Here is a 56,162-nt window from a genome sequence, read left to right as displayed (position 1 = left end):
GCTGGTCACCGTGTCGGGGGTAGGCCGAGACACCTTTGATGTCTTCCAGCGCCTGCTGCATCGCTTCACCGCCGGCCTTGGCCAGGCAACGGTGTTTGCCAATGCCGTTTTTGCCGCCATCACCGGCATTTCCATCGCCTCGGCCACGGTCTTCTCGCGCGTCGCGGTGCCGGAGATGATCCGCCACGGCTATACGCGCAAATTCGCCACCGGGGTGGTGGCCGGCTCCTCCGTGCTGGGCATGCTGATCCCGCCCTCGCTGCTGTTCATCGTCTATGCCGTGCAGGCCGAAGAATCGGTGGGACGCATGTTTCTCGCCGGCATCGGCCCGGGCTTCCTGCTGGCGATCATGTTCTGCGCGACCATCTACGCCCTGGCCAAGACCCAGCCCAAATTCGTGTTCGACACCGAGCAGACCGTCGTCGAACAGGAGTTCGTCAGTGCCTGGACCGTCCTGCGCATGGCCACGCCTATCGTTGCGCTGATCGCCCTGGTGCTTGGCGGACTCTATGGTGGGTTCTTCAACCCGACCGAAGCGGGTGCTGCCGGCGCCGCCGGCGCGCTCGTCATCGCCCTGCTCCGCCGCTCACTCAATCGCCGCGCCTTCTGGAGGCTGCTGGTCGAGACCGGCCAGATCACCGTTTCGGTGCTGTTCCTGATCCTGGCGGCGAGCTTCTTTTCCCGCATGCTGGCGCTTTCCGGCATGCCGAACTCGCTGGCCGTCTTCCTGCTCGACGGTCCGATCGGGCCCTGGGGATTCCTCTTGGCCTATATCGCCCTGGTGATCATCCTGGGATTTCTGATCGACTCGATCTCGATCATGCTGATCATGCTGCCCATCGCCCTGCCCGTCGCTTCGGCTGCCGGATTCGATCTCATCTGGTTCGGCGTCATCACCGTCATTGCCATTGAAATCGGCCTGCTGACGCCCCCGTTCGGGCTGTCTGTCTACACCATCAAGGCCGCCCTGGATGATCCCCACCTCAAGGTGGGGGAGATCTTCCGCGGCGCCTTTCCCTTCGTCATCGCCATGCTCATCACCATCGCCATCATCGTGGCCTTCCCGTTGATCGCCACATGGCTGCCACGACTATGAACGCCCAGAAAGAGTCCATGCCCAAGATCCTGTTCATGGTGGGGAGCCTGCGCGCGGCTTCCGCCTCCAAAGCCATGGCCCTCTCCATGGCCGAGCTGCTGGCAGATGAGGCCGAGATTGCCTTTGCCGATATCGGCACCCTGCCCCACTACAATGCCGACACGCTGGACAATCCCCAGGTTGCCGCCCTCAACGAGGCCATACGGTCCGCCGATGGCCTGGTGTTCGTGACGCCGGAATACAACTACTCAATCCCCGGCCTGCTCAAGAACGCCATCGATTGGGCGTCGCGCCCCGCCTACAATTCCGTTTTCGTCAACAAGCCCTGCTTTGTCATCTCGGTGTCGGGCGGCGCGCTGGGCGGCGTCAGGGCACAGAGCCATCTCAAGTATATCCTGAACGGCATGCTCGCCGTGGTGTTTCCCTCGCTCGAAGTGGTCGTGCCGCACGCCAATGACAAGATTGCCGATGGGCGCATTGCCGATCAGGCCATCCTGAGTTTTGGACGCGCACGACTGGTCGCGTTTATCGACTTCGTTCGCGGGCAAGCGAAGGCCGCTTGACGGCCGGCGCCGTCAACGAGGACGTCAACCAAAGCCCTTGACGCTTGCCCCAAAACGGAATGAAAGTTCTGAAGTAGCAAGCAGTGCTCAATTCGTTCCAGCAAGAGAACGGAGCGCTCAAGGGAGGGGTTCATGGAGCCAGTGCGGGATTCGTCGCGCGGAGCGCTGTTGGAGGCGCGTGGCATCTCCAAATATTTCGGTGCGATCACCGCGCTGCACAATGTCAATTTCCATGTCGCGCCAGGAGAAGTGCTGGGCGTGGTGGGCGACAATGGCGCCGGCAAGTCGACCCTGATGAAAATCCTCTCGGGTCTGTTCGCGCCCAGCGAGGGCCAGCTGCTGTTCAATGGGGAACCGGTGCGGTTTTCCAGCCCGAAGGAAGCGCAACGGCGCGGCATCGAGATGGTCTACCAGGACTTCGCGCTGGCCGGTAACCTTCCCATCTACGAGAATATCTACCTCGGCCGCGAGCCCGGCCGAAAGCTGGGGCCTCTGACCCTGGTTGATCATGCCAAGGCCAGGCGGATGGCCGGCGAGCATCTCGACCGGCTGCATATCCACGTCAAGTCGGTGGACCAGAACGCGGAGGACCTGTCCGGCGGTCAGCGCCAGGCCGTGGCCATTGCGCGGGCGACTGCCTTCGACGCCAAGCTGGTCATCATGGACGAACCGACCGCCGCCCTGGCCATCAAGGAAGTGGGCAAGGTGCTCGACCTGATAAAGTCACTCAAGCAGCATGGCGTGGCGGTGATCATCATCTCGCATCGCATGGACGACATTTTCTACTGCTGCGACCGGGTGATGGCGCTCTACCAGGGATCCAACTTCGCCGAAGCCCCGCTCGATGCCACGCACCGAAACGAGGTCATCGGCTGGATCATGGGCACAAAGGGACACGAGGAGGCTCTGGCGCATGACCAACTCCACTGACCAAAGCGAGGCAAGCGGGTTCAACATGGCCAAGTTCCTCGAAACCTATGGCATCCTCATCGTCGTCCTGGTGATGATGCTGGTCCTGGCGGCGATCCGGCCAGATGTGTTCCTGAGCGCGCAGAACCTCACCAATATCCTCAAGCAGAATGCCAGCCTGGCGCTGCTTGCCCTGGGCATGCTCGTCGTGATCATCACGGCAGGCATTGATCTCTCGGTGGGATCCACCATGGCGCTATCCATGGTCACCATCGCCATTGCCAGCCGCGCCGGCGTGCCGTGGCCGCTGGTGCTGCTGATCGGGCCGGCGGTGGGACTGGCCGTGGGCTGGGTCAACGGGGTCGGGCTCACCTGGCTGCGCCTGCCCCACCCCTTCATCATGACCCTGGGCACGCTCAATATCGCGCGGGGCCTGACCTTCCTCGTCACCGATGGCGCGCCGGTTTCCGGCCTCCAGCCGGAGGTGCGCTACCTCGGCCAGGCCTACTACGACTTTGGCATCTTCGCGCCGCCGGCGGGCCTGCCGGCCAGCCTGATCGTGGTTGCCGCCTGCGCAATCGCGCTCTGGTTCTTCCTGACCCGCACCTCGATGGGCAGGCACATCTATGCCATTGGCGGCAATCCGCATGCTGCGCGGGTGTCGGGCATCAACGTCGATGGGGTGCTGGTCGTCGTCTACATGATCTGCGGGTTCTTCGCGGGCCTTGCGGGCCTCTTGCTGGCGGGGCGCACCGATAGCGGGTTTCCCAATGCGGGCATCGGGATCGAGCTGGATGCCATTGCCGCCGTCATTATCGGTGGGGCCTCGTTTTTTGGCGGGCGCGGCACCGTGCTGGGCGTGCTGGCGGGCGTGCTCATCATGGGCATCCTGCGAAACGGGCTCAACATCAACAATGTGAGTGCCTTCTGGCAGCAGATCCTGATCGGGCTGGTGATCATCATCGCAGTCTATATCGACGTGCTGCGGCGGCGGGCGTCGCTTCGCCACTAGAGCGAGACAATGAAACACGCTGCCGGGGAAAGTCTCCCGACCGGCAGCCAGGGAGAGGGAGACGCAAGGGAGAGTAAAATGAACAAGTGGCTTTATGCCAGTGTGGCACTCTTTGCCATGGCCGGCGCAACGACGTTGAGCGCTCAGGCGCAGACCTATGTGCTGGGCATGAAAGGCCCGGGCGCGGGCAATCCGTTCTGGGCAGCCGTCGAAGCCGGCGCCAAGGCCAAGGGCGAGGAACTCGGTGTCGAGGTCGTGGTGGTCGCACCCCCGGCAGAATCGGACGTGCAGGCCCAGATCAGCCAGATGGAAGATCTGATCGCCCAGGGCGTGGCCGGCATCGCGCTGGCACCGACTGATCCCAATGCCCTCGCACCCGTGGTGGAAGCAGCCAAGGCCGCGGGCATTCCCGTGGTGTTTGTCGACACGCGCGGCATCAATGAGGGCGTGAGCTTCATCGGCACCGACAATGAAGCGGGGGCGGCTCTGGCTGCCAAGTATATCTGCGACAATGTCGAAGCCGGCTCGGAAGTCGCTATCCTGCAGGGGCTGATCAGCCAGTCGACGGGCCAGGCGCGTGCCGATGGCGCCAAGGCAGGCCTGGAAGCCTGTGGTCTCAAGGTCGTGGCCGAGCAGACCGCGGAGTGGGATCGCGCCAAGGGCCTTGCCGTGACCGAGACCATCCTTGCGGGCAATCCCAATATCAAGGCGATCTTTGGCTCGAACGACAACATGGCGCTGGGCGCCGTGGAGGCTCTGAAGGCGGCGGCCATGCTGGACCAGGTGACGGTCGTCGGCTTTGACGCCAATCCTGATGCTGCGGCGTCGATCCTGGCGGGCGAGATGACCGCCACCATCGCACAGGCCCCGGCCAATATGGGCGGCTATGGCATCCAGGCTCTCGTGGACCTCGCGGCCGGCAAGACGCTGGATGCGTGGATCGATACCGGCACGGTGCTGGTGACGAGCGAAAACGCCACCGAATACCAGTAAGCCCCATTATGTCGTTGAACCGGGAAAGCGCCCTGACGGGCGCTTTCCTGTTGGTGCGGATACGGAAGTGAGGAGCCTGTGTTGAATAGCCCGTCCAGACCGCTGGTGATCAGCGTACCAGAACCGCGCACGCTGGACCTCATCTTCACCCAAGCCCAGAAGCAGGTCCTGTTCGACCGCTACGAAGTGGTCGAGACCGATCCGGGCAGCGTGGCCGGCCTGCCGGAGGACGTCCTGGCGCGGGCACGATATATCGTGGGCCAGCCGCCCATTTCCGAGGAGACGCTGGACAAGCTGGTGCAGTTGCGCTGCGTGCTGAACGTCGAGAGCAACCTCATCAACAACATGCCCTATGAGAGGCTGTTCCAGCGCGGCATCCATGTGGTGACGACGGGGGCTGTGTTTGCCGAACCGGTGGCTGAGCTGGGACTGGGCCTGGCGCTGGATTTGTGCCGCGGCATCACGGAGGGCGATATCGCCTTCCGGAACGGCACCGAGCAGTGGGGCGGCGACGGCAATGCCTCGGCACGCCTGCTGTCGGGGGCCGATATCGGGATCATCGGCTTTGGCGACCTGGGCCGGGCACTCAATCGCCTCTTGTCCGGCTTCCGCGCCAGGATCAAGGTCTACGATCCCTGGCTACCGCCCTCCATTCTGCTCGAGAACAATGTCACGCCCGCGGGGCTCGAAGACGTCCTGTCCGAGTCCGACGTGGTTTTCGTCGTGGCTTCGGTGACTTCGGAGAACAAGGGTTTTCTGGGTGAGTCGAGCTTTGCCAGCATGCGCAGGGGCGCGGCCTTTATCCTGCTCAGCCGAGCCGATGTCGTGGATTTTCCGGCACTGATGAACGCGGTTGCGAGCGGCCATATCGTGGCGGCGAGCGACGTCTATCCCGAAGAGCCCCTGGCAGGTGATCACCCGGTTCGCCAGCTCAAGGGGTTCCTGCGCTCGGCCCATCGCGCCGGCGCGCTCGATGTCGCCTTCAAGCGCATGGGGGACATGGTGCTCGAGGACATGAGCCTGATGGATCGTGGCCTGCCCCCGATGCGCTGCAAACGCGCCGAACGCGAGACGGTATCGCGCATGCGATCCCGCCCTGTCGACAAAAACTGAGTTCTTACTTGCGGGCCAGGTCAGGCGGCGAGACGATCCGGATCGACCTTCAGGGTGACGATGAGGCCATCCTCCATCCAGTCATAGTGAATGGATCCGCGCAGCGAGCTGGCAATGCTGCGCTCGACGAGCTTGGTGCCGTAGCCGGCGGGCGCGGTGGACGGCACGACGGGCGGGCCGCCTCGCTCGGTCCAGACGACAGTGACCGCTTCGTCGCGGGCGGAACAGGAGACATCGACCAGGCCGGTCGAGGATGAGAGCGCCCCATATTTGAGGGAGTTCGTGGCCAGCTCGTGGACGATTAGCGCCAGCGTGGTGGTTGCATTTTCGCCAACCACCATGCGTGGAACCGAGACGCGGATGCGCCCGCTGAACGCGCCCATGTCGTCGTAGGGCGCAAGCAGGACGGAGAGCAGATCGCCCAAGAGTGCGGCAGCTGCCGATGTCTGTCCGGGCAAGGGCCGGACCAGGTCATGGGCGCGGCCCAGTGCGGTCAGCCTCAGCGTGAGTTCCCGGGCCATGTCGTTGACCGTGGAGGTGGAACGGGAGGTGATGGCGGTCAGACCCGCAGCGATCGCGAGCAGGTTCTTGACGCGGTGGCTCATCTCGCCAGCAAGCAGTTCGCGGCCTTCCTCGGCCTGCTAGCGTCCGGTCACATCGAGGAAGACGCCGAACATGACGCGCTCGACGATCCCCTCGTCGTCCCCCTTGCCGCGGGCAGAGACCCACCGGAGTTCGTCACCCACCATGATGCGGAAGTCGATTTCATAGGGACCGAGAATCGCCCGCGTCGCCGTGAAAGCCGCCCTGACCCTATCGCGGTCGGCGGGATGGATATGGTCCGACAGGTCTTCGAAGTTGACGCTGCTCCCCTGATCCAGCCCCCACAGGTCGTGGGCCTGCTTGTCCATGGTCAATGCGTCGGTATCGACGTTCCATGACCAGAGGGCGACCCCAGCCGCCTCAACGGCGCGGACAAGATTCTTGGCCTCCCAGAGGGATGGCTGCGATGTCTCAACAGGTGCTGGCATAAGGTCTCCGATATGCATTCCGGCCGGAAAGCCGGGCAAACATATTGGTTGCCCAGGTTCGAGGTTTTGGCTCAAGGCGTCCATCGAGCTGGAACGCTTATGAACTGTCGGCACAAATAGACAATCCCGAATCAAGCAATCTTGCCGTCTTGTCGTCAATGACAAGCAGTGCTGTCCGGTCCGTCGTGATAGATTGTCCCCTCAGAACGGGACAACGCGTGAATGCGCCGAACGATCCTTCGCAAATAGCCATTGCTGGCACGCGTGCAACAATGGCGCTCTGGAGTGACGATGAGTTATCCGCCGCAGACTGAATATACGGTCGAATCCTACAATACCGATCCTGAAGGTCGGCCCCAGCAATCCGAAGTCTGCAAGGTTCTGGCGAGTTCGCCCCAGGCGGCTGCGCTCAAGGTGCTGCAGGAGGATTTGCATACGATCGGGGACACGACGCGGCTGAGAGCGCGTGTCACCCACACCAGCAAAGCCGGGGTTGAAGAGACGGTGACGCTTTACAGCAACGCTAGAGCGTGCGCTGGCGTGCCGAGCAACGCGAAGGGTCGTGTTCACGGCCAGGCCGCATAGGAGCCGTCGCGCCCTGCCCGCAGCCGCTGCATCTGCTGGCGGTAGCGTCCGGGGGAGATGCCCTTGAGCCGGGAGAAGAAGCGGTTGAAGTAGCCGGCGTCGCGGAAACCCAGGGCATCGGCAATCTCGCTGACCTGCAGTGCGGAGCGCTCCAGCAGGCTCTCGGCATCCTCCAGCAACCGGCGATGCACTAGTTCCAGCGGGGACTGACCGGTGGCGCGGCGGATCGCCGAGGTCAGCCGGTCGGTGGAAATACCCATGGCCCGGGCATAGTCTGACACGCGCCACTGCGCGCGGGCATTGAGTTCCACCAGTTGTATGAAGCCCTGCACCAGCACGCGCGGCGAGGCCTGCTGCTGCGTCGCTACCCCGCCCAGCCGCCAGAAGGCGATCAGCACGAGGCAAAGCCGGCTCATGACTGCTTCGCGCATGCCGGGCAAATCCTCGAGTGTTTCGCGGCGCATGTCTTCAAGATCATGGATCGCGGCCCGCGCCGTCGCAGCATCGATGCGGATGCCGAGCAGCGGCCGGTCGATGGCCTGCCGCAGCGGCCCGGCAATCGAACTGGCCGGAACGACGCGCCCCAGCGCAGCATCGGACACCGTCATCGCCAGTCCCCGCGCGCCCGCATCGAGCCGCACACTGCCCAGGATGCCACTGGGCAGCCAGATGACGCAGGGTGCCTCGACAGTGCCGATCGTGGTGCCGATCCGTACCTCGCCGCGCCCAGAAGCCAGCACGAATCCATGCGCGCCAAGCCTGGCTTTTGCCGCGGAGAAGTCCCACTCGACCGGGGACTGGGATCCGGCGATGTCGGCCACCTCAACGTCCTGCGCGAGACCGGGGCCCGGCAATGGCGTGGTCTGCTGGTCCATACTGCGCTTAGACCTCCAAATTTGCCCGTAAAGTACATTTATCTCTCTGTAATGTCTATTTTCGTCGATCACGGGGGGCTCTACCGTTCAGGCAAGCACGGAGCCGGACGCTAAAACGACCCGAGAAGGTCGCGCCGGAACCGCATACGGGAGCGCCCGCATGTGACGGGCAGGAGGAGGAAACATGACCACTATCAGCCGCAGAACCGTCTTGCAGGGCATGGGCGTCAGCGCCCTGGCCACGGCCCTGTCGGGGCTACCGGTCCTCGCACAGGACCGCACGGCCATCCGTATCGGCTACGCCATTTCCAAGACCGGCCGCAATGCAGCGGGTGCCGGGATCTCGACGACGCCCAACTACCTGCTGTGGGTCGATGACGTGAACAAGGCGGGCGGCATCACGCTCTCCAAGCTCGGCGTCACCCTGCCGCTCGAAGTGACCGAGTATGACGACCGCTCGACGGCCGAGGAGACTGTGCGCGCTGTCGAGCGCCTCGCCACGCAGGACAATGTCGACCTGATCCTGCCGACCTGGGGGACCGGCGCCAACCTGGCTTCCGGACCTACCTTCGACCGCTTCGGCTATCCCCAGCTGGCCGGCACCGCCGTCACCGACATGGCACCTGACCTCGCCAAGCGCTGGAAGCACAGCTTCTGGATGCTGGGTGGCGGACACGACTATGCCGAGGCTCTGGTGGCGCTGCTGGTCAAGCAGCGCGACGCCGGCACGATCAACAACAAGGTTGCCATCGCCTCGGTCGCCGACGGCTTCGGCATCGACCTCTCCAAGGCCGCAACGCCCGCCTTCACCGAGGCCGGGTTCGAGCTGGTCTATGACAAGACCTATCCGCTTGGCACGTCGGACTTCGCCCCGATCATCAACGAGGTTGCGGGGCTGGGTGTCGATACCTTCGTCGCCTTCTCCTATCCGCCCGACACGTTTGCGCTGACCCAGCAGTCGGTGGTCGCCAATTTCAGCCCCAAGGTTTTCTACCTTGGTGTCGGCACCGCCTTCCCGATCTATCCGGGGATTGCCGGGCCGAACCACAACGGCGTCATGGGCGTCGGCGGCATAGACCCCGACAGCGAGGCCCTTGCCGCATACTTCGAACGGCACACCGCGCTCAACGGCCAGGCGCCCGACAGCTGGGCCAGCGCCATCACCTATGCGAGCCTCGAAATCCTGCAGCAGGCGATCGAGCGGGTGGGTGACATAGACCGTGAGGCCATCTCCGCCGAAATCTCCAGCGGCGAATTCGATACCATCATCGGCAAGGTGAAGCTGGTCGACAACCAGTTGCGCTCGCTCTGGACGGTGGGCCAGTGGCAGGACGGCAAGTTCGTCGGCCTGGCGCACACCGAACGCGTCGGCAGTCGCGAGCCGGTGGTGCCAAAGCCGGCCTGGGTTCCGGCGGCTTAGAAGCACCCCCACCCACCCTCCCCCTGAAGGGGGAGGAGCCGGCCGGTGCATAGGCGAAATGCCGCCCCATACACGATCTGCCCCTCCCCCTGACAGGGGGAGGGTGGGTGGGGGTCTCTTTCCCCATCACCAAACCCACCAACAGGAGCGTCCATGCTCTTCAGCGCCATCCTCACCGGCCTCGTCCTCGGGGGCACCTATGCCCTCGTGGCGATGGGCCTGACGCTGCAATATGGCGTCGCGCGCATCATGAACCTGGCCTATGGCGACATCATCATCGCCGCCAGCTTCGGTGCCTTCGTGCTGTTCACGGCGCTCGGCATCAATCCATTGCTGGGCATGCTGATCGTCATTCCTGCCGGCTTTGCGCTGAGCTGGCTGATCTATGCCGTGATGCTGCAGCCGCTGGCCCGTCGGTCGCGGGATCGCGGTCGACTCGAAGGCGACTCGATCCTTGCCACCTTCGGGCTGCTCTTCGTCATCCAGGGCGTGGCGCTGGTGATCTTCGGCTCGGGATTCATGAGCTACAGCTATCTCGCCGTGCCGATCGATATCCTGGGCACCACTATTGCCGCCAATCGCCTGCTGGCTTTCGGGCTGGCCATCACCTTCGGGCTTGGCCTGTGGCTGGTGCTGACCCGCACGCGCTTCGGTACCGTGATCCGCGCCGTTGCTGCCAATCCGGCCTCCGCGCCGCTGGTCGGCATCAATGTCGACAGCGTCGCGCGGTTCGCCTTCGCCATTGGCGGGGCGCTGGCAGCGGCGGGTGGGGTCGTGGTTTCGATGTACCTGACCTTCTCGGCCACGATGGGCGTAATCTTCACCATGAAGGCGCTGATCGTGGTCATCATGGGCGGGGTCGGCAATCTGATGGGGGCACTGGCGGCCGGGCTGATCCTGGGGCTCGTCGAGACGCTGGTCGCCAGCTTCATCGACCCCGGCCTGACGCTGGCCGCCACCTATCTGATCTTCCTCGCCGTGCTTGTCGTTCGCCCGCAGGGCCTGTTCGGAAAGGCCGCGCGATGAAACTCGTCCTTGCCCTTATCGCTCTCACGGCACTCGCCTTCGTGCCCAGCTTCGCCGGCCCCTACCCGCTCGGCCTGATGATCGGTATCCTCGGCTATGGCGTTCTCGCCACGGCCTGGGCCATGTTCTCCGGCCCCACCCGCTACATTTCGCTTGCCACCGTCGCCTTCTTCGGGCTGGGCGCCTACACGGTTGCCGTGCTCAGCGAGACGCTGCCCTACCCCGTGGTCCTGCTCGTGGCGGCCATCATAGGCCTCATCGTGGCCCTGATCGTCGGGCTCGCTACGCTGCGGCTGGCCGGCATCTATTTCGTGATCTTCACCTTTGGCCTGACCGAACTGGTGCGCCAGCTGGTGACCTATTACGAGGTCAACGTCACCCGCACGCTCGGCCGGTATGTCTTCCTGCCGCTGGGACCGGAACATATCTATTGGCAATTGCTGGCGCTGCTGGCGGCGACGCTGGGCATTGCCTTCTGGGTGCGCCAGTCGCGTATCGGGCTTGCGCTGCGGGTCATCGGCGATGATCCGGTGGTGGCCAGCCATCTCGGCATCCGCATCACCCGCACCAAGCTGACGCTGTTTTCCATCTCCTGCGTGATCATGACGCTGGCCGGCGCCATCCAGGCGCCACGCTGGACCTATATCGAGCCATCCATCGTGTTCAATCCGACCACCAGCTTCCTTGTCGTCATCATGGCCCTGCTGGGCGGGCCCAACCGGCTGTTCGGGCCGCTGCTCGGCGCCATCCCGCTGTTCCTGCTGTTCGAGTGGCTGAGCGCCAACTTCCCCAACCATTATTCGATCATCCTGGGCCTGCTGTTCATCGCCATCGTCTTCGTGCTGCCCAATGGCGTGCTGGCGGCTGGTGAAAGCCTCTGGGCCCGCATGACCCGCAAGGAGGCGCGCGCATGACCCTCCTCTCGCTCAAAGGCGTCACCAAGCGTTTCGGCGGCCTGACCGCCGTCAACGGGCTCAGCTTCGATCTGCGCGAGGGTGAGACCGTCGGGCTGCTCGGTCCCAATGGCTCGGGGAAGACGACGGCGCTCAACATGATTTCGGGGTATCTGCCCGTCAGCGAGGGCACCATCGCACTGGGCGGTGACACGATCAGTGGGCTGGGACCCGAGCGTATCGCCCATCGGGGCGTCGCCCGCACCTTCCAGCTGGTGCGCGCCCTGCCCTCGCTCAGCGTGGGCGAGAATGTGCTGGCGGCGCTGGCTTTCCGCAGGGAACCCGTGTGGGGCAAGGCAGCCGAGAGCCGCATCAACGACCTGCTATCCGACGTCGGGCTGGCCGGACGTGCCGGGCAACCCGCCGACAGCCTTACCTATATCGACCTCAAGCGCATGGAACTGGCCCGAGCCCTGGCAAGCGAGCCCAGCCTGCTGCTGCTCGATGAGTGGCTCGCGGGGCTCAACCCGACCGAACTCCGCGCCGGAATCGATCTCATCACCTCGCTGCGCGATCGCGGCATCACCATTCTGCTGGTCGAGCATGTGATGGACGCCGTGCGCGCCCTTTGCAGCCGCTGCATCGTCATGAATGCCGGTGGCAAGATTGCCGACGGCCCCACTGCCGATGTGCTGGCCGATGGCGAAGTCATCCGCGCCTATCTGGGGGAAGACCATGCTTAGCGCCGGTCCGATTTCGCTCTATTATGGCAAGCACCTGGCGCTCGATGACGTGGCTGTCGAGGTCGGGGCGGGCGAGACGGTCGTCGTGCTCGGGGCCAATGGCGCGGGCAAATCGAGCCTGCTCAAGGCCATTGCCGGGCTGGTGCGGCCTGTCCCGGGCGCACGCAACAGCCTCGACGGCACCGATCTCATCGGCATGCCGGCGCATAGATACCTCGAACAGGGCATAGCGCTGGTTCCGGAAGGCCGCGGCATCTTTGGCGATCTCACAGTCGCCGAAAACCTTGAGCTTGGCGCCTATACCCGTCACGCCAGGCCACACGAAATCCGTCAGCGCGATCTGGTGCTCGACCTTTTCCCGCGCCTCGGCGAGCGACAGAAGCAGATTGCCCGTACAATGTCGGGCGGCGAGCAGCAGATGCTGGCGATCGGCCGCGCCCTGATGAGCTGCCCGCGCCTGCTGATGCTCGACGAGCCCAGCCTGGGCCTGGCGCCGATTGTCACAAGCGAACTCTTCGCCGCATTGGGCCGCATCCGGGAAACTGGTATTGCGCTGCTCGTCGTGGAGCAGAACGTCAAGGCAAGCCTCGCCATTGCGCATCGCGGCTACCTCATGGAAGCCGGTCGCATCACCGGGACGGGCACGGCCGACGCGCTGCGCAGCGATCCGGCGGTGCAAGAAGCCTTTCTCGGCGCAAGCACGCCACCCACCCCTCTTTCGAATGGAGTTTCCCCATGACCGATCTCGGCCTGCTCATCAACAACGAGGAATCCGAAGCCACTGGCGGCGGCACCTTCGAGCGCAACAATCCCATGACCGGCCAATTGGCCACCCGCGCCGCGGCGGCCACCATCGATGACGCGCTGCGCGCCGCCGACGCGGCGGCCGCTGCCTTCCCGGCGTGGAGCAAGACCGCACCCGCCCTCCGCCGCAAGATCCTGCTGGCCGCGGCCGATCGCCTCCAGGCCCGCACCGATGACTTCATTGCCGCGATGGGCGCCGAAACCGGCGCAACGGCCGGCTGGGCCGGCTTCAACGTGATGCTCGCCGCCGAAATGCTGCGCGAGGCGGCGTCGCTGACCACCCAGATTACCGGCGAGATCATCCCGACCAACCGCCCCGGCTCGACGGCCTATGGCGTGCGCCAGGCCGCGGGCGTCGTGCTGTCCATTGCGCCCTGGAATGCCCCAGTCATCCTGGGCGTCCGCTCCCTTGCCACCCCGCTGGCCTGCGGCAACACCGTGGTGTTCAAATCGAGCGAAATCTGCCCGCGCACGCACCGGCTGATCGCCGATGCCCTGTTCGAGGCCGGCCTGCCGCCCGGCGTGCTCAACGTGGTCTCCAACGCGCAGGAAGATGCGCCTGAACTGGTCGAGGCGCTGATTGCCCACAAGGCCATCCGCCGCGTCAACTTCACCGGTTCGACGCGGGTCGGCCGGCACATTGCCGAACTGTCCGCCCGCAATCTCAAGCCCGCTCTGCTGGAGCTGGGCGGCAAGGCACCGCTCGTCGTGCTCGACGATGCCGATCTCGAACAGGCCGTGGCGGCGGCAGCCTTCGGCGCCTATATGAACCAGGGCCAGATCTGCATGTCGACCGAACGCATCGTGGTCGACGACAAGATTGCGGATGAATTCGTCGCGGCGCTTGCCGCCAAGGCCTCATCGCTGACAGCCGGCGACCCGCGCGAAGGCAATACGCCACTCGGATGCCTTGTGGACATCAGCGCGGCCCAGCGCATCGATGCGCTGGTCAAGGATGCGGTGGCAAAGGGCGCGCGCATCGTGGCCGGTGGCGGCATCGACGGCACCATCATGCAGGCGACGGTGGTCGATGGCGTCACGCCGGGCATGAAGCTCTATCGCGACGAGTCCTTTGGCCCGGTGGTTGCGGTGATCCGCGTCGGCAGCATTGACGAGGCCGTTCGCGTTGCCAACGACACCGAGTACGGCCTATCCGCCGCCGTGTTCGGCCGCGGCATCACACGCGCCATGGGCGTGGCCGCACGCATCGAATCCGGCATCTGCCACGTCAACGGTCCCACCGTGCATGACGAGGCGCAAATGCCATTCGGCGGCGTAAAGGCCTCTGGCTATGGGCGTTTCGGAGGCAAGGCGGGCATCGCCGAATTCACCGAGCTGCGCTGGATCACGGTGCAGGACGGCCCCATCCACTACCCGATCTGATCCGGAACCACGGCCGACCCTGTCGAGCGTCGTGACGCTCGCAGGGCCGGCACGCGGTGATCGTCAACTGGGGGCGATGCGCTGATCGGTGGCGGCATCGAAGATATGCACCTGGGCAGGATCGATCCGCAGCCAGATCGTGTCGCCGACACTGGCGCGCAGGCGCTGCCGCAGCAGCACGCCAAGCTGCTGACCGCCTACCATGGCGGCGATATAGGTTTCTGAGCCGGTGGGTTCGAAAAGGCGAATGGTCGCCTCTATCCCCTCGCCCGGCTCGCCAAGCGTAAAGTGCTCGGGGCGAATGCCGTAGATGACCGACTTGCCCGCAGCGGCAGTTGCAGTTGCCGCGTTAACTGGGAAGGACGCGCCGTCCGCCGTTCGGAAGGACTGTTCCTTGATGCTTCCCTGGAGCAGGTTCATCGCTGGTGAGCCGATGAAGCTGGCGACGAACACATTGTCGGGACGATCATAAAGAGCGAGCGGATCACCGATCTGCTCTACAACGCCGTCGCGCATCACCACGATGATGTCGGCCATTGTCATGGCCTCGATCTGGTCGTGGGTAACGTAGACCATGGTGGTCTTGAGCCGGTCGTGCAGCTCCATCAGCTCGGCGCGCATCTGCACGCGCAGCTTGGCGTCGAGGTTGCTGAGCGGCTCGTCGAACAGGAAGACCTGGGGATCGCGCACGATAGCGCGGCCCATGGCAACACGCTGACGCTGGCCGCCCGAGAGCTGCTTGGGGTAGCGCTCCAGATAATCGGTTAGGCCCAGAATGCGGGCGGCATTGGTGATGCGCTCGGTGACCTCGGCGCGCGGGCGACGCGCCAGACGCAGCGAGAAACCCATATTTTCCGCCACCGTCATGTGCGGATAGAGCGCATAGTTCTGGAACACCATGGCAATGTCACGGTGCTTGGGCTCGACCTCATTGATCACGCGATCGCCGATGCTGATCGTTCCGCCCGAAATATCCTCAAGGCCGGCGATCATGCGCAGCAGCGTGGACTTGCCGCAGCCCGAGGGGCCCACGAGCACGACGAAGGCGCCGTCCGGAACACTGAGCGAGACATCGCGAATGATCTTGGTCGGACCAAAGGCCTTGTGGACATTCTGGATTTCTAGCGATGCCATCAATCTGCTCCGGCTGCAAAAGTATCGGGGAGGCGCGCGACGACCTCGATGGCGGCCAGCAGGCTGAGGCCCGTGTGGTAGCCGGGGTCGAGGTCGGGGGTGGCCGGGACATAGTCGATCGGTCCCGCGTCGGTGAGGCACTGGTAAGCAATGGACGCCTCAGGGCGCCAATAGCGTTCAAAAAAAGCCTGATCGGCGGCCTGCCAAACCGAGAGCACAGCGGGGTCTCCACTGCGTTCGTAGCACAGCGCCGCACTGCGAATGGTCTCTGGCAAGGACCACCAGGGGCAATAGGGACTGGCCGGGGCGCCAGTCGCCGCAGATACAACAAGGCGGATGCCCGGGCCGGCAAAGCCCCTGGAGAATGAGGACACAAGGATGGTCTGTAGTGTCCTGAGCAATGCTGGATCGGCGTCAGCGCCGAGATGATCGAGCGCAAAGCCGACAAATTCGATGCCATGACCAACATTGCAGGCATCCTGGCCAGGCACATTGCGCAACAGCCCCGTCCCGGGATCGAAATGCTGGTCGATAACGTGGGCGATGAAGCGGTCGGCAAAGCCGGTGCGTTCGGCCATGCCGACGCGCCGCAAAAGGCCGCCCGCGCTCAGCATGATCATGCGCGGTCCGAAATCGGCCGGTTCGCTGGCCAACGTTGCCGCGTTCAATGGCAGCTTTTCATCCATCTGGAACCGCCCGTCCTCAATAGCGGCGATGATGGTTTCGAGCTTGGCCACATGGCGGGACAACTGGTCCGGCGCATGGGCAGCCGCTGCGGCGACCAAACCCTTGGCGACGAAAATGTCGGAATAGGTGAAAATGTCGGCCGGACGATCCTGAGCAAGCGGGACGTCGCCAACGAAGCGGATCGGCTGCATTTGCGCGTCGTAACAGAAATAGGCGTGACCATCCTCGGAGCGCAGGCTGTCCAGCGCCGTGTACAGGTCGGCGGCCGCATTGTGCAGGCGCGCGGCCAGTTCGGGGCTATCTGTGGCGAAGGCTCGAGCGTGTGTGGCGAGGGCCTCAAGCCCCCTTCCCTGGATCCAGCCATAGATGTGCTCGGGACCGCGCCAACCGTCCGCCGTCGTGTAGTCAGCCAGGGTCAGCGGGTTCAGCTTGGTGTTAAGAAATGCCCCGCGCAGACGCGGCCGGTCGAGCATCCAGGACAGAGTCTGCGCGTTGCTTTGGGCGTAGCGCCGGGAGGCTTCCGTGAAGAAACTGCTGGTCATTCCTTGAGCCCCGAGCTGGCGACGCCCTCGACAAAATTGCGGCGCAGCAAGACGAAGAGCAGGACCGAGGGCACCAGCACGATGGCCGAGGCAGCGCTGAGGCGGCCCAGATCGACGGTGAACCCGGTCTGGAACAGAGCAAGACCCACTTCGATGGTGTAGCTTGGCTGGGTGGTCGCGACGATCAATGGCCAGGCGAAAGCCGTCCAGGCCTGGAAGAAGGCGAGCACGAAGAGGGCACCAAGCGCGCCGCGCAGCAGCGGCAGCACGATGCGCACGAAAATCCAGATCTCGCCGGCGCCATCGATGCGGGCAGCTTCGAGCAGTTCGTCGGGAATGGAGTGGATGACGTTCTGGCGGACCAGAAAGATACCGAAGCTCATCACCAGATAGCCCAGCAGCAATCCACCCAGACTGTTGAGCAGCCCCAGGCTCTGTGCCTGGAAATAAAGCGGGATCATGTAGACTTCAAACGGAACGATGGCCGTGGCCAGAATGATGGCAAACAGCACGTTCATGATGCGTGAGGGGAACTTGGCCAGCAGATAGCCGGCGATGGCCGAGGTGATGGAAATCGCCATGGCGGAGAGCACGGCAAAGGCGAAGCTGTTGAATATCCACAGCATGAGCGGAGTGTCGGAAAGCACTGCCGTGATGTTGTCCAGCGTTGGATTGGCGGGAATGATGCTGGGTGGCCAGCTGAGCATTTCGGCCGGGGTCTTGAAGGCGTTGGCCACCAGCAGGATCAGCGGCAGGATCATCATCAGGCCGAAGACCAGCAGGATGGCATCGACGAGGAAGTCCAGAGTCTGCCGCTTGCGGCGCAACTGGCCCGAACTGGGCAGCGGTTTGGCTGGCGCATTCATTTGCGGGCCCCTTTCTCGCGGAGCAGGGAGAACTGAATGAAGGTCAGGATCAGCACGATGACCAGCAACACCACCGCCTCGGACGCTGCGTAGCCAACCCGGTAGTTGCGGAAGGTGTTCTCGAGCATGTCGAGGACCAGCACACGTACCTGGCGGCCGGGCGCGCCCTGGGCATCGGACGCCAGCACATAGACCTGGGCATAGACGTTGAAGGCAGACACCAGCGTGGCAACGCCGACATAGAGCGAGATGGGCTTGAGCAGCGGAATGGACAGGTGCCAGAAGGACTGGAAACCTGACGCCCCATCGAGCTTGGCCGCCTCATAGAGCGATTTGGGCAGGTTCTTGAAGCCAACCAGATAGATCAGGACCGCGTAACCCAGGGCCTGCCAGGAACAAAGGATGATCACGCTGATCAACGACAGCTTCGGGTCGAACAGCCATGCCTGTGGTTCGATGCCGAACACCGAGAGAAGCGCATTGAGCGGCCCCAGACGCGCGTCGAAAATCCACTTCCACGCCATGGCGGCTGGCACCAGGGACACGACATGGGGAATGAAAATGGTGGTTTCGTAGAAGCCCGCGAAGCGCGAGCGCGTGCGATAGAAAATCAGTGCGGCCAGCACCATGGCCAGCGGCACGGTAATCACCAGCACGCCAAAGGCGATGATCGAGGTGTTGATCAGGGCTTCATGGAACAGCCGGTCGCCGAACAGTTCCTGGAAATTGGCCAGCCCGATGAAGGGCTTGTTCTTGGAGAGAATGTCCCACTTGTGCAGGCTGAGGCGCAGTATCTCGCCGATGGGGAACAGCCGCACGTAAGCAAAGATGGCGATGACGGGCGCTATGGCAAGCAGCGAAAATATTAGACGTCGACGCTTTAGCATGGGTCATCCTTGGCTGAAGCGTCCGGAGCACGAAGCCCCGGACGCTGCACTATGACTGAGAGAACTATTCGCCCAGCAGGCCTTCACGCGACAGCAGCGCATTGATCTCGCTGTCGAGGCCTTCCAGATAGCTGCGGATGGCGGCTTCGTCGCCGGCGAGCGCGGCATTGCCGAAAGCAGCCTGCAGGCCGGCAGCCGTGCGGGTCATGATCTCGTCAATCGGGCCAATGGCGGGGATCGAAAAGAATTCGTAGCTATCGGGATAGCTGACAAAGGCTTCCAGAGCCGGGGTAGAGGCAAGGATTTCCGAATAGTCGAGACCGGCGCGGTTGGGCAACCAGCCGACATTGTCGAGCAGCCAGAGCAGGTTTTCCGGTTTCTGGGTTTCCATGGCGAAAGCCCAGGCCGCTTCGGCCTGCTCACCTTCACCAGCCACATAGAGCTGGACGGGGTTCACGATGGAACCGCGCGGGAGCGTGGTGCTGGCATAGGTCAGATCGGGGGCCTTGGACGCGATATCACCGATCACCCAGGATTCGCGGATGAACATGGCTGTCTGCTCACGCTCGAAGGCTTCGGCATCGGCCGGCATTTCCACGGTCACCGTCTTGGCGGTGTGGAGATTGTCGAGATACTGGCTGAGAGCAGCAACGCCAGCGTCGGAGGCAAGATCGGCCTTCCACAAGCCCTCGCCGGCGGGCACAAGAACCTGACCACCATGCTGGAACATGTTGATCCAGAACTTCTCGGTGATGCCGGCACCGCCGCCGGACAGGCGCAGGCTCCAGCCAGAGACGGTCGGATTGCCACTGCCGTCGCGCTGGGTAAGCGCCTCGGCATAGGTGTCATACTCTTCCATGGTGGTTGGCGGGCCGTCGAGACCAGCCGCCTCAAGCATGGCGGTGTTGTAGTAGAGCGCGCTCTGGCCACGGAACAGCGGCACGCCGAACACGGCACCGCCATAGCTCGCCGAGTCGACAAAGAAGGTGTCGAAATTGGCTGGATCCGCCACGAAGGACGCAACGTTTTCGGGCGGGGTGGCGAGAAGGTCATTCTCCAGATAGCGGGCGGCAATGGAGGTAGCGAGCTCCAGGACTTCGGCGGATTCGCCGGAAGTGATGCCCAGGGCCACGCGGCGTTCATGTTCGCGCAGGGCAATCGCCTCGACAGTCACTTCGATATCGGGGAACTCAGCCTTCATGCCCTCGGCGACGTGTTCGTAGAACGGCGCCAGTTCGGGATAACCGCTCCAGACACGGATGGACTGGGCATTCGCGCCCGCCGTGGCAGCCAGAAATCCTGCCCCCAGAACGGACGTCAGCAATGCCGCCCGGCCGGCTGCGGAAAAGGTGATAGGCGCAATCCCTGTAATCAGTCTTTTCATGGTCTCTTTCCCTTGTTCTACGCACTTGAGCACGTGATTGAAGTGTTTACTGCAACCGGTTGCATGTCAAGTGGATGACGCGCACCAGCCGGTGGTTTCGGATTAGTTTTGAGACGCTGCCTGGAGATCGGGCATTGCGGCCAAGGTTTTGGCCGCTTCGACCAGAAGTTCCGCCGAACCCGGCACAAAGGACCCCGGCATGCCGATGAAGCGATGCGCTTCGGCAACCTCGTAGCCCCCACTGGCATATTCTGAACGTGGGGGGATATAGCCGGGTGTCCCCTCGGCGTAGGACAGCACGAAACCGCCCTCCCCCATGCCTGCATCGCGAATAGACAAAGCGGACTCGGCAAAGATTTCGCCGGGCAAGGCCAGAATGGGTACGCCGCCCCAAACAAGGCACGCCACCCGGCCCCGCCAGGTTCCCGGCGGCGTGGTTCGAAAGCGTGATGCCCAAGCGATCCAGTGTTCGAGCAGGATCTTGCGCGTCGGATCTGCGGAGACAAATTCAGCCTGCCATGCCGTGCGTGCGGCATCGAGGTCGCCCTCCCGGCGCTCGAGAGCGAGCTCCACCAGCCGGTCCGCGGCATGCGCGGTCTGCGGCAGCGCAGTTTCGGTTGCGGCCAGGGCGGCGTCAGCAATGCGCTCGCCAATGCGCCGGGCATTGTCAAAGGTGCGGGTAGCGTTGGCGGAAGTGGTCCATGAGGCCTGTGCGCTATGGCCGATATTGACGTCACCGGTGCAGCCATTGAGGTAGATTGCGACCACCCCGGGGTTCGTCGTCTCAATGCGCTGGCGCAGGTAGTGGGGAAAGTCGGCCGTGATTTGCAGATTGTCGGCGCCCAGGACGGTGGGGTGACAGGCGTAAGAGACTACCATGGCCACAAGCGCGCCAGTGGCATCGCGCAGGCGCAGCACCGGCAAGCTGCGATCCAGCGGGCCGTCGGCGTGGCGACGATTGCGGGCGATGTCAGGATCGCAGCCATTGCCAAAGCTCATTGTACCAGGCTGTGCATTGGCGAGGGCGGTGTCGATGGCCAGGACGCAGCCATCTTCCAGCATCTGGAGAAAATGTGGATCGGCGCCCGCCCCGAGGCGATCTTGCATGGATACCGGCGCCCCGTGCGTGTGGGTGGCGCAGACGATGACGTTGGCTGCCGGCAGGAGGCAACGCGCGCGGATGCGCTGGGCCATATCTTCGTGCAGGCCGATGACATCGGCGACGACGATTGCCGTGTCATTGACCACCAAGGCGCGGGCCGAAAGGCGGTCATGGATGCCGGTGGACGGGAGGGTGCGGGCGGCAAAGCCAGCCAGCAGCAGGCCGGGCTCGGGCGTGATATCGATACTGGCGGCACCAAAAGTCAGGACTGCCATACGGGCTCTCCGGCCACATAGGTCTCGACGATCCTGAGTTCCCTCGCGCCCTTCTCCCACGAAAACCGGATGAGATCGGCACGCGCACCGATCTCCAGCACACCGCGTCCCTTGAGAAAGCGACCCGGATTGCGCGTCGCCATGACCAGGGTATCGGCAAGAGATAGGCCGGTCATCATAGCGGCCCGGGCCACGCATGCCGATAGCGGCAGTGCGGCACCGGCAAGATAGGGCGTACCCGGTGTGCCGAGCCGGCCATCCGCCCAGAGCTGTACGCGGCCGCCAATGGGCTGATCATAGATACCGGGCTGCAGACCGCCCGGGGCCGCTAGGTCGGAGACCAGTATCGAGCGGTCGAGCCCCTTGGCCCGCTGCATGGCAATGAGGGTATCGGCCGGCAGGTGATGTCCATCGGCGATGAAGCTGGCGCTGAGCCGGTCATCGGCAAGTTGGGCCCACAGAAAATTGGGGTGGCGCGGCAGATTGGCTGCGGCACCATTGCCAAGGTGGGTTGAAAGGGTGGCGCCGGCGGCAGCGGCGGCGTGAATTTGTTCGGGCGTCGCGTCGGTATGGCCGATGGCGATATGGATGGATTGCGCTACGGCACCGGCAATGAATTCTGGCGCCTCGGCAAAGTGCGGGGACAGAGTCACCATGGTGATCAGCCCCTCGGCGGCCGCCTGCCAGCGGGACAGTTCGGCAAGGTCGGGCACCCGCACCTGGTTGGCCGGATGCGCACCGCGCGGGCCATCGTTGGGGGAGATGAATGGCCCCTCGATGTGAATACCGGCAATGGCCTCGGCAGTCTGAGGATCAACCTGCCGCGCGCGCACAATAGCGCGTATGGCGGCGATGATCGATGTTTCGGAGGCCGTGATCAGCGTCGGCTGATAACAGGTGACACCCACGGCAAACAGCCTGCGTGTCAGCGCGATAACACAATCGGGCGTCACCGCGTGATCGTTGAGATCGAGGCCGAAATAGCCATTGACCTGCAGGTCGATGAGACCGGCAGACAGATACAGATCCCCGTCATACTCGGCCGCTGTGATTGCCGTGATCCGACCCCCTGCCATTTCGACGGCAAGCGCGCGCCCGGTGGCTGGATCGCGCCCGACCAGCCGGGTCACAGCTTGCGCACGCGATCGTTGAAGCGCGCGATGAAGCGGCCATTGGCCTCGTCGCCGCCAGGCGCATTCCCGCTCCGCCAGACGGGCGGCTCGATGCCGCGCTCGACCAGCTTCGCAACCGTGCGGATCACCAGGTTGTTGAGCGCAAAGGCGTTGGCAAAGGTGGACACTGCGGCAATGCGCTCGCCCATGTTTGGGACCGATACCATGGCATCGCCAATGGGGACCTTGCAGTCAATGGCGATATCCACCAGGTCGTGCAGGTTCTGCCTGGTGGGATGGCGGGCCGGATGCGTCGCGGCCGTGTTTTCAGCATGAGCGCGGGAGCTGACGCCGATGAGGAAGGCGCCGCGACTCCGCGCCTCCAGCGCCGCATCGATCAGGGCTGCGTTGATGCCGTAGGCGTTGACCAGGATCAGCACATCGTCCGCACCGAGCCGCTGATCAGCGATCACGATCTTGCCGTAGCCAGGCGTACGCTCGATAGCCATGGACCGCAGGGCGCCGTTGGACAGCAAGGTGCCCTCATCGAGAATAGCCGAGACATGCATCAGCCCGCCCGCGCGGAAGAATATCTCCTGCGTTGCCAGGTTCGAGTGCCCCCCGGGTCCAAACACATGCACCAGCCGGTCGGCCGCGATCTGGTCGGCAAGCTTGCTGGCGGCGCGATCAAGCGGATCGCGTTCGTCGATCAGCACCGAGCGCATCAGCGCGGTTATGTCATCGAGATAGCTCTGGCAGAGCGCATCGGCGTCAATGGCGATATCATTGGGCATGGGGGTCAGAGTCCTGGTCAAGATAAACGGTGCAGGCCGGGTGCTGGCGCAGGATGGAGGCGGGACAATCTGTGGTTATCGGGCCATCGAGGGCCGCCTTGACGGCAGCGCGCTTGGCCGCACCTGGCACCATGCAGAACAGGCGCTCACCGGCCATCAGCCGCGGCACTGTGAGAGTAATTGCATAGGCCGGCACATCTTCGAAGCGCTCAAAGCAATCATCGTCCACCTGCTGCTGGCGGCAAACGGCATCGAGTTCCACCATCTTGACCGACAGAGGATCATCAAAGCGGGCGACCGGCGGATCATTGAAGGCGATGTGGCCATTGACGCCAATGCCGAGTTGGATGACGTCGATTGGGGCCGCGTCAAGCAGTTGGGCATAATCGCGCGCGGTCGCCGAGGGATCACTGCCCGGCATGATGCGATGCACCTTATGGAGCGGGACAAGATCGAAGAAATGGCGCCCCAGCCAGTTGCCGAAGCGCTGTGGCGCATCTTCCGGCAGACCGACATATTCGTCCATGTGGAACGCCTCAACCCGCGTCCAGTCCACGCCCTCGGCACGGGCCAGCGCGCTGAGCACATCACTCTGGCTGGGAGCGGCGGCAAAGACCATCCGCACGCGATCTTTCTGGCCAAGCCGAACCCGCAATTCCTGGGCAATTTCGGCGGCCGCGACGGCCCCCATGTCGCTGCGCGTCGCAAAGCTCTTGACGAGCAGGTTGTCGACCCGGCGCTCGCTGCCCTTCAGCGGTGTCACGGCACTCATGTTCATGAAAAAATCACTCCGACACGGTTGGATCAATGCCACCAAACAGGGCTGACGGCGAGACGAGCAACTATGTTATGCAACCGGTTGCACGTCAAGAGCGGCGAGGGTATGGTCGGAAAATAGCCGGATTTGGCCGAAACCTGCCATTTTCCTGGCCATTGCAAGCACGGCCTTGGTAAGAACAAGAGGCCCCAAACCCCGAGTCGATGAGAGCATGGCGGACAAGAGCAGTGACCGATCGGCGCCGACCATGGCAGACGTTGCCAAGGCGGCCGGGGTGTCCAAGTCCACTGTGTCGCGCGCCTTTACCCAGCCCAATATGCTCGGCGTGGATACTGTGGAGCGCATCCTCGAGATCGCCAACCGCGTCGGCTATGTACCCAACCATACCGCCCGCGCGCTGAGTACCGGGCGACACGGCAACGTTGCCCTTGTGGTGCCTGACGTGGCCAACCCATTCTTCCCGCCTTTGATCCGAGCCGCGCAGATGGAGGCCGACCGCTCTGATTTCTGCGTCTTTCTGGGCAATTCGGACGAAAACTGGCGCCAGGAGGACAAGTTGGTGGACCGGTTTGTCAGCCAGGTTGAGGGCCTGGCGCTTGCGGCCTCGCGGCTCAGCGAAGAACGCATCCGGCACCATGCCCTTAAGCGGCCGCTGGTACTGATCAATCGCGACATTCGCGGCATTCCGCGCGTGCTGATCGACAGCAGCACCGGAGTCATCGATGCCATCGCGCATCTGGCCGCGCTCGGGCACAAGAGCCTAGTCTATGTCAGCGGCCCGGCATCATCCTGGGCCAACCAGCAGAGGCGAGCCGCGGTGCGCGCCGGAGCCAAGACCCACCACATGGATGTGACAATCGTGGCGGCCAAGGTGCCGAGTTACGAGAGCGGTCGCGCGGTGGTGCCCGACATTCTGGCCAGCAAGGCCACCGCTGTCCTGGCCTTTGACGATCTGACGGCGCAGGGAATCATGACCGGCATGGCCGACCGCGGCGTGGCGGTACCCGAACAGATCTCGATCGTCGGCTGTGACGACGTGCTGGGCGCTGCGACCTATCCGTCGCTGACGACAGTATCCAACCGATCCGACGAGGCCGGGCGCGCCGGCATGTCGCTGCTGCTCGACATGCTCAATTCCCGCGCCGTCGGCGATGCGCGGCTCGTGCTGGGCACCCATCTGGTGGTGCGCAACACCACGGCCCCTCCTCCCAGGAAGTCCATATCCACTTGAATGCGTGCAGCAGTGGGAGCTTGCTGGGTCAAACGTCAGGCCCCCCGCTTTGCACCGACCGTCGTAGGGCTCAGTGCTGATGCCAGAGCATGGCCATCATCCAGCGTTCAACGTCCGGCGTTCGATCGGGGCGGATGCCCAGGTCAGCAAGAATTCTTGGGTCGTTGGTTTCCGCTAGCACCTTGTTGACGAAACGGCGTCGGGCTCGCCGCCGCGCCCACAGGCGCGATGACACAGCAACACGCCTCACCAATAGGCCCCAGGCCGCTCGCCTCCGGGTAGCGCGGTCCGGCCAAGCCATCACAATTGCCATGATCTGCCTCCATCCATCGCATCGGACGTGCCGAGGCTACGATGTCACGGCAATTGGGGCTGTGCGCGGATCGCAGGACATGCTCGTGTCCCCCGATCCGGGGACAAGAACCGCTACATGTTGACGCCGACCGACAACAGGACTCGCACCAGGGCGGGCTGGTTGTGAACGCCGGTCTTGTCATAGATGCGCTGGAGATGGGTACGCGCCGTGTTGGCGGAGATCCCCATCTGCCGGGCGGCATCGGGCAGCGTGAGACCTTCGGCAATGAACCCGGCAAGCCGCTTTTGTCCTGCAGATAGGCCATAAATGGTGGCCGCCACGTCCAGGCGCTTGTCTGTCATCGGCTGGCCATCGAGCAGAAAGTAGATGGCCCCGGAATCTGCCACCACCCACCAGACGCGCGTGGGCAATCCTTCACCGGCGCCGAGCACAATCGGCACGCTGCCACGCTCTGAGCTGAAGGCATTGTCCAGGTCGGCCGCCCAGCGTAGCGCATTCTGGAGCTTGCGGTTGCAGGCGGTGTTCCGCACGGTCAACCGGCCATTGCGGATGACTAGATCATCGTCATCTTCCAGACGCTTGGCGGCACTGGCGCTGGTCCACATGACCTTGCCGTCACTGTTCAGCAGCAACATTGCGGTCCCGCTGGGGCTGGCATCGTTGCTCAAGAATGCGAGGACGGCAATGCGCCAGCGACCGTCATGACGCTCGAAAACGCGCATCTCCCGGGTCAGGCCCGGTCCGACGTGATCCGGAAAGTCGTGGCCCGGGTGCTGCTGGTCGTAAATTGCCCAGGCCATGTCGCCGTGGATGCGCAGGATGAGGTTTTCGATCGTCGTCTGGTACGCATAGGCCTCATCATAAGGCATTTCGCCCTCGATATAGATCTTAGCCCGGCGCGAAACGTCGTCCCAACCCCGTCGCGCGAAAATGCCGCCGCCACGCAAATAGCCCCATCGCACCATGTGGGGTTCATGGACGAAGCATTCCGCCCATGCCGGATAGTTCTTGGTCCAGATGGCAATTCTGGTGGCATGCATCAATGCGATGAGTTCTTCGCGATCCTCCGCCTCGCCCATGCCAAGGCCCTCCCTCCGCCTCATCCAACCCCAGGGCGCGAGACAGTGCAATGGTCACCGTAATTGCGGCCCCACAGCCGAGAGCATCTCCCCCGGATGTCACTCGTCGGTTCGCACGCTACTTGCTCCACATGCCGCGCATCTGGGCGGCGATGTCCATGCGTGCCGGGGCGGGCGACAGGCCTTCGATGTAGGCGGGGGTGACGGGCGGCCAGAGGATGTCGTCGAAGAGCGGCATCATGGAACGGGGAATGAAGCGGCTGCGCTGGGCATAGAGGTGGCGGTCGCCATGGCGGGACTGCTGGGTGACGAAGAAGCGCTGCGGCACGATGAGGTTGAGCTCGTCGCGCGCACGGGTCATGGCCACATAGAGCAGGCGCCGCTCTTCCTCGAGCTCGTGGGTCGAGCCGGTGCCCAGATCGGACGGGATGCAACCATCCACAACATTGAGCACATGCACCGCCTTCCACTCCTGGCCCTTGGCCGAATGGATGGTGGAGAGGATGAGATAATCCTCATCGAGCAATGGCACGCCGGACTGGTCGCTGGTGGCGTCGGGCGGGTCGAGCGTCAACTCGGTGAGGAACCGCTCGCGGCTGGGATAGCCGGAGGCGATCTGCTCGAGCTGCAGGATATCGGCCAGTCGCACCGGCGCGTCCTCATAGGCCTGCTCCATCAGGGGTTCATACCAGAGCCGCGCAAAGCCCAGTTCCACCGGCCAGCCAGCCTCGCGCCGCCCCAAGCGGCCGACCAGGTCCACCAGCCCGCTCCAGCCTTCGCCGGCCCGCGGCGGTGTCGGGATTTCGCCCAGGGCCCAGATCGGATCGGGGCCGGTCGCCATGGCATCGAGGATCTTGCCCGCCGAAGCCGGGCCGATGCCGGGCAGCAACTGCAGTACGCGGAACCCGGCCACCCGGTCGCGCGGGTTTTCCACCCAACGCAGGATGGCCAGGAGGTCCTTGATATGGGCGGCGTCGAGGAACTTGAGCCCGCCGAACTTGACGAAGGGAATGTTGCGCCGCGTCAGCTCGATCTCCAGCGGCCCGGAATGGCTGGAAGTGCGGAACAGCACGGCCTGATTCTTGAGGGTCATGCCGCCTTCGCGCGCCTCAAGCACCTTGTGCACGACATAGCGGGCCTGGTCGGCTTCGTCGCGCACGGTGACCAGCAAGGGGCGGGCATCGGACTGCCGGTCGGTCCAGAGATTCTTGGTGAAGCGCTCGCTGGCCAGGTCGATCACCGCATTGGCCGCGGCAAGGATCGGCTGGGTCGAGCGATAGTTGCGATCGAGCGTCACGATATCGGCGGGCGGCGAGAAGGCGTTCGGGAAGTCGAGGATGTTGCGCACGGTTGCGGCGCGGAAAGAATAAATCGACTGGGCATCATCGCCCACCACGGTGAGCCCCTGCCCGCCTGGCCGCAGCGCCAGCAATACGGATGACTGCAGCTTGTTGGTGTCCTGGTATTCGTCGACCAGCACGTGATCGAAGCGGGCGGAGACCCCTGCGGCCACACCAGGATTGGCCATCATGCCGGCCCAGTAGAGCAGCAGATCGTCGTAATCGAGCACGTTCTGGCTCTGCTTGGCCGCCACATAGGCGCCGAACAGCGTCCGCAGTTGCTCGGGCCACATGGCGCACCAGGGGAAGACCGTCTTGAGCACCTCTTCCAGTTCATCCTGTGCATTGACGACACGCGAATAGATGGCGAGGCAGGTGCCCTTGGTGGGAAAGCGGCTCTTGGCTTCCGACAGGCCCAGTTCATGCCGGACCAGGTTCATCAGATCTGCCGAATCTTCGCGGTCATGGATGGTGAAGGCCGGATCGAGACCGATCTGGGTGGCATGCTCGCGCAGGAGACGGGCGCCAATGCCGTGGAAGGTGCCGGCCCAGTTCAGGGCATCGGCGACAGCACCCGAGGAGGTGCCCAGGGCCCTGCCGGCAATGCGCTCCACACGCCGGCTCATCTCGCTGGCGGCGCGGCGCGAAAAGGTCATCAGCAGGATGCGACGCGGGTCGGCGCCATTGACGATGAGGTGGGCCACCCGGTGTGCCAGCGTATTGGTCTTGCCCGAGCCCGCCCCGGCAATCACCAACAGCGGACCGGGCGCGGCCAGGCCCGCACCGTGCTCGACGGCGCGGCGCTGTTCGGGATTGAGGCTGTCGAGATAGTGGGAACTGGGCTGCACGAATCGATCCGCAAAGAGAAGTCGCAGCGGAACACGTTTCGCGTTTTGTTCGCAATGGCGCGCGGCTCTGACGAGCGATCAACTCATTTGCGGTCGGCAGTCTCCAGGAATTCGAGCACCATGGCGGCCGTCCAGGTGAAGCGGCCGCCGCCCAGGGGTTCGCCGGTGAGCGGGTCGTAATATTCGGCAAAGCCGGATTGCTCGATCAGATCGAGGCTGGAGCGCAGAACCTGCGCCGCGACGGCGCTTTCGCCGGCGGCCCGCAGGCCATCGACGATGAGATAGTTCACCACCAGCCAGACCGGCCCGCGCCAGTAGCGCTTGGCTTCAAAGCGGCGGTCATCAGGGTCATGGCTGGCGATGACGTATCTCAGCTTGGTCGCCTGCTGCTGGATGACCTGCCCGATGGCGGCGGCGCGAGCCTGGGGGATGGCGGCGAATGCCGGAATCAGACCGCCGATGGAGGGGCTGTCGATCAGCTTTCCCGTGGTGCGGTCGAGGCAGAGATACTGGCTGTGCCGGTCGCTCCACAGCTGTTCCAGCGCCGCCAGGCCATGCGCCGCACGATCGCGATTACGCTGCGCTGTTGCCCCATCCCCCAATGCCTCGGCGACGGCGGCGAGGTCCTCGCAGCCGCGGATCAGAATGGCGTTGAAGCCGGGGTCAACGACCTGGAATGGGGATGCGTCGTGCAGCTTCGCGTTGTCCCAGCCCAGGCTACGGAAGTGTTCGACCAGCCAGAGATAGCGGTCATACTGCGCCTTGGTCGGGCGGTGCGCCGGATCGGCATGCTGGGTGTCGCGGCGGGTATAGGGGGCAATGCCTTCAGTCGGGACGCGGTCGAAAGCCTCGTCCCAATCGATCGAGTTGTCACGACCGGCCTCCCAAGGGTGGAGGATGGCGACGAGCCCCTCCCCCCGCGGATCGCGGTTGGCGTAGAACCAGGCAAACCACTTCTCGATCTTGGGCAGCAAGGCGCTGGCGCGTCGCGCGGCGGCTTCACGGTCGGTGCTGCGCTCAAACAGCTGGCGCAGGGCAAAGCCGGCAATGGGCGGCTGGGTGATGCCGGAGGTCTGCGTCGGGCGATTGGTGCTCCAGACATCGGGCCCGGGGAAATAGCCGTCGTCAGAGACGTGGAAAATGATGTGCGGCACCATGCCGTCCGGCCATTGATGCGCAAACAGGGTCTCCATTTCGGTCCAGGCGCGGTCCTCGTCAAAGTGAGCCTGGCCGAGGGCGGTGAAGCAGGAATCCCAGTTCCACTGGAATGGATAAAGACCCTTGGTGGGCACCGTATAGGTGCCACGGTCATTTTCCTTGAGCACCTCTACGGCAAGGTCGAACAGGCGGGATTTGTCCTCAGGGGTCATAGTCGCTTCCAGTCATTCAGTTCGGAACTCGCGCGGCGGCGAGAGCGCAATGCGTCAAGGTAAGGAGCGGCCGCTAGACGGCCCTGGTGGTTTCCGGATCGAACCAGCGAACACGATCGGGCTTGGGGCTGAGCCGCAATTCGTCACCGGGGGAGACCGGCAGGTCGCTGTCGAGCACGGCGCGGAACGGTTTGCCGCCGACTTCCGCAGTTACCAGCGTGTGGGCGCCCAGCGGTTCGACGACGCGCACGGTCGCCGCAAAGCCATCTGGCGAAACCGTCAGGTCTTCCGGCCGGATGGCAAATTCGAGCGCATCGCCCGCTACCGGCCCGGCCATTTCCAGGCCCGCAACCTGCCACTGGCCATTGCTGGCCCGTTTGGCCGGCAGGAAGTTCATGGGTGGGTTGCCGATAAAGCTGCCGACAAAGCGCGCGGCCGGGTTGCGGTAGACTTCCACTGGGCTTGCCGCCTGCACGATCTTGCCGCCATTCATCACCGAGATACGGTCGGCCAGGCTCATGGCCTCGACCTGGTCATGGGTGACATAGATGGTGGTGGTCTTGCTTTCATCGAGCACACCCTTGAGCTCGGCGCGCATCTCGAGACGCAGCAGCGCATCGAGGTTGGACAGCGGCTCATCCATGAGGATCACGTCCGGCTCCATGGCAAGTGCCCTGGCCACCGCGACGCGCTGGCGCTGGCCGCCGGAGAGTTGCCCGGAATAGCGCTTGAGCAACTGCTCGATATGCATGAGCTCGGCGGTGCGGTTGACCCGACGATCGATCTCCTGCTGCGGCAGTTTCTTCATGCGCAGGCCAAAGGCGATGTTTTCGAACACGGTCAGATGCGGAAACACCGCATAGTTCTGGAACACCATGGCAATGCCGCGCTCGCGCGGGGGCAGTTTGTCGACGCGCCGGCCACCGATCCACACTTCGCCCTGGCTGGGTGTTTCGAGGCCGGCGACAATGCGCAGCAAAGTGGTCTTGCCACAGCCGGAGGCGCCCAGCAGCACCATGAATTCCTGATCGGAAATGGTCAGGTCGATGGAGTGCAGGGCCTGGAAGCTGCCAAAGCTCTTGGCGACGTTCTTGATGACGATTTCGGCCATTGGACTTCTCCTAGCGGTTCGCGATGCCCCACATCGCAAACAGGTATTTGCGAACGGCGAAGATGAAGATGAGGGCGGGAATGACCATGGCGGCACCGCCGGCGAATTTGAGATGCAGCGGCGACACGTTGAGGTTCTGCACCAGGAAGGCCGGCAGGGTTCGGTTCTCGATGGTCAGCACGGCCGCCGCGAAGACCTCGTTCCAAGAGATGGTGAAGGCAAAGACGGCCGAAGCGGCTATGCCGGGCAGCACCAGGGGCAGCACCACCTTCTGGAAGGCCTGCCAGCGATTGCAGCCGAGCGTCCAGGCCGCCTCCTCCAGTTCGAGGGGAATGCCGGAGAACAGCGAGAAGGTGATCAGCACGGCAAAGGGAATCGCCAGTACGGTGTGGACAATGGCGAGACCAATAGCCGTGTCGTCGAGGCCAGTGCGAATGAACAGCACGGCCAATGGCAGCGCGAGGAGGGGCAAAGGGAAGGCGCGGGTCATGACGACCAGCATGCGGAAGGCTTCCTTGCCGGGGAAATCGAAGCGCGACAGTGCATAGCCGGCCGGTGCGCCGATGCCGATCGACAGGATCATGGTCAAGACCGCGACCAGGACCGAATTCCACAGGGCCTTGGCGACGCCGGCAAAGGAAATGAAGAACTGGATCGAGGAAAAGTCGAAGCTTGGAATGCCCGTCTTGGGAAAGCCGGTGACCTCCTGGGGCGAGGAGAGCGTATTGACCATCAGCAGGTAGATCGGCACCAGCACCCAGGCGCAGATCAACACGACGGCGGCGATGAACAGGAAGCGGCCGGCGGAACGTGCCGTCTCCACTGCCTTTGGCGTATCGTTCTCGACAGTGGCGGTCATAGCGTAGCCCCCTTGGGAACGCGGAGCACACGCAGGAAGAACAGCGTGGCGGCGATGGAGATGGCAAGGATGACCAGCGCATAGGCCGACGCGACGTTGCGGTCCTGCAGGGTGAACTGCCACTGGAAGGTTTCGCCCATCAGCACCGGCAGCGTCGTGCCGCCAAGGGCGGTCACCACGGCAAAGACCTCGAATGCCGCAAGAGTGCGCAGGATCAGCGCCGATTGCAGGCTGGGTCGCAGCATGGGCAGCGTGATCTTGATGAAGCGCTGCCAGGCGCTGGCGCCGAACACTTCGCCGGCCTCGTAGTACTCCTTGGGTATCAGGCCCATGCCCGAGACCAGGATGACCATGACGATGGCCGTCGCGCGCCAGATTTCGGCCAGCACGACGGCGAGGAAAATGACCCAGATGTTCTGGTAGCCCAGGAACAGGATGGGCTGCTCGACGACGCCGAGCCCGTAGAGCATCGAATTGAGAAAGCCCGACTGCTCGAAAATGGCCAGCCAGACGATGCCCGCTGCAAGGTCGGAGAGACCGAGCGGGATGGAGAAAATATAGAGGATGGCGCTGCGGCCAGTCTGCAGCTTGGTGACGATCGAGGCCATGGAGAGCGCCATGACCAGCTGGATCGGCACGACGACAGCGGCCAGCAATATGGTCCAGCCCAGCGCGGTGTTGAACTTCCAGTGCGAGGCCATGGTCTGCACATGCTGCAGCGTGAAGCCTTCCGGTCCCGTCACCGCCAGCAGCGCGATCTGGATGAACGGGTAGACGAAAAAGACCAGCAGGAACACGGTCGCCGGCAACAAGAGCAGGTAGGGCAGCGCCTTTGGGGTCATGGTCGTGTCCTATCGAACAGGAGCGGCTGGGAGCCACCCGGCGCCGCGAATGGCGTCGGGTGGCAACTCCGGGAGGAGCCTTAGTCGACCGGGCAAGGACCTTCCGAGGCGGCGTCCGGCAGCCAGCATGGCGCATTGGCTTGCTCCATCAGGCTGCGCAGGGTACCGGCCTGTTCGTCGAGAACGGCACGGATGGGCTGGCCGCCCAGGATGATGCGCTCGAACGTATCGGTATAGACCTGGTTGAACTGGCCACCGAGGTCACCCAGACCCACCGGCAACAGCGCCGGCAGGGCATCGGGCGCCGATGTCATGGCGGTGATGGCAGGACCCAATGCCTGTGCGGAAGCCGGCAGGTCGGTGGGCAAGGCGGCATCTGTCGTGGGGTAGAAATTGGTGGCGAGCAGCGTCGCGACCTGGGTTTCGGGCTGCATCATGAACTGAGCAAGACGCATGGAGGCGTCCATGTCCGGGGCGCCTTTTGGAATGGCGATACCGGCGAGCACCGGCATGAAGCCACGTCCCATCGGGCCGGCAGGCGCCGGGAAGGCGACGAAATTGTCCGGCTGCTGATTGAAGGCATCGGCCAGGCGGGCAATGTGGTCGAAGGCCACCCAGACGTCACCGGTCAGCAGAGGCTCCTGCATGAAGGCGTAGTTGGTCGAGGCGGGGTTGGTATACTGCCAAAGCTCCTGGAACATGGTCCAGCCGGCCTCGGCTTCCGCCGATGCAAACTTCGTCACGGTCGAGCCGGCATAGGAGGGCAGCAGGAAGCCCTGGAAGAAGCGATGCTTGAGGCCCTGCGGTCCGGCCGGGAAGCCGAATTTGGGCGAACCGGTGCCCTCGGCCATGGCCTGGGCCCAATCAACCAGCTGGTCATAGGTCAGCGCATTGATGTCGGCGCCTTCGGGCAGGTATTCGAGGGCCTGCTTGTTGGCGGCCATGACGTAATTGGCCTGCATCCAGGGCAGATATTTCTGCTCGGAGGTGCCGAGCTTGCCCAGTTCGAGAAAGGCATCACTGACGGTGATGCCCGCCAGGTCGAGGCCGGACAGGTCCGCCCAGCTATCGGCATAGGTCGACAGGTCGCCATGCAGAGCGCCGACGAGCCCGATTTGGCCCGATCCCGCTTCCAGCTCTGCCTCGAGACGGGTGATAAAGGGACCGACCTCCTGGGGCTGGAAATCGACACCGCCCTCGAAACCGGCCAGGACGTTTTCGCGCATCTTCTGGGTTTCTTCGATCGGCGCGGCCTGCGTCGACCAGAACAAAACCTGTGCGTTGGCGGGCACTGCGAGTGTCAGCGACAATGCTGCTCCGGTGAGCCATTTGGTCGTGTTTTTCACGTCTAGTCCTCCCTTGGTTATTCGTTGACATTGGGCCTGCGGGGCGCGGGCCCGTGGCTGGCGCGCAGCACCAGATCCGGCCGCACCAGGCGCGTCGCCGGCTGATCGGCCGGATTTTCGATGACCCGAACCAGCATGTGCGCGAGGTCGCGGGCGCTGGAGCGGATCCTGGCGTCAAAGGTTGTCAGGCCGGGCGGCGCATAGGCCCCGGCCGCGATATTGTCGAAACCGATGACGGAGAGATCGTTGGGCACGTCGATGCCGGCCCTGGCGGCCTGCTCGAGGATGCTGATGGCGATTTCGTCGAACAGGCCGATCATGGCGGTCGGTCGGTCATCGCGATGCAGCAGGCGGTTGATCGCCGCGACGCCTTCGGGCCGGTCAAACCGCGGGAATGACTCCACGGACAGGTGAACCGACGGGTCGCCCTTGCGGGCGATGGCGCCTTCCAGCCCGGCCTCCCGATAGTGGCGGAAGGTCATGCGGTCGGAAATGGTGACCAGCCCGATATGGCGATGACCGTGGTCATAGAGCAGGTCGAAAGCCTCCGCAAAGGCCGCCTCCCCGTCCGAATCCAGCCAGTTATGCGGCGTGGCGGGTTCGCGCAGACGACCATGCGAGACGGATGGGAATCGCTGCATTGCCAGATAGGCCAGCCGGGGATCCTGCTCGGCGATGCGCGGCACCACCATGCCGTCGGCGCGGCCGGACTCGACCACATGGCGCAAGACCTCGAGCTCGTTCTGACCCTGCTGCACCGTGGCAAGGAAGAGGTCCAGGCCGTGGGACACCAGCCCCTCGCCCAGACCGGTAATGAACTCGCCCAGATAGGAATCGACGAAATTGGGGCCGCGAATGGGCATGAGCAGGCCAACAAAGCCGCTGCGCCCTGAGACCAGCTGGCGCGCCGCGCGGTTCGGAACATAGCCCAGTTCGCGGGCAGCGTGCGAAACGCGCTGGCGCGTCTTGAGCGCGATCTGCTCATGGCCAGCCAAGGCGCGCGACACCGTCGTGATCGACAGGTCCAGTCGCTCAGCCAGTTCCCGCAGCGTTTTGGCGCGATTGTCGCCCAAGACGAAAACCTCCCTAAAGCGTTTGCATTTCGATCTTTGTGAAATTGCAAACGCTTTAAATTGCTCGCACAGCAGAATAGCGGTGTCAACCGAGTGCCCTTCACGGGATCGCGCGCACCAAAGGGCACACAAGTTCGCGCTGGCGGCTGCAGACCGAATTGGCCACAATCCGGCGTGGCACGGGTGACGGGGAATCGGGTGAGTGAGTTGTCGATGAGCGGCGCGGGCCGGCGCGATTATGTGCAGCCGGTCATGGCCGGAGCGCTGGCCGCCATTGTGGGTTATGCCAGCACGTTCACGCTGGTGCTGGCGGCGCTGACAGCGGCCGGGGCATCGCCACAGCAGGCGGGGTCGGGGCTGATGTCGGTGTGCATCGCCATCGGCATCCTCAACATCGTGGTCAGTGCCCGAGTGCGGGTGCCGGTCAGCTTTGCCTGGTCGACGCCCGGGGCGGCGTTCCTGCTGACGGTGGGCGAGCCGGTGGGCGGCTTTCCGGCGGTGGCGGGGGCGTTTCTGGTGGCGGCGGCACTCATCGTGCTGACGGGACTGATCAAGCCACTGGCGCGGCTGATCGGGGCGATCCCGGCGCCCATTGCCAATGCCATGCTGGCGGGCATGCTGCTGACGCTGTGCCTTGCCCCGATCAATGCGGTGGCGCAGATGCCGGCGCTGGCGCTGCCAGTGGTGCTGGCCTGGGCGATCGGCATGCGGCTGGCCCGGCGCTATGCGGTGCCCATCGCCGTGGTGGTGACGGGGATCGTGCTGGCCAGCACGACCAACCTGCCGGCGGGCGCGCTGGATGGCAGTTGGCCGAGTCTGGTGCCGGTGATGCCGGTCTTCACGCTGGATGCCATCGTGCGGATCGGGCTGCCGCTTTATATCGTCACCATGGCATCGCAGAACCTGCCGGGGCTGGCGGTGATGCAGGCCAATGGCTTTACGCTGCGCCCGGCGCCCCTATTCGTGATGACGGGCATCGCCAGTGCGGCTACGGCTTTTTTGGGCGGGATTAGCAGCAATCTAGCGGCCATCACCGCGGCCATTTGCGCGGGGCCCGAGGCGCATCCGGATAGGGAAAAGCGTTGGCCGGCGCCGGTTGCGGCGGGGTCGGTCTATCTGCTGCTGGCGCCGGCGGCGAGCCTGGCGGCGGCATTCATCGCGGCTTCGCCGCCGCTGTTGATCCAGGCGGTGGCCGGGCTGGCGCTGTTGTCGAGCCTGACGGCGGCGCTTTCCGGGGCGTTGGTGTCCGAGGAGACGCGGCTGCCGGCGACGCTGACCTTTGTGACGACGGCCTCGGGCATCACGATTGCGGGGGTCGGAGCGCCCTTCTGGGGGCTGGTGGCGGGCATCGGGATGATGGTGCTGCTGCATTTTGGCCGCAAGTCTGACGTGCAAATGAACGGGAAATGATGCCGGTGCATGCCGTTATCATCGCGGGCGGCCGCGGCGAGCGACTGGGCGGCGTGCGCAAGGCCGATTTGCGGCTGGGCGGCCGGCGGCTGGTGGACCGGGTGGCCGATGAACTTGGGCCCCTTGCCTCGCCGCTGATGCTGTCGGTCGGGCCGCATGACGATGGGCGTGGCGAGCGGACTGGTTCGATCCGGGTTACCGATCTGATGGCTCCCGTCGGGGGACCGCTTGCGGGACTGGCGGCGGCGGTGGCGTCTCTCAAGACGCGCGGTATCGAGGATGGGGTGCTGATCTCGGTGGCGGTGGATACGCCATTCCTGCCGGGCGACTTCTGCACCGTGATGGTCGAGGCCATGGGCGATGGGGACGCGGCGTTTGCGGCCTGGGGCGATGACTTCTATCCGCCCAATGCGGCGTGGCGCCTCGCGGCGCTGGCGGCATTGCCGGAGGAGGTAATGCAAGGGCGTGCGCCCAAGAGCCTCAAGGCATTGCTGGAGAGGCTGCGCGCGCGACGGGCGGACTGGACCGGCCGGTCGGCGCGCAACCCCTTTGCCAACGTCAACACGCCAGCCGACCTGGTGGCGCTGGGACACATGGCCCGGCGCTGAGCAGGCGGACGACAACTTATTCACACAGCGGGCAATTGGGGCTTGGCAAACCAAATCAAGTTCGCTACACGGACCTCGCCTTCGCAGACGAAGGCATCCGAATGTGTTCCGCGATAGCTCAGTTGGTAGAGCGTTCGACTGTTAATCGAATGGTCGCTGGTTCGAGTCCAGCTCGCGGAGCCAATTCGGGATGCTCAGTTAAAGAGCCCCCAATTCCATTGCACCGACAGCCTGTTGCAAGCGCCTAGGCGCCGCGGTACGGGTGCGCATATTTCAGGCTTTTGGATCCCGCAATGGACGCCCTTGCAAGCAAGGCCCCGCCGGCCGTGCGTACGTCGCACAACATCATTTTCGCCGTCAGCGCGGCGCATCTGATCAATGACCTGATCCAGTTCCTGCTGCCGGCGCTCTATCCGCTGCTCAAGGTCAATTACGAGCTCGACTATTTCCAGATCGGCCTGCTGACACTGGCGCAGCAGATCACCGCCTGCGTGCTGCAGCCAATCCTGGGCCTGTACGGCGACGTGAAGCCCAAGCCCTACCTGCTGGCGCTGTCGCTGGCGATTGTCGGCGTCGGCGTGCTGCTGCTGGCGACGGCGAACAGCTTTGCGCTGCTGCTGGTGGCTTCGGCCGTCCTCGGCATCGGCTCGGCGCTGTTCCACCCCGAAGCCTCGCGCGTGGCGCGGCTGGCATCGGGCGGGCGGCTGGGCTTTGCGCAATCGGCTTTCCAGGTCGGCGGCAATGCGGGGACGGCCATCGGACCGCTGGCCGCGGCGCTGATCGTGCTGCCGCTGGGCCAGGCCAGCACGGTCTGGTTTGGCTTTGTCGCCGTGCTCGGCATCATGCTGCTGACGTATGTTGGGCGCTGGTATGCGGCCCATCAGAGGCTGGCCGCGACACGGCCCGTGGTGGCGGTGATCAAACCTTCGATCTCCCGCCAGCGGCTGATCGTGGCCTTCGCGGTGATCGGGGCGCTGCTGCTGAGCAAGTATGTCTATATCGAGACATTCAAGAGCTACTACACCTTCTACCTGATCGAGAAGTTCGGCCTGCCGGTGCAGGACGCGCAATTCTACCTGTTCGCCTTTCTGGGCGCGATCGCGGTTGGGACCTTCTTCGGCGGGCCCATCGGGGATCGGTTCGGGCGGCTGGCCGTGATCTGGGGCTCGATCGTGGGCGCCCTGCCCTTTGCCCTGCTGATTCCCTATGCCGACCTCAACGGCACGATCGTGCTGAGTGTCGTCGTCGGGCTCATATTGTCGTCAGCTTTCTCGGCCATCGTGGTCTATGCGCAGGAACTGGTTCCGGGCAAAGTGGGCATGATTTCGGGATTTGTCTTCGGCTTTGCCTTCGGTATCGGCGCCATCGGCGCGGCCATATTGGGGGCATTGGCCGACAGAATCGGCATGGTGCAGGTGTTTGCCCTCTGCGCCTTCCTGCCCATGCTGGGTTTTCTCACAATCTTCCTGCCCAAGACGGCGGAGCTACATCGCAAGGAGCCGGCATGAGCAACGGCATGGAAATAGACGGCGAAAGCCAGATCACCCTCACCCGCACCATCGATGCCCATATCGACGACGTGTTCGCGGCCTGGACCGACCCGGCGCTGATCGAGCAGTGGCAGGCCGACGAGGCCGAACTCGATGCCTTCGAAGGCGGCGAATACAAGTTCACCACCTTTGGCGATGACGAGGATCCCGAGGACCACACGGTCAGTGGAGAGATCCTGCAATTCGTGGAAAACGAAAAGCTCGTCATGTCCTGGGTGCACCGGGATGGCGAGGACGAGGATGCCGAGGAGCTGATCTTCGTGCTCGAAATCCTGTTCAAGGCCGTGGGCGACGACCAGACCAGCGTGACCATCACGGAGCGCGGCCTGGCGCATGCCGATCCGGAATCGCGCATCTTTTCCATCGAGGCCTGGAGCGCGGCGCTCGAACACCTCGCCGAGGTCATGGAATAGACTGAACCATTTGCCGCTCCGGGGCGTAACGCCCCTGGAGACCCAGGCCCATGACACGAACGAGCATCGTCTGGCTGCGCAACGACCTGCGCCTTGCCGATAATCCTGCACTCAGCGCAGCGGCCGAAGCGGGATCGCGGGTTGTCGCCCTCTATATCCACGAGACCACGAGCGGCGTCCGGCCCCCGGGGGCGGCCGCGCGCTGGTGGCTGCACCAGAGCCTGGTTGCCCTGGGCGCCGGACTGGCCAAGCGCGGCATTGAGCTGATGGTGCGGGACGGCGATGCGGCCAGCATCGTGCCGCAGGTCGTGTCGGAAACGGAAGCAGGCGCGGTGTTCTGGAACCGGCGCTACGCGCCGGCGGAACGGGAAGCCGATGCGGCGATCAAGGCGGGGCTGGCAGACAGCGGCGTCAGGGTCGGCTCGTTTTGCGGGCATGTGCTGGTGGAGCCCTGGGATATCGCGACGGGCCAGGGCAAGCCCTACTCGGTCTTCACGCCATTCTGGAAGACGCTGCGCGACATGCCGATCGCCCAGCCCCTGCCCGCGCCCAAGGCCGGCAAGGCCGTGCCGTCCAAACAGGTCGATGCGGACTACCGCCAGCCGCACTGGGCCGGCAAGCTCGCCGCGCACTGGTCAATCGGCGAGGACGCGGCGCAGCAGGCGCTGAGCGCATTTCTGGACCAGAGCCTCGCCGACTATCCCGAAGGGCGGGACTTTCCGGCGCGGGCGGTGACGTCGCGACTGTCGCCACATCTGCGGTTCGGCGAGATCAGCCCGCGGCAGGTCTGGCACGCGGCGCAGGCGGTGGCGCATGCCGAGCCCGGGCGGCAGGCTGCTGTCGACAAGTTCCTGTCGGAGCTGGCATGGCGCGACTTCAGCTATCACCAGCTCTATCACCGGCCCGACATTGCCCAGGTGCCTATGCAGGGCAAATATGCGGGCATGGACTGGCGCGACAGCGCGGAGGATCTCGCGGCCTGGCAGCAGGGGCGGACAGGCTTGCCCATCGTTGACGCCGGCATGCGCGAACTCTGGGCCACCGGATATATGCAGAACCGGGTGCGCATGCTGACGGCCTCGCTGCTGGCCAAGAACCTGCTGATCGACTGGCGGCTGGGCGAACAATGGTTCTGGGATTGCCTCGTCGATGGCGACGTGGCCAGCAACCCGGCGAGCTGGCAATGGGTGGCCGGCAGCGGGCTGGATGCAGCGCCGTATTTTCGCATCTTCAATCCGATAACCCAGGGCGTACGTTTCGACGCGGATGGCGACTATGTCCGCCGCTGGGTGCCGGAGCTGGCGGACCTGCCGGACAAGTGGATTCACCAGCCGGCCGAGGCGCCGGCCGATGTGCTGAAGCGGGCGAGTGTGCGGATCGGGGCGAGCTATCCCAAGGCGATCGTCGACCTCAAGGCGACGCGGGTGCGGGCGCTGGAGGCGGCGGGGCGGCTGTAGAGCCCCCTCACCCGTCTCGGCCTGCGGCCGATCCACCCTCGGAACGCCACTCATGACACGGCGCGCTGCCCCCTTCTCCCCACTGGCAGCAGGTGCCGGAAGGGCGGATGAGAGGGGGGCCGAGACCTTGGGGAATGAAATTGCGCCGGAACCGGCAGTACGCACTGGCGTTGCGCTGGCGCGGTGCGCGGCGGAATGGCTTGCCGATCGTGTGGGTTAAGCCTTGTGGCGCCGGGTGCCGCCACCTAACATAAGTCCTTCAAACACCTTACAGATCGATCCATGGCCATTCATAAAGACCTCATCGCCGCCATCGGCAACACGCCGCTGATCCGCCTCAACCGCGTGTCCGAACTGACGGGCTGCGATATCTGGGGCAAGGCCGAGTTCCTCAATCCGGGCCAGTCGGTCAAGGACCGGGCCGCGCTGTTCATCATCCACGATGCGGTGAAGTCGGGCGCGCTCAAGCCAGGTGGCACGGTGGTCGAGGGCACGGCGGGCAATACCGGTATCGGGCTGACGCTGGTGGCCAATTCGCTGGGCTTCAAATCGGTGATCGTGATCCCCGAGACGCAGAGCCAGGAGAAGAAGGACGCCCTGCGGCTCTATGGCGCCGAGGTCATCGAAGTGCCGGCCAAGCCCTACAAGAACCCCAATAACTACATCAAGATTTCCGGACGGCTGGCGGAAAAGCTCAATCGCGAGCTGCCGGGCGGGGCGATCTGGGCCAACCAGTTCGACAACATCGCCAACAAGCGCGCGCATGTCGAAACCACAGGACCCGAAATCTGGCAGCAGACCAAGGGCCGGATCGACGGCTTCATCTGCGCGGTAGGATCAGGCGGAACGCTGGCCGGTGTGGCCGAAGCGCTGCGGGCCCGCAGCTCGGACGTCAAGATCGGCCTGGCCGATCCCGAAGGCGCTGCGCTCTACAACTATTACGCGCATGGGGAGCTGAAATCCTCGGGCAATTCGATCACCGAGGGCATCGGCCAGGGCCGGATCACCGCGAACCTGGAAGGGCTGACGATCGACAATCCCTACCAGATCCCGGATGCCGAGGCCCTGCCCTATATCTTCGACCTGCTCGAGCATGAGGGGCTGTGCCTGGGCGGCTCCAGCGCGATCAACATTGCCGGCGCCGTGCGCATGGCGCAGGACCTTGGGCCGGGCAAGACCATCGTGACGATCCTCTGCGACTACGGCAATCGCTATGCCAGCAAGATCTTCAATCCGGCCTTCCTGCAGGAAAAGGGGCTGCCGGTACCATTGTGGATGGAAGACCGGGCGCCGATCGACATATCCAGCGTGCTGGAAGCGGAGCCGGTCTAGGACCGGCCCCGCGGGCATCAGGCTGCGTCAAAGAAACCAAGATTGGTGGGACTGCGCAGGGCCTTTCCGTCCGGCGTGCTCAGCGGGGTGGTCGCGTCCACCGCCTCGAGCTCGAAGCCGCGGGCGAGACCCCTGCCCCGTCCCTTGACGTAGAAGCCGTAATTGAGCGTCGTCGCCTCCTCGGGGATATCGAGAACGATCTGGCGCTCGGTCCAGTCCGTGTCGTCGGTCAGCGGACCGCCGGTGGCGTAACGCTCGAGATTTTCAAAGCGCAGCGAGCCCAGCGGACCATCGACGCGGAACCAGATGGTTACGCCTCCATCCACCGCCACAGCCTTGAGGCTGGTGCGCAGCCGCATGCGCTGACCGCGAAAGGCCGTGGCATCGACCGACTGCATGAGGGTGCAGAAATCCTCGTTGCTGATATCGAAAGACAGCTCCGGCTTGCTCTCTATCCAGGCGGCGGCCAGCGCGCGATCGGTACCCACCCGGTACAGCCGGGGCGAGCGGCCGTCGCGTATCCAGCCCTGCGGGACGACATCGCCGGCGCTGTTCACCGCGTCGATGCGCGCGCTCAGAATGTTCCAGTTGGCGAAACCAAACTGGCGCGCCACGAGTTCAAGGCACTCGCTGTGGCTCAGCCCGACATCACGCTCGGCCAGCCCCTGTCGCAGGAGTTTGGCCATAAGCTTTGCATCCATGAAACTGTGCATGGTTCAATCCTCTCTCATGGGCAAGGACCAGAAAGTCAGCGCTCGCATTACTGACGGCTTGCCCGGTGATCGAGGTCAAACCAGCAGGATAATCGTGCATTCACCCTCCCCCAGACGGGGGTGCGAGCGGCTGGCTGCACGCGCCATGGACAAGACTAAGCCGCGGACGAAACTTGTCAATCGCGACATTGTTCAAATGAGGCGGGCTGATAGAGTGGCGCCGCATGTTCGAGGTGGGGCGCTGTGATCGGTATCGACGACATTCTGCGGATCATCATCGCCGACTTCCACATCGTGGCGGCGATCACGGCGGCTTTCTACCTGCTCGCCTTCGTCTGCGCGGTGCGCGAAATCATGATCTCGCGCACCTCGCAGGGCTCGATCGCCTGGATCCTGGCGCTGGCGCTGCTGCCCTTTCCGACGGCCCTGCTCTATCTCATCGTGGGCTGGAAGGCCTTCGACGACTACGCGACCGACCGCATCCGCAACGGCCGCGCCGCGCGGCCGCTGCGGGCCAAGGACCTGGCGCTGATCGACCGCGAGACCAGCCACAAATGGCCGGTACAGACCAAGGTGTCGGAAGTTCCGTTCCTGAGCGGCAACGAAGTCGAGCTGCTGGTGGATGGCAAGGCGACGTTCGACTCGATCTTTGCGGGGATCGAGACGGCAAAGCACTATCTGCTGGTGCAGTTCTACATCGTGCGCGACGACGCGCTGGGCAAGGAACTGGCGGAGCGGCTGATCGAGCGCGCCCGGGCCGGCGTGAAAGTCTATCTGCTCTATGACGATATCGGCAGCACCGGCATGCCCCGGCGCTATCGGGCGCAGCTGCGCGAGGCTGGCATCAAGGTGGCCGGCTTCAACCAGCGGCACAAGTTCATGCGGATCTATGGCCCGACGCGCATCAACTATCGCAACCACCGCAAGATCGTGGTGGTGGATGGCGAGCATGCCTGGGTGGGCGGGCACAATGTGGGCGTGGAATATCTGGGCGAGGACCCACGCTTCGGGCGCTGGCGCGATACGCATGTGCGGGTCTCGGGGCCGGCCGCGTTGGGCTGCGGGCTGCTGTTCCGGGAAGACTGGGAATGGGCGACGGGCGAGGTGTTGCCGGCGGCTCCACCGGAACATGTGGCGACGCCGGGCGAGCAATCCGTGCTGGTGATGGGCAGCGGCCCGGCCGACAAGCTGGAGGAATGCGCCATCGCCTTCACCGACCTTATCGGGCGGGCACGCGAACGGCTATGGATCGTCAGCCCCTATTTCGTGCCCGATACCGATATCCGCACCGCCCTGTTCGCGGCGCGGCTGCGGGGCGTGGATGTGCGGATCATGCTGCCCAACGAGCCGGACCACAAGATGGTGTGGCTGGCCAGCATTGCGCATGCTGATGCCATGGTGGAGCATGGGGTGTCGGTCTATCGCTATACCGACGGCTTCCTGCACCAGAAGGTGGTGCTGATGGATGACCAGATCGCCTCGGTGGGCAGCGTCAATTTCGACAACCGCTCCTTTGCCATCAATTTCGAGATCACGCTGTGGTTCCCCGACAAGCAGGCCATCGACAGTGTCGAGGCGATGCTGGTGGAGGATTTCAAGCTGTGCCGGCAGGTGGACATCGCCGAGGTCCGCCAGCGTCCGCTGCCCATGCGCTTCCTGACGCAGGCGGCGCGGCTGCTGTCGCCGCTGCTCTGAGCTAGCGGATCGGGGGGGCGTACATGAGGCCCCCATTGCCCCAAAGAGCATTCTGGCCGCGCAGCAGGGCGGCGCCGGTCTGCGGGCCGAAATGGCGGTCATAGAGCTCGCCGTAATTGCCGACGGCGCGAATGGCATCGGCCATGAAGGACGGGCCGAGGCCGAGCGGCGTGCCGAAATCGCCATCGACACCCAGGATACGGCGCACGGCGGGCGTGCGGGCCGAGAGGAGGGAATCGACGTTGAGCGCGGTGACGCCGACTTCCTCGGCATTGATCAGGGCATAGAGGGTCCACTTGACGATGTTGAACCACTGGCTGTCGCCCTGCCGCACCACGGGGCCAAGGGCTTCCTTGGAGATGCGCTCGGGCAGGATGCGATGGGCGGCCGGGTCCGACATCTGCCGGCGGATGGCCTGCAGCTGGCGGCCGGCAGCGGAGATCACCTGGCACCGGCCGGCCTGATAGGCCACGGCCAGATCGGCGATGTCCTCATAGACCACTTCGGCATAGGCAGCCTGGTTGGTGAAGAAGAACTCGTCGAGACGCTGCAGATCGCCGGTCGCGTCGGTGACGCAGATATTGACGTTGTCCAGCTCATAGGCCGAGACCAGCCCGAGGGACTGGGGCACGAGGAATGCCTGGCCATCGAAGAAGCTGGCGGCCACGAAGGCGGCGCCGTAGGAGGTGTCGCGCCGCTGGGTCCAGGGGCCGTTGCGGGTCAGCACATCGATGTCGCCGGTCTGCAGGCTGGCAAAGCGGGCTTCGCCGCGCAGGGCGCGGAACTCGATCAGGTTGGGATCGCCGAAGATGGAGGCGGCAATGGCACGGCAGAGGTCAACGTCAAAACCCGACCAGCGGCCTTCGCCGTCCTGCTGGGCAAATCCCTGCAGGGGATTGCTGGAGCCGCAGACCAGAAAGCCGCGTTCGCGCACCGCATCGAGCGTTTGCGCGCTTGCCGGCGTGGCGGCAAGCGTCGCCGCGCAGGCAAGGCCTGCCAGCAGTGACAGCAATCGCTTGAAAACTCTGGTCAATCGGCGGCTTCCCTTGCCCTGGACCGACATATTGGCAGCCCAAGACCCCGGGTCAAGCCGGGCGGTGGATTGCGCTGTGCATTACGCCAGCGCAATCCGGAATTTGGCAGCCTCTGCCGACAGCGTCAGTGCAGAATCTGGCTGAGGAAGAGCTTGGTACGCTCGTGCTGCGGGTTGGAGAAGAACTGTTCGGGTTCGTTCTGCTCGATGATCTGGCCCTGGTCCATGAAGATGACCCGATTGGCGACCTGACGGGCAAAGCCCATTTCGTGCGTCACGCAGATCATGGTCATGCCTTCTTCGGCCAGGCTGATCATCACTTCGAGCACTTCCTTGACCATTTCGGGGTCGAGCGCCGAGGTGGGTTCGTCGAACAGCATGATGCGCGGCTGCATGCAGAGCGAGCGGGCGATGGCCACGCGCTGCTGCTGACCGCCCGAGAGCTGGCCGGGGAACTTGTTGGCCTGCTCGGGGATCTTGACGCGCTCAAGATAGTGCATGGCCGTGGCCTCGGCCTCGGCCTTGGGCGTGCCACGCACCCAGATGGGCGCCAGCGTCAGGTTTTGCAGGATGGTGAGGTGCGGGAACAGGTTGAAGTGCTGGAATACCATGCCGACTTCGCGACGCACCTCGTCGATGCGCTTGAGATCGGCCGTGAGTTCAGTGCCGTTGACGATGATCTGCCCTTCCTGGTGTTCCTCCAGGCGGTTGATGCAGCGGATCAGCGTGGACTTGCCCGAACCCGAGGGGCCGGCGATGACGATGCGTTCGCCCCGCATGACCTTGAGGTTGATATCTCGCAGGACGTGAAAGTCGCCATACCACTTGTGCATGCCCACGACATCGATGGCCACGTCGGTGTCAGATACTTTCATATGCGAGGTGTCGATCGCGCGGTCGACGGTTGCGCTTGATGTGTCGCTCATGGCGTTACCTCTTGTGACCCGTATCCAGGCGCCGTTCCATGTAGATGGAGTAGCGGGACATGGCAAAACAGAAAATCCAGAAGACGAAGCCGGCAAACAGATAGCCGGTGATCGCCTGGGTGGGAGACGACCACTCGATATCCGAGCTGGCCGCCTGAACGGTGTTGAGCAGGTCGAAAATGCCCACGATGGAGACGAGAGACGTGTCCTTGAACAGCGCGATGAAGCTGTTCACGATGCCGGGGATGACGTGCTTGAGCGCCTGGGGCAGGATGATGAAGCCCATCGATTTCCAGTAGCTCAGCCCCAGCGAGGAGGCCGCCTCGTATTGCCCGCGTGGCAGGGCCTGCAGGCCACCGCGAACCGTCTCGGCCAGATAGGCCGAGGAGAACAGGGTGACGCCCACCAGGGCACGCAGCAATTTGTCGACCGTCGTGCCCTGCGGCATGAACAGCGGCAGCATGACCGAGGCCATGAACAGCACGGTGATCAGCGGCACGGCGCGCCACAGCTCGATGAACATGACGCAGAGCGTCTTGATGATCGGGAGCGAGGATTGCCGCCCCAGAGCCAGCAGGATGCCGAGGGGGATGGAGCAGATGATGCCGACCAGCGAGATGATGAGGGTGACCATGAGGCCGCCCCACTGCTCGGTGGGCACCGGCCGCATGCCGAACACGCCGCCATTGAGCAGGTAGAAGCAGATCACCGGATAGACGACGAAGAAGAGCACCGCATTGGTGCGCTTGAACGGAGCCTTGGGTGTCAGCAGCGGAAACAGCAGCAGGGCGCCCAGGGCGAAGACGATATTGGGCCGCCAATACTCTGCCGGCGGATAGAAGCCGTAGATGAAGAACGACATGCGCGCCGAGATATAGGCCCAGCAGGCGCCGGCATTCTCGACACGGCAATCTTCAACCGTACCGCCCGGCGCCACCGCATTGCCACCGATGCCGGTGGGCGCGATGAAGCCATAGATGGGCGGAATGGCCCAGATGAGGAAGACGATGGCCAGGATGGTCAGCAGGGCATCGCTGGGCGTGGCGAAGAGGCTGCGGCGGGCCCAGGCAATGGGTCCGCTGGTGTTGACGGGGGCGCCGCGCGCATCGACCATGTCCTGGCGAACGAAGGAGTATGTCATGTTCGTGCTCCTATCGCTCGACCAGCGCAACGCGCGCATTGTACCAGTTCATGAAGGCCGAGGTCGTCAAGGACAGGGTGAGGTAGACCGCCATGGTGATGGCGATGACCTCGATGGCCTTGCCGGTCTGGTTCAGCGTGGTCCCCATGAAGACATTGACCAGCTCGGGATAGCCGATGGCGGCGCCGAGCGAGGAGTTCTTCGTCAGGTTGAGATACTGGCTGGTCAGGGGCGGAATGATCACCCGCATGGCCTGGGGAATAACGACCAGGCGTAGCCGGTCACCCTCGCGCAGGCCAAGCGAGGCAGCCGCCTCGGTCTGGCCCTTGCTGACCGCCTGAATGCCGCTGCGGACATTTTCGGCGATGAAGGCGGCCGTGTAGATGGTGAGGCCGAAGACCAGCGCCACCAGTTCGGGCACGAGCTGCACGCCGCCAGAGAAGTTGAAGCGCTCGAGGATGGGAACCTCGAAGTTCAGCGTCGCTCCAGTGAGCCAATAGACGAGGCCGGGCACCGCGATGATGATCAGCACGGCCAAAGCGAGCGGGAACTTGCCCTCGGTGGCAGGGCGACCGTCGCCCTTGATCATGATCCACGCCACCGCGGCAGCGGTGAGCACGGCAGCCAAGGCGATGACCATGGGCGGGACAAAGGCGAACATGCCCTCGAGCAGGAAAGCCATGACGGCCCAGGTCAGCACGAAGCCGATGAAGGCGCGGCCGAAGCGGGTGTATGGCGTCAGCGATATGCCTGCCAGGACGGCACCCGCGATGAGCGGGAAGCCAACGATGCCCGACAGAGCCGGGAAGATGCCGGTCAGCAGGCTGCCGGCCACAAAACCGAAGCCGAAGGTGATCAGCAGGTTGGCAAACAGGCTGCCCCAGACGACCGGCTGTGGATAGTGGCCGGTGGCGGTGCGCACGCTCATGGCCCAGCGCACGATGGCGATGGCGGCCACGATGGCCAGCACCAGGGCGACGATGACGAAGGTCATCTCGCTATCCGGCAATGGCTTGGGGACGATGATGCCGCGCTGGTTGATGAAGGTGTTGAACGGCAATTCGTAGGACTGGCGAACGGCCGGCATCGCCTTGAGCACTGCGAAGTACCAGAAGAACAGTTGCAGCAGCAGCGGGATGTTGCGGATGATTTCGACATAGACCGTCGCGATGCGGGCGACCAGCCAGTTGGAGGACAGGCGCGCTACGCCCAGCACGAAGCCCAGGATCGTCGCGAAGACAATGCCGATGATGGCCACGAGCAGCGTATTGAGCAGGCCGACCAGAAAGGCCTGCCAGTAATAGGACGAGCGGTCGAACGGAATGAGCGTGAAGCTGATGCCGAAGCCGGATGTCTGGAACAGAAAATCGAAACCTGTCGACTTGTTCTGCGCAGCCAGGTTCTGCGCGGTATTCAGGATGATCCAGGCGAAGAAGAGTATGACGGCAAGCGCTACCAGGATCTGGTAGATAATGCCGCGGATCACCGGGTCATTATAAAACGCCGTCCGCGGCGGAGCCGAGAGAGTGACTTGGGCGGCCATAGCGATGTCCCCTAACAGAGTGTCGCGCGTATCCGGGGGCGGCACAAACAGCTAATACGAAACCGGGCCCCGGCCGCATGCCGGCGGGGCAGTTCACATAGGCTTGTTAAAGGCGCCAACCGCTAGAAACGCACGTCACGACGAACCGGCGCCCCCAATGGGAGCGCCGGAACTGTTTCGCCTTAGCGGATCGGCATTGCGTACTGGATGCCACCGTCGGACCACAGCGCGTTCAGGCCGCGCTCAAGACCGATTTCGGTGTTCGGGCCGATATGGCGGTCGAAGGATTCGCCATAGTTGCCGACATGCTTGATGATCCGGTAGGCCCAGTCATTGGTCAGGCCGATCGGGGTACCGAATTCGCCCTCAACGCCGAGCAGGCGCTTGATGGCCGGATTGTCGGAGCCGAGCATCTCGTCGACATTGGCCTGGGTCACGCCCAGCTCTTCAGCTTCGAGCAGTGCGTAATAGGTCCAGCGGGCAATGTAGAACCACTGATCGTCGCCCTGACGCACGGACGGCCCAAGGGGCTCCTTGGAGATGATCTCGGGCAGGATGATGTATTCATCCGGGTTGGCGAACTTGGAGCGCTCAGCAGCGAGGGCCGAGGCGTCCGTGGTGTACACGTCGCAACGGCCGTCTTCGAAGGCCTTCACGACTTCGTCCTGGTCGGTGAACACGACGGGGCTGTATTCGAGGCTGTTGGTCTCGAAATAGTCAGCAGCGTTCAGTTCGGTCGTGGTGCCCGATTCGATGCAGATGGCGGCGCCGGACAGATCCATCGCCGATGCGATGCCGTCGGCTTCGCGAACCATGAAGCCCTGGCCGTCATAATACATGACGCCAGCGAAGGTGATGCCCAGATCGGTATCGCGGCTCATGGTCCAGGTGGTGGTGCGCGACAGGATGTCGATTTCACCGGCGGAAAGCGCTGCGAAGCGTTCCTGGCTGGTCAGCGGGGTGTAACGAACCTTTTCGGCGTCGTCGAAGATGGCAGCAGCGACGGCACGGCAGAAGTCAACTTCCAGGCCGGACCAGACGTTGTTCGCGTCGGGAGCAGAGAAGCCGGGCACACCGCCGGTCACACCGCACTGGACGTAGTCCTTCGCCTTCACGTCGTCGAGAGTGGCTGCCTGAGCAGCCGTCGCGCCGAGGCCGAGCGAGGCCGCGACTGCGAACGTTACGAGCGTTTTTTGCATTGATATTGCCTTTTGTTTCCTGACCCTGTGTCCCGGAGCTCATCAGGCTTGCGCCAGCGTCCCCGGTGGCACCGCCGCCTTTGAATGACGGTGTGATGCTGCTAAGCATGCAAGCGTCTATTGACCGTTGCGTCAAGGGCTCATGGCCGCATGAGACAGCAAACCTGTCGCTTATTTAGACACACGTACCCACTTGAACTGATTTTGAGCATTGAGCCTCCCATGAATGACAAAAAAAGCGGCAGCCCGGTCCAGCAATCTCTGGAAACCGTGCTCACTCATCATGGGCGCGTGCCCGACGATCAGTTCGGATTTGTAAATACACCAGTCTATCGCGGCTCGACGGTGCTGTTCAAAACGCTGGCCGATATCGAGGCGCAGCAGCAGCGGTTCCTCTATGGCCGGGCGGGAAACCCGACCACTGAAAGCGTCGAAGCGGTGATCACCGCGCTTGAAGGCGCCCATCGCACGCGGCTGGTGCCATCGGGCCTAGCCGCAATCACGGTCGCCCTGCTCAGTTGCGTGCAGGCCGGCGATGACATCCTCGTGACCGACAGCGCCTATGAGCCGAGCCGGACCTTCAGCGACGGATTTCTGGCCCGCATGGGTGTAACCACCCGTTATTACGATCCGCGAATCGGCGCGGGCCTGGCCGAGCTGATGCGACCCAATACCAAGGCCGTGCTGGCCGAGAGCCCGGGCTCGCTGACCTTCGAGGTGCAGGATATTCCGGCGCTGGCGAAAGCGGCGCATGAGGGCGGAGCCAGACTGATCGTCGACAACAGCTGGGCCAGCCCACTCTATCTGCAGCCGCTGGCGCTGGGCGCCGACATCGTGGTGCATGCCGGGACCAAGATGTTCGTGGGCCATTCGGACGCCTTTGCCGGCACGATCTCGACGACCGAGGAGAGCTGGGCAGGCGTCGACCGGGTGCGGCGCGAGCTGGGTATCTTCACCTCGGGTGATGACGCTTTCCTCGTGGCGCGGGGCCTGCGCACGCTGGCGATCCGCATGAAGGAGCACCAGCAGCGGGCGCTAGAGATCGCCAGCTGGCTGGAGACGCAAAGCGAGGTGGTGCAGGTGCTGCATCCCGCCCTGCCCAGCCACCCCGACCATGCACTGTGGCAGCGGGACTTCACCGGCTCGGGGAGCCTGTTCGCGGTGCTGCTGGCGCCGGCGCCGCGGGCTTCGGTGGCGGCCTTCGTCGATGGGCTGAGCCTGTTCAGCATGGGCTATTCATGGGGCGGCTATGAGAGCCTCTGCCTGCCGGTCAAGCTGGGCAAGAATCGCACGGCGGTGCCGTGGACGGCGCAGGGTAACCTGTTCCGCCTGCATATCGGTCTTGAAGGGGTCGAGGACCTGAAGGCCGACCTGGCGGCGGCTATCGAGCGTTATTCGCTGGCGCGCTGAAACAGGCGGGGAATAGCCGAAAACGGACGGGCGACGATCCTGCCATCCGGCAGGGTCTCGAACAGCCAGCCGCGCCGCGCGAAGATATTGCGCACCAGATAGGCGCCGAGCATGCCGACGACCAGGCCGCCGAAGACGTCGCTGGGATAGTGCATGCCGATCGGGACGCGCGAAAAGCTCACCACAATGCCGATGGCGAGGAAGAGCATGAAAAGGCGCGGCCAGAGAAAGCCGATGACGAAGGCGAGCGCTATGGCCGTGGTGGTATGGCCCGAGGGAAAGCTCTGGAAGCTCCAGTCATTGACGACGTTCTGGAAGGAAAAAGCGCCCGAGACATCATATTCGGTGGGCCGGCCGCGGCCGATGAGGCGCTTGATCAGATTGGCCATGAGGCCTGGAACCCCGACCCCGAGGAAGACGAATCCCGACAGAGTCGCGACTTCGCGCGCCGCGAGGCCGGGCAGATCCTTGAGCAACCGGCCGGCGACAAGGGCGAGGATAAAGATGGCCAGCGAGGGGATCAGCACCCAGTCGGACAGGCCGTAATCGGTGATGAAGAAGAAGGGCGCGCGCCAGAGGTCTGGCCAGGCAATGGTGCTTTGCGAGGCCCAGATGTCGATTTGCGCCAGGAGCGCAACGCCCAGAACGACGGCGAGGCAGAAGAGCGGCCAGCGACGGCTATCGAGGCCCAGCGGCCAGGGTTTGGTCAAATCGATCATGGACTGTTTCTGTTATGCCCGGGCCCGCGCGTCAATAGTGCGGCGCAGGTGCATCGGCCGCTTGCCCTTTGCGGCCGAACAGGCTAACGGAATGCGGCGATCTCGGAGTGTAGCTCAGCCTGGTAGAGCACCGGTTTTGGGAACCGGGGGTCCAAAGTTCGAATCTTTGTACTCCGACCATCGCCTCTTGCGTTGAGCATCGTGTTGAGGACTTTGCATGACCGCCCGTATCTACCGCCCTGCCCCCAATGCCATGCAGTCGGGCAAGGGCAAATCCAGGCAATGGATGCTGGTGCATGAACTGGCCGCGCCGCGCGAGATCGATCCGCTGATGGGCTATACGTCCAGCGCCGATACGCGCCAGCAGGTCCGGTTGAGCTTTGATACGCTGGAAGCGGCGGAAGCCTATGCGCAGAAGAATGGCATCGCCTATTCGGTGCAGCCGGCGCATGACGCCACGCCCAAGCGGCAGAGCTATCCGGACAATTTCCGGGCCGACCGCAAGACGCCCTGGACGCATTAAGTCCGTTCCGAACGAGATTCCGCAAAGCGCCGCAAGTGATTGTGGCGCTTTTGTTTTTGGTATCGCGGCAGATGCCATCCTTCCCTGCGGCGTTGGCGTTTCGGCTTGGCCGGCCTATCCTGGCGCGTGGAACGAGGAATCGCCGATGAAGCTGCCGATGCACTGCCTGCTCCCCGCACTGATCGCCCTGGGCGTGACCCTGCCGGCCCGGGCCGAGCCCGCCATGTGGGAAGTGCGCGATGGCGACAGCGCCATCTGGCTGTTCGGGTCATTCCACCTGCTGCCCGATGGCATGGCGTGGCGCACGGAGCGATTCGACACCATCCTCGACGAGGCCGACAAGGTGGTGTTTGAAACCGATATCGGGCCGCTGGCCATGGCCGAGGTCGGGGCCGAAGCGTTTGCGCGCGGCATCTATGTCGATGGGACGCTGCTGACCGACGTGATCGACGACGATCTGGAAGCCCGGTTGCGGGAACATGCTGCGGCGGTGGCCATGCCGCTCGGCCCGGTGCTGGCGATGCGGCCATGGATGGCGACCAATGCCATTACCGTGGCGGCGCTGGCGGCAGAGGGGTTCAGCGAACAGGGGGTCGAATTCCTGCTGCAGCCGGAACTGGCTGCCGAGCGTGTCGGCTTTCTCGAAACGGGCGAGGAGCAGCTCGACGTGCTGGCGGGCGCGCCGGAGGACGAGCAGGTGGCCATGCTGGCCTCGACGCTGGACCAGCTCGACCAGTTGCCCAAGCTGATGGACAAGATGCTGACAAGCTGGGCGGACGGCACGCCGGAGCGGCTGGGCAGGATGTTCCTGATGGAAATGGGCGGCTTCGAGGAGGCGTTTCTCGAGCGCCTGATCTATGCGCGCAACCGCAACTGGATTGCCCCGCTCGAGGGCATGCTGGCGGATAACCAGCAGAACCTTGTGGTGGTTGGGGCGGGACACCTGATCGGGGATGGCAGCGTGCTCGACCTGCTGGAGCAGCAGGGCTACGCGATCACGCGCATCCAGTGAGCGGGGCGCCGTGCCGGCGCCCCTGCCCTTGTGCTAGACGTCGCTGAGGCGCGTCCACTTGCCGTCGTTCTTGCTCGATTCCACCGAGGCGACGATGAACTGCATGCCTTCGACGCCGTCGGCCAGGGTGGGCAGCAGGCCCTCATAGGCCTCGCCCTCGCCGCGGATGATGGCGGCGAACTGGCTGTAAAGCGTTGCAAATGCTTCCAGATATCCTTCGGGGTGGCCCGAGGGAATGCGGACATTCATGGTCGAGGCGGCGTTGCCCGAGATGGCGCCGCCGCGGGTCAGCAGCTGCTTGGGTTTGCCGAATTCGGTGAACCACATGTAGTTGGGATTATCCTGGCGCCATTCGAGGCCCGCCTTGTCGCCATAGACGCGGAGCTGGAGGCCGTTTTCGCAGCCGACGGCAACCTGGCTGGCCCAGAGCATGCCCTTGGCGCCGCCTTCAAAGCGCAGCATGATATTGACGTTGTCGTCGAGCTGGCGGCCATCGACGAAGGCCGTCAGGTCAGCCGAAACCGCCTGTGTTTTCAAGCCGGTAACGAAGCGGGCCAGGTTATAGGCATGGGTGCCGATATCGCCGATGCAGCCGCCGGCGCCGGAGCGCGCGGGGTCGGTGCGCCAGGAGGCCTGCTTGTTGTCGTCGCTGGTGGGCTCGGTGAGCCAATCCTGGGGATATTCTGCCTGTACGACGCGAATATTGCCCAGGGCGCCCGAGGCGACCAGCTCGCGAGCCTGCCGGATCAGCGGGTAGCCGGTATAGTTGTGGGTCAGCAGAAAGCGCGCGCCATTGGCCGGTTTGATGGCAGCAAGCTTGCGCGCATCTTCCAGCGTGCTGGTGATTGGCTTGTCGCAGATGACATGGATGCCGGCCTCGAGGAAGGCCTTGGCGGGACCATAGTGCATGTGGTTGGGCGTGACGATGGAGACGGCCTGGATGCCGTCGGGCCGGGCGGCCTCGGCCTTGGCCATTTCCTCGTAGGAGGTGTAGATGCGGTCTTCGGCCAGGCCGATATTGCGGCCGGATTCTTTCGCAACCTCGGGGCGTGACGACAGGGCGCCGGCCACCAGTTCATAATCGCCATCGATGCGGGCAGCGACGCGGTGCACATAGCCGATAAAGGCTCCCGTGCCGCCGCCGACCATGCCCAGACGAATGCGCTTCGCGCCGTTTTCAGCCATTAGTGCCTCCTCAGTTCAACGTCGTCCGACGTCTACCACAAGGGTGTTCCCGCGAAAGCGGGAACCCCTGTTGTTGTCGAAAAACGGAGATTCCCGCTTTAGCGGGAAGGTCTCCGTGGGGATGGGTTAGCTCAGCCCCAGAATCTTCCGGTTGGCCGCCAAGTCCGTGCCGGCCGAGGCGAAGTCGTCGAAGGCCTTTTCGGTGACGCGGATGATGTGATTCTTGATGAACTCGGCGCCTTCGCGCGCGCCGTCCTCGGGATGCTTGATGGCGCATTCCCATTCGAGCACGGCCCAGCCGGCAAAGTCATATTGCGCCATCTTGGAGAAGATGGAGGCGAAATCGACCTGGCCGTCCCCGAGCGAGCGGAAGCGCCCTGCCCGGTTGATCCAGCTCTGGTAGCCGCCATAGACGCCCTGGCGGCCGGTTGGATTGAACTCGGCATCCTTGACGTGGAACATCTTGATCCGCTCGTGGTAGATGTCGATGTAGTCGAGATAATCGAGCTGCTGCAGCACGAAGTGGCTGGGATCGTAAAGCAGATTGGCGCGCGGGTGATTGTTCACGCGCTCGAGGAACATCTCGTAGGTCGCGCCGTCATGCAGGTCTTCGCCGGGGTGGATTTCGTAGCAGACGTCCACGCCATTCTCGTCGAAGGCATTAAGGATCGGCATCCAGCGGCGGGCCAGCTCGTCGAAGGCTTCCTCGACGAGGCCAGCGGGGCGCTGCGGGAAGGGATAGAGGAAGGGCCAGGCCAGCGCGCCCGAGAAGGTCGCGTGTTCGGTAAGGCCGAGATTTTTTGACGCCTTGGCTGCCCAGTTGAGCTGCTGCACCGCCCATTCCTGGCGCGCCTTGGGATTGCCGTGGACG

At 64.0% G+C, this 56,162-nt stretch carries 50 protein-coding genes, 2 tRNA genes and 2 pseudogenes (2 of these 54 only partly in view); 26 read left to right on the top strand and 28 right to left on the bottom strand.

From position 1 onward, the window contains the following. The 6 genes from ACLI1C_RS08955 to ACLI1C_RS08930 form a co-directional block, all read left to right on the top strand. A protein-coding gene (locus tag ACLI1C_RS08955; protein ID WP_411396517.1) for a TRAP transporter large permease crosses the window boundary here: on the top strand, window positions 1-1,096 show its 3' portion. 218 nt of this gene lie to the left of the window's left edge; 1,096 of the gene's 1,314 nt are visible here — the last part of the coding sequence; the start codon falls outside the window, past its left edge; the stop codon is at window positions 1,094-1,096. Then, entirely contained in the window at window positions 1,078-1,659 is a 582-nt protein-coding gene (locus tag ACLI1C_RS08950; RefSeq protein WP_411396516.1) for an NADPH-dependent FMN reductase, read from the top strand. The genes ACLI1C_RS08955 and ACLI1C_RS08950 overlap by 19 nt, the downstream gene beginning before the upstream one ends. Window positions 1,660-1,791: 132 nt before the next feature. Beyond that, window positions 1,792-2,589, top strand: coding sequence for an ATP-binding cassette domain-containing protein (locus ACLI1C_RS08945; RefSeq protein WP_411396515.1), 798 nt, complete (start codon window positions 1,792-1,794; stop codon window positions 2,587-2,589). After that, window positions 2,573-3,580, top strand: coding sequence for an ABC transporter permease (locus ACLI1C_RS08940; protein ID WP_411396514.1), 1,008 nt, complete (start codon window positions 2,573-2,575; stop codon window positions 3,578-3,580). Before ACLI1C_RS08945 ends, ACLI1C_RS08940 begins: the two co-directional genes overlap by 17 nt. Before the next feature lie 78 nt (window positions 3,581-3,658). Then, a complete protein-coding gene (locus ACLI1C_RS08935; protein ID WP_411396513.1) occupies window positions 3,659-4,573 on the top strand; it encodes a sugar ABC transporter substrate-binding protein in 915 nt (304 codons plus the stop codon). An 81-nt stretch (window positions 4,574-4,654) separates the two neighbouring features. Then, complete coding sequence (locus ACLI1C_RS08930; protein ID WP_411396512.1) at window positions 4,655-5,686, top strand: hydroxyacid dehydrogenase; 1,032 nt, start codon at window positions 4,655-4,657, stop codon at window positions 5,684-5,686. 20 nt (window positions 5,687-5,706) lie between these two features. Here the strand turns inward: ACLI1C_RS08930 and ACLI1C_RS08925 are convergent. Further along, window positions 5,707-6,717: pseudogene (locus tag ACLI1C_RS08925) on the bottom strand (sensor histidine kinase). Window positions 6,718-7,008: 291 nt separating this feature from the next. Between ACLI1C_RS08925 and ACLI1C_RS08920 the strand changes: the two are divergent. Beyond that, window positions 7,009-7,302 (top strand): hypothetical protein, encoded by a 294-nt coding sequence (locus ACLI1C_RS08920; protein WP_411396511.1) that lies wholly within the window; start codon window positions 7,009-7,011, stop codon window positions 7,300-7,302. On the opposite strand, the gene ACLI1C_RS08915 is transcribed toward ACLI1C_RS08920, so the two are convergent. Then, the gene (locus ACLI1C_RS08915) at window positions 7,284-8,177 is read right to left on the bottom strand and encodes an AraC family transcriptional regulator (protein WP_411396510.1); all 894 of its coding nucleotides are present in this window, start codon (window positions 8,175-8,177) and stop codon (window positions 7,284-7,286) included. The two genes, ACLI1C_RS08920 and ACLI1C_RS08915, sit on opposite strands and share 19 nt — an antisense overlap. A gap of 184 nt (window positions 8,178-8,361) precedes the next feature. Between ACLI1C_RS08915 and ACLI1C_RS08910 the strand changes: the two genes are divergently transcribed. From ACLI1C_RS08910 to ACLI1C_RS08885, 6 genes are all read left to right on the top strand, one after another. Continuing rightward, window positions 8,362-9,597: an amino acid ABC transporter substrate-binding protein gene (locus tag ACLI1C_RS08910; RefSeq protein WP_411396509.1), complete on the top strand. Its 1,236-nt coding sequence runs from the start codon at window positions 8,362-8,364 to the stop codon at window positions 9,595-9,597. Window positions 9,598-9,750: 153 nt separating this feature from the next. Continuing rightward, window positions 9,751-10,623: a branched-chain amino acid ABC transporter permease gene (locus tag ACLI1C_RS08905; RefSeq protein ID WP_411396508.1), complete on the top strand. Its 873-nt coding sequence runs from the start codon at window positions 9,751-9,753 to the stop codon at window positions 10,621-10,623. Continuing rightward, complete coding sequence (locus ACLI1C_RS08900) at window positions 10,620-11,537, top strand: branched-chain amino acid ABC transporter permease (RefSeq protein ID WP_411396507.1); 918 nt, start codon at window positions 10,620-10,622, stop codon at window positions 11,535-11,537. Before ACLI1C_RS08905 ends, ACLI1C_RS08900 begins: the two co-directional genes overlap by 4 nt. Next, complete coding sequence (locus ACLI1C_RS08895) at window positions 11,534-12,259, top strand: ABC transporter ATP-binding protein (RefSeq protein ID WP_411396506.1); 726 nt, start codon at window positions 11,534-11,536, stop codon at window positions 12,257-12,259. The genes ACLI1C_RS08900 and ACLI1C_RS08895 overlap by 4 nt, the downstream gene beginning before the upstream one ends. Continuing rightward, on the top strand, window positions 12,252-12,998 hold the full coding sequence (locus ACLI1C_RS08890) for an ABC transporter ATP-binding protein (RefSeq protein WP_411396505.1): 747 nt from the start codon (window positions 12,252-12,254) through the stop codon (window positions 12,996-12,998). Before ACLI1C_RS08895 ends, ACLI1C_RS08890 begins: the two co-directional genes overlap by 8 nt. Then, on the top strand, window positions 12,995-14,446 hold the full coding sequence (locus tag ACLI1C_RS08885; protein WP_411396504.1) for an aldehyde dehydrogenase: 1,452 nt from the start codon (window positions 12,995-12,997) through the stop codon (window positions 14,444-14,446). Before ACLI1C_RS08890 ends, ACLI1C_RS08885 begins: the two co-directional genes overlap by 4 nt. 63 nt (window positions 14,447-14,509) lie before the next feature. Here the strand turns inward: ACLI1C_RS08885 and ACLI1C_RS08880 are convergent, their stop codons facing one another. The 9 genes from ACLI1C_RS08880 to ACLI1C_RS08840 form a co-directional block, all read right to left on the bottom strand. Beyond that, window positions 14,510-15,580, bottom strand: coding sequence for an ABC transporter ATP-binding protein (locus tag ACLI1C_RS08880; protein WP_411396503.1), 1,071 nt, complete (start codon window positions 15,578-15,580; stop codon window positions 14,510-14,512). Continuing rightward, window positions 15,580-16,809, bottom strand: coding sequence for a hypothetical protein (locus ACLI1C_RS08875; protein ID WP_411396502.1), 1,230 nt, complete (start codon window positions 16,807-16,809; stop codon window positions 15,580-15,582). Before ACLI1C_RS08875 ends, ACLI1C_RS08880 begins: the two co-directional genes overlap by 1 nt. Beyond that, the gene (locus ACLI1C_RS08870; RefSeq protein ID WP_411396501.1) at window positions 16,806-17,675 is read right to left on the bottom strand and encodes a carbohydrate ABC transporter permease; all 870 of its coding nucleotides are present in this window, start codon (window positions 17,673-17,675) and stop codon (window positions 16,806-16,808) included. Before ACLI1C_RS08870 ends, ACLI1C_RS08875 begins: the two co-directional genes overlap by 4 nt. Beyond that, window positions 17,672-18,562, bottom strand: a complete 891-nt coding sequence (locus ACLI1C_RS08865; protein ID WP_411396500.1) for a carbohydrate ABC transporter permease — start codon at window positions 18,560-18,562, stop codon at window positions 17,672-17,674. Before ACLI1C_RS08865 ends, ACLI1C_RS08870 begins: the two co-directional genes overlap by 4 nt. Window positions 18,563-18,626: 64 nt before the next feature. Continuing rightward, window positions 18,627-19,946: an ABC transporter substrate-binding protein gene (locus tag ACLI1C_RS08860; RefSeq protein WP_411396499.1), complete on the bottom strand. Its 1,320-nt coding sequence runs from the start codon at window positions 19,944-19,946 to the stop codon at window positions 18,627-18,629. 102 nt (window positions 19,947-20,048) lie between these two features. Beyond that, a complete protein-coding gene (locus ACLI1C_RS08855) occupies window positions 20,049-21,323 on the bottom strand; it encodes a neutral/alkaline non-lysosomal ceramidase N-terminal domain-containing protein (protein ID WP_411396498.1) in 1,275 nt (424 codons plus the stop codon). Beyond that, window positions 21,311-22,453: an N-acetylglucosamine-6-phosphate deacetylase gene (locus tag ACLI1C_RS08850; protein ID WP_411396497.1), complete on the bottom strand. Its 1,143-nt coding sequence runs from the start codon at window positions 22,451-22,453 to the stop codon at window positions 21,311-21,313. Before ACLI1C_RS08850 ends, ACLI1C_RS08855 begins: the two co-directional genes overlap by 13 nt. Next, entirely contained in the window at window positions 22,450-23,229 is a 780-nt protein-coding gene (locus ACLI1C_RS08845; RefSeq protein ID WP_411396496.1) for a sugar isomerase domain-containing protein, read from the bottom strand. Before ACLI1C_RS08845 ends, ACLI1C_RS08850 begins: the two co-directional genes overlap by 4 nt. Beyond that, window positions 23,219-24,007: a 6-phosphogluconolactonase gene (locus tag ACLI1C_RS08840; protein ID WP_411396495.1), complete on the bottom strand. Its 789-nt coding sequence runs from the start codon at window positions 24,005-24,007 to the stop codon at window positions 23,219-23,221. The genes ACLI1C_RS08845 and ACLI1C_RS08840 overlap by 11 nt, the downstream gene beginning before the upstream one ends. Before the next feature lie 247 nt (window positions 24,008-24,254). On the opposite strand from ACLI1C_RS08840, the gene ACLI1C_RS08835 reads away from it, so the two are divergent. After that, on the top strand, window positions 24,255-25,238 hold the full coding sequence (locus tag ACLI1C_RS08835; RefSeq protein ID WP_411396494.1) for a LacI family DNA-binding transcriptional regulator: 984 nt from the start codon (window positions 24,255-24,257) through the stop codon (window positions 25,236-25,238). Window positions 25,239-25,664: 426 nt separating this feature from the next. On the opposite strand, the gene ACLI1C_RS08830 is transcribed toward ACLI1C_RS08835, so the two are convergent. From ACLI1C_RS08830 to ACLI1C_RS08795, 8 genes are all read right to left on the bottom strand, one after another. Then, window positions 25,665-26,633: a helix-turn-helix transcriptional regulator gene (locus ACLI1C_RS08830; protein WP_411396493.1), complete on the bottom strand. Its 969-nt coding sequence runs from the start codon at window positions 26,631-26,633 to the stop codon at window positions 25,665-25,667. 118 nt (window positions 26,634-26,751) lie between these two features. Continuing rightward, entirely contained in the window at window positions 26,752-28,821 is a 2,070-nt protein-coding gene (locus ACLI1C_RS08825; RefSeq protein ID WP_411396492.1) for an ATP-dependent helicase, read from the bottom strand. Between the two features lie 83 nt (window positions 28,822-28,904). After that, the gene (locus ACLI1C_RS08820; RefSeq protein WP_411396491.1) at window positions 28,905-30,191 is read right to left on the bottom strand and encodes an amylo-alpha-1,6-glucosidase; all 1,287 of its coding nucleotides are present in this window, start codon (window positions 30,189-30,191) and stop codon (window positions 28,905-28,907) included. Between the two features lie 73 nt (window positions 30,192-30,264). Next, the gene (locus ACLI1C_RS08815) at window positions 30,265-31,302 is read right to left on the bottom strand and encodes an ABC transporter ATP-binding protein (protein ID WP_411396490.1); all 1,038 of its coding nucleotides are present in this window, start codon (window positions 31,300-31,302) and stop codon (window positions 30,265-30,267) included. 10 nt (window positions 31,303-31,312) lie between these two features. Next, entirely contained in the window at window positions 31,313-32,161 is an 849-nt protein-coding gene (locus tag ACLI1C_RS08810; RefSeq protein ID WP_291360014.1) for a carbohydrate ABC transporter permease, read from the bottom strand. Beyond that, window positions 32,158-33,003 (bottom strand): carbohydrate ABC transporter permease, encoded by an 846-nt coding sequence (locus tag ACLI1C_RS08805; RefSeq protein ID WP_411396489.1) that lies wholly within the window; start codon window positions 33,001-33,003, stop codon window positions 32,158-32,160. The genes ACLI1C_RS08810 and ACLI1C_RS08805 overlap by 4 nt, the downstream gene beginning before the upstream one ends. Before the next feature lie 80 nt (window positions 33,004-33,083). Next, a complete protein-coding gene (locus tag ACLI1C_RS08800) occupies window positions 33,084-34,349 on the bottom strand; it encodes an ABC transporter substrate-binding protein (RefSeq protein ID WP_411396488.1) in 1,266 nt (421 codons plus the stop codon). Window positions 34,350-34,366: 17 nt separating this feature from the next. Beyond that, window positions 34,367-35,422 (bottom strand): LacI family DNA-binding transcriptional regulator, encoded by a 1,056-nt coding sequence (locus ACLI1C_RS08795; RefSeq protein WP_411396487.1) that lies wholly within the window; start codon window positions 35,420-35,422, stop codon window positions 34,367-34,369. A 198-nt stretch (window positions 35,423-35,620) separates the two neighbouring features. On the opposite strand from ACLI1C_RS08795, the gene ACLI1C_RS08790 reads away from it, so the two are divergent. From ACLI1C_RS08790 to ACLI1C_RS08760, 7 genes are all read left to right on the top strand, one after another. Continuing rightward, window positions 35,621-36,832 (top strand): benzoate/H(+) symporter BenE family transporter, encoded by a 1,212-nt coding sequence (locus ACLI1C_RS08790; protein WP_411396486.1) that lies wholly within the window; start codon window positions 35,621-35,623, stop codon window positions 36,830-36,832. Continuing rightward, window positions 36,829-37,440: a molybdenum cofactor guanylyltransferase gene (locus ACLI1C_RS08785; protein WP_411396485.1), complete on the top strand. Its 612-nt coding sequence runs from the start codon at window positions 36,829-36,831 to the stop codon at window positions 37,438-37,440. The genes ACLI1C_RS08790 and ACLI1C_RS08785 overlap by 4 nt, the downstream gene beginning before the upstream one ends. A gap of 107 nt (window positions 37,441-37,547) precedes the next feature. Continuing rightward, window positions 37,548-37,623, top strand: a tRNA-Asn gene (locus tag ACLI1C_RS08780). Between the two features lie 110 nt (window positions 37,624-37,733). Continuing rightward, entirely contained in the window at window positions 37,734-38,948 is a 1,215-nt protein-coding gene (locus ACLI1C_RS08775; RefSeq protein ID WP_411396484.1) for an MFS transporter, read from the top strand. Then, entirely contained in the window at window positions 38,945-39,403 is a 459-nt protein-coding gene (locus tag ACLI1C_RS08770; RefSeq protein WP_411396483.1) for an SRPBCC family protein, read from the top strand. Before ACLI1C_RS08775 ends, ACLI1C_RS08770 begins: the two co-directional genes overlap by 4 nt. A 50-nt stretch (window positions 39,404-39,453) precedes the next feature. After that, a complete protein-coding gene (locus ACLI1C_RS08765; RefSeq protein ID WP_411396482.1) occupies window positions 39,454-40,860 on the top strand; it encodes a cryptochrome/photolyase family protein in 1,407 nt (468 codons plus the stop codon). 282 nt (window positions 40,861-41,142) lie between these two features. Continuing rightward, on the top strand, window positions 41,143-42,192 hold the full coding sequence (locus ACLI1C_RS08760; protein ID WP_411396481.1) for a cysteine synthase A: 1,050 nt from the start codon (window positions 41,143-41,145) through the stop codon (window positions 42,190-42,192). Between the two features lie 533 nt (window positions 42,193-42,725). Here the strand turns inward: ACLI1C_RS08760 and ACLI1C_RS08755 are convergent. Next, window positions 42,726-42,905 (bottom strand): annotated as a pseudogene (locus tag ACLI1C_RS08755) (glyoxalase superfamily protein); the annotation flags it as partial. Window positions 42,906-43,148: 243 nt separating this feature from the next. Between ACLI1C_RS08755 and cls the strand changes: the two are divergent. Further along, window positions 43,149-44,600 (top strand): cardiolipin synthase, encoded by a 1,452-nt coding sequence (gene cls, locus ACLI1C_RS08750; RefSeq protein ID WP_411396480.1) that lies wholly within the window; start codon window positions 43,149-43,151, stop codon window positions 44,598-44,600. 1 nt (window position 44,601) lies between these two features. Here cls and ACLI1C_RS08745 read toward each other — a convergent pair whose 3' ends face one another. The 5 genes from ACLI1C_RS08745 to ACLI1C_RS08725 form a co-directional block, all read right to left on the bottom strand. Further along, window positions 44,602-45,633, bottom strand: a complete 1,032-nt coding sequence (locus tag ACLI1C_RS08745; protein WP_411396479.1) for an amino acid ABC transporter substrate-binding protein — start codon at window positions 45,631-45,633, stop codon at window positions 44,602-44,604. A gap of 125 nt (window positions 45,634-45,758) precedes the next feature. Continuing rightward, entirely contained in the window at window positions 45,759-46,559 is an 801-nt protein-coding gene (locus ACLI1C_RS08740) for an amino acid ABC transporter ATP-binding protein (RefSeq protein WP_411396478.1), read from the bottom strand. A gap of 4 nt (window positions 46,560-46,563) precedes the next feature. Next, window positions 46,564-47,700: an amino acid ABC transporter permease gene (locus ACLI1C_RS08735; RefSeq protein ID WP_411396477.1), complete on the bottom strand. Its 1,137-nt coding sequence runs from the start codon at window positions 47,698-47,700 to the stop codon at window positions 46,564-46,566. A 10-nt stretch (window positions 47,701-47,710) separates the two neighbouring features. After that, a complete protein-coding gene (locus ACLI1C_RS08730; protein ID WP_411396476.1) occupies window positions 47,711-49,243 on the bottom strand; it encodes an amino acid ABC transporter permease in 1,533 nt (510 codons plus the stop codon). Window positions 49,244-49,425: 182 nt separating this feature from the next. Further along, window positions 49,426-50,442 (bottom strand): amino acid ABC transporter substrate-binding protein, encoded by a 1,017-nt coding sequence (locus ACLI1C_RS08725; protein WP_411396475.1) that lies wholly within the window; start codon window positions 50,440-50,442, stop codon window positions 49,426-49,428. Window positions 50,443-50,664: 222 nt separating this feature from the next. On the opposite strand from ACLI1C_RS08725, the gene metC reads away from it, so the two are divergent. After that, entirely contained in the window at window positions 50,665-51,852 is a 1,188-nt protein-coding gene (metC, locus tag ACLI1C_RS08720) for a cystathionine beta-lyase (RefSeq protein WP_411396474.1), read from the top strand. Here metC and ACLI1C_RS08715 read toward each other — a convergent pair. Continuing rightward, window positions 51,834-52,571, bottom strand: coding sequence for a phosphatase PAP2 family protein (locus tag ACLI1C_RS08715; RefSeq protein ID WP_411396473.1), 738 nt, complete (start codon window positions 52,569-52,571; stop codon window positions 51,834-51,836). The two genes, metC and ACLI1C_RS08715, sit on opposite strands and share 19 nt — an antisense overlap. Before the next feature lie 103 nt (window positions 52,572-52,674). Here ACLI1C_RS08715 and ACLI1C_RS08710 point away from each other — a divergent pair. The 3 genes from ACLI1C_RS08710 (at window position 52,675) to ACLI1C_RS08700 (ending at window position 54,106) form a co-directional block, all read left to right on the top strand. Continuing rightward, window positions 52,675-52,751, top strand: a tRNA-Pro gene (locus tag ACLI1C_RS08710). Window positions 52,752-52,788: 37 nt separating this feature from the next. Continuing rightward, window positions 52,789-53,094 carry an ETC complex I subunit gene (locus tag ACLI1C_RS08705; protein WP_411396472.1) on the top strand — a complete coding sequence of 102 codons (306 nt, stop codon included), beginning with the start codon at window positions 52,789-52,791 and terminating at the stop codon, window positions 53,092-53,094. A gap of 145 nt (window positions 53,095-53,239) precedes the next feature. Next, a complete protein-coding gene (locus ACLI1C_RS08700; protein ID WP_411396471.1) occupies window positions 53,240-54,106 on the top strand; it encodes a TraB/GumN family protein in 867 nt (288 codons plus the stop codon). A 33-nt stretch (window positions 54,107-54,139) separates the two neighbouring features. Here the strand turns inward: ACLI1C_RS08700 and ACLI1C_RS08695 are convergent, their stop codons facing one another. Further along, on the bottom strand, window positions 54,140-55,291 hold the full coding sequence (locus ACLI1C_RS08695) for a Gfo/Idh/MocA family protein (RefSeq protein WP_411396470.1): 1,152 nt from the start codon (window positions 55,289-55,291) through the stop codon (window positions 54,140-54,142). A gap of 126 nt (window positions 55,292-55,417) precedes the next feature. Beyond that, window positions 55,418-56,162, bottom strand: the 3' portion of a protein-coding gene (locus ACLI1C_RS08690; RefSeq protein ID WP_411396469.1) for a sugar phosphate isomerase/epimerase family protein. Its footprint extends 311 nt past the window's final position; 745 of the gene's 1,056 nt are visible here — the last part of the coding sequence; its start codon lies off the right edge, out of view — the gene reads right to left on this strand; it ends in the stop codon at window positions 55,418-55,420.

Origin of the sequence: Devosia sp. XGJD_8 (assembly GCF_046614475.1) — a bacterium.
In the GTDB taxonomy this organism is placed as follows: Bacteria; Pseudomonadota; Alphaproteobacteria; order Rhizobiales; family Devosiaceae; genus Devosia.
The sequence above is the reverse complement of the archived record's forward strand: the minus strand, read 5'-3'. Positions and strand labels throughout refer to the sequence as shown.

What these genes read in the sequence shown, in the direction of transcription:
- ACLI1C_RS08730 (WP_411396476.1), bottom strand. Translation starts at nt 49,243, where the DNA reads ATGGCCGCCCAAGTCACTCTCTCGGCTCCGCCGCGGACGGCGTTTTAT.
- ACLI1C_RS08705 (WP_411396472.1), top strand. Translation starts at nt 52,789, where the DNA reads ATGACCGCCCGTATCTACCGCCCTGCCCCCAATGCCATGCAGTCGGGC.
- ACLI1C_RS08830 (WP_411396493.1), bottom strand. Translation starts at nt 26,633, where the DNA reads ATGGGCGAGGCGGAGGATCGCGAAGAACTCATCGCATTGATGCATGCC.
- ACLI1C_RS08775 (WP_411396484.1), top strand. Translation starts at nt 37,734, where the DNA reads ATGGACGCCCTTGCAAGCAAGGCCCCGCCGGCCGTGCGTACGTCGCAC.
- ACLI1C_RS08765 (WP_411396482.1), top strand. Translation starts at nt 39,454, where the DNA reads ATGACACGAACGAGCATCGTCTGGCTGCGCAACGACCTGCGCCTTGCC.
- ACLI1C_RS08865 (WP_411396500.1), bottom strand. Translation starts at nt 18,562, where the DNA reads ATGCTAAAGCGTCGACGTCTAATATTTTCGCTGCTTGCCATAGCGCCC.
- ACLI1C_RS08935 (WP_411396513.1), top strand. Translation starts at nt 3,659, where the DNA reads ATGAACAAGTGGCTTTATGCCAGTGTGGCACTCTTTGCCATGGCCGGC.
- ACLI1C_RS08715 (WP_411396473.1), bottom strand. Translation starts at nt 52,571, where the DNA reads ATGATCGATTTGACCAAACCCTGGCCGCTGGGCCTCGATAGCCGTCGC.
- ACLI1C_RS08940 (WP_411396514.1), top strand. Translation starts at nt 2,573, where the DNA reads ATGACCAACTCCACTGACCAAAGCGAGGCAAGCGGGTTCAACATGGCC.
- ACLI1C_RS08890 (WP_411396505.1), top strand. Translation starts at nt 12,252, where the DNA reads ATGCTTAGCGCCGGTCCGATTTCGCTCTATTATGGCAAGCACCTGGCG.
- ACLI1C_RS08725 (WP_411396475.1), bottom strand. Translation starts at nt 50,442, where the DNA reads ATGCAAAAAACGCTCGTAACGTTCGCAGTCGCGGCCTCGCTCGGCCTC.
- ACLI1C_RS08860 (WP_411396499.1), bottom strand. Translation starts at nt 19,946, where the DNA reads ATGAAAAGACTGATTACAGGGATTGCGCCTATCACCTTTTCCGCAGCC.
- ACLI1C_RS08875 (WP_411396502.1), bottom strand. Translation starts at nt 16,809, where the DNA reads ATGACCAGCAGTTTCTTCACGGAAGCCTCCCGGCGCTACGCCCAAAGC.
- ACLI1C_RS08735 (WP_411396477.1), bottom strand. Translation starts at nt 47,700, where the DNA reads ATGACATACTCCTTCGTTCGCCAGGACATGGTCGATGCGCGCGGCGCC.
- ACLI1C_RS08840 (WP_411396495.1), bottom strand. Translation starts at nt 24,007, where the DNA reads ATGAACATGAGTGCCGTGACACCGCTGAAGGGCAGCGAGCGCCGGGTC.
- ACLI1C_RS08915 (WP_411396510.1), bottom strand. Translation starts at nt 8,177, where the DNA reads ATGGACCAGCAGACCACGCCATTGCCGGGCCCCGGTCTCGCGCAGGAC.
- ACLI1C_RS08695 (WP_411396470.1), bottom strand. Translation starts at nt 55,291, where the DNA reads ATGGCTGAAAACGGCGCGAAGCGCATTCGTCTGGGCATGGTCGGCGGC.
- ACLI1C_RS08805 (WP_411396489.1), bottom strand. Translation starts at nt 33,003, where the DNA reads ATGACCCCAAAGGCGCTGCCCTACCTGCTCTTGTTGCCGGCGACCGTG.
- ACLI1C_RS08945 (WP_411396515.1), top strand. Translation starts at nt 1,792, where the DNA reads ATGGAGCCAGTGCGGGATTCGTCGCGCGGAGCGCTGTTGGAGGCGCGT.
- ACLI1C_RS08910 (WP_411396509.1), top strand. Translation starts at nt 8,362, where the DNA reads ATGACCACTATCAGCCGCAGAACCGTCTTGCAGGGCATGGGCGTCAGC.
- ACLI1C_RS08760 (WP_411396481.1), top strand. Translation starts at nt 41,143, where the DNA reads ATGGCCATTCATAAAGACCTCATCGCCGCCATCGGCAACACGCCGCTG.
- ACLI1C_RS08740 (WP_411396478.1), bottom strand. Translation starts at nt 46,559, where the DNA reads ATGAGCGACACATCAAGCGCAACCGTCGACCGCGCGATCGACACCTCG.
- ACLI1C_RS08835 (WP_411396494.1), top strand. Translation starts at nt 24,255, where the DNA reads ATGGCAGACGTTGCCAAGGCGGCCGGGGTGTCCAAGTCCACTGTGTCG.
- metC (WP_411396474.1), top strand. Translation starts at nt 50,665, where the DNA reads ATGAATGACAAAAAAAGCGGCAGCCCGGTCCAGCAATCTCTGGAAACC.
- ACLI1C_RS08770 (WP_411396483.1), top strand. Translation starts at nt 38,945, where the DNA reads ATGAGCAACGGCATGGAAATAGACGGCGAAAGCCAGATCACCCTCACC.
- ACLI1C_RS08815 (WP_411396490.1), bottom strand. Translation starts at nt 31,302, where the DNA reads ATGGCCGAAATCGTCATCAAGAACGTCGCCAAGAGCTTTGGCAGCTTC.
- ACLI1C_RS08700 (WP_411396471.1), top strand. Translation starts at nt 53,240, where the DNA reads ATGAAGCTGCCGATGCACTGCCTGCTCCCCGCACTGATCGCCCTGGGC.
- ACLI1C_RS08950 (WP_411396516.1), top strand. Translation starts at nt 1,078, where the DNA reads ATGGCTGCCACGACTATGAACGCCCAGAAAGAGTCCATGCCCAAGATC.
- ACLI1C_RS08905 (WP_411396508.1), top strand. Translation starts at nt 9,751, where the DNA reads ATGCTCTTCAGCGCCATCCTCACCGGCCTCGTCCTCGGGGGCACCTAT.
- ACLI1C_RS08900 (WP_411396507.1), top strand. Translation starts at nt 10,620, where the DNA reads ATGAAACTCGTCCTTGCCCTTATCGCTCTCACGGCACTCGCCTTCGTG.
- ACLI1C_RS08895 (WP_411396506.1), top strand. Translation starts at nt 11,534, where the DNA reads ATGACCCTCCTCTCGCTCAAAGGCGTCACCAAGCGTTTCGGCGGCCTG.
- ACLI1C_RS08920 (WP_411396511.1), top strand. Translation starts at nt 7,009, where the DNA reads ATGAGTTATCCGCCGCAGACTGAATATACGGTCGAATCCTACAATACC.
- ACLI1C_RS08785 (WP_411396485.1), top strand. Translation starts at nt 36,829, where the DNA reads ATGATGCCGGTGCATGCCGTTATCATCGCGGGCGGCCGCGGCGAGCGA.
- ACLI1C_RS08870 (WP_411396501.1), bottom strand. Translation starts at nt 17,675, where the DNA reads ATGAATGCGCCAGCCAAACCGCTGCCCAGTTCGGGCCAGTTGCGCCGC.
- ACLI1C_RS08885 (WP_411396504.1), top strand. Translation starts at nt 12,995, where the DNA reads ATGACCGATCTCGGCCTGCTCATCAACAACGAGGAATCCGAAGCCACT.
- ACLI1C_RS08810 (WP_291360014.1), bottom strand. Translation starts at nt 32,161, where the DNA reads ATGACCGCCACTGTCGAGAACGATACGCCAAAGGCAGTGGAGACGGCA.
- ACLI1C_RS08880 (WP_411396503.1), bottom strand. Translation starts at nt 15,580, where the DNA reads ATGGCATCGCTAGAAATCCAGAATGTCCACAAGGCCTTTGGTCCGACC.
- ACLI1C_RS08855 (WP_411396498.1), bottom strand. Translation starts at nt 21,323, where the DNA reads ATGGCAGTCCTGACTTTTGGTGCCGCCAGTATCGATATCACGCCCGAG.
- ACLI1C_RS08820 (WP_411396491.1), bottom strand. Translation starts at nt 30,191, where the DNA reads ATGACCCCTGAGGACAAATCCCGCCTGTTCGACCTTGCCGTAGAGGTG.
- ACLI1C_RS08845 (WP_411396496.1), bottom strand. Translation starts at nt 23,229, where the DNA reads ATGCCCAATGATATCGCCATTGACGCCGATGCGCTCTGCCAGAGCTAT.